The 57,671-nt window shown below is 42.1% G+C and carries 50 protein-coding genes (1 of these 50 running past the window's edge); 21 read left to right on the top strand and 29 right to left on the bottom strand.

The features are described 5' to 3' along the window. Positions 1-386, bottom strand: the start of a protein-coding gene (locus V7K79_RS10445; RefSeq protein WP_335047277.1) for an SMP-30/gluconolactonase/LRE family protein. Its footprint begins 520 nt before the window's first position; 386 of the gene's 906 nt are visible here — the first part of the coding sequence; the start codon lies at positions 384-386; the stop codon falls past the left edge of the window. 543 nt (positions 387-929) lie between these two features. Between V7K79_RS10445 and V7K79_RS10440 the strand changes: the two genes are divergently transcribed. The 3 genes from V7K79_RS10440 (at position 930) to V7K79_RS10430 (ending at position 4,556) form a co-directional block, all read left to right on the top strand. Continuing rightward, positions 930-2,534 (top strand): FAD-dependent oxidoreductase, encoded by a 1,605-nt coding sequence (locus V7K79_RS10440; protein ID WP_335047275.1) that lies wholly within the window; start codon positions 930-932, stop codon positions 2,532-2,534. Positions 2,535-2,541: 7 nt separating this feature from the next. Beyond that, positions 2,542-4,116, top strand: a complete 1,575-nt coding sequence (locus V7K79_RS10435) for a GMC family oxidoreductase (protein ID WP_335047273.1) — start codon at positions 2,542-2,544, stop codon at positions 4,114-4,116. A gap of 65 nt (positions 4,117-4,181) precedes the next feature. Next, a complete protein-coding gene (locus tag V7K79_RS10430; RefSeq protein ID WP_335047271.1) occupies positions 4,182-4,556 on the top strand; it encodes a colicin V family bacteriocin in 375 nt (124 codons plus the stop codon). A gap of 125 nt (positions 4,557-4,681) precedes the next feature. On the opposite strand, the gene V7K79_RS10425 is transcribed toward V7K79_RS10430, so the two are convergent. Genes V7K79_RS10425 through V7K79_RS10415 form a run of 3 tightly spaced genes read right to left on the bottom strand, consistent with a single transcriptional unit; the run spans position 4,682 to position 6,662 of the window. Beyond that, positions 4,682-5,317, bottom strand: a complete 636-nt coding sequence (locus V7K79_RS10425; protein ID WP_335047269.1) for a nucleotidyltransferase family protein — start codon at positions 5,315-5,317, stop codon at positions 4,682-4,684. 5 nt (positions 5,318-5,322) lie between these two features. Then, positions 5,323-6,480: an XdhC family protein gene (locus tag V7K79_RS10420; protein WP_335047267.1), complete on the bottom strand. Its 1,158-nt coding sequence runs from the start codon at positions 6,478-6,480 to the stop codon at positions 5,323-5,325. Next, positions 6,477-6,662, bottom strand: coding sequence for a hypothetical protein (locus tag V7K79_RS10415; protein ID WP_335047265.1), 186 nt, complete (start codon positions 6,660-6,662; stop codon positions 6,477-6,479). The genes V7K79_RS10420 and V7K79_RS10415 overlap by 4 nt, the downstream gene beginning before the upstream one ends. 745 nt (positions 6,663-7,407) lie before the next feature. On the opposite strand from V7K79_RS10415, the gene V7K79_RS10410 reads away from it, so the two are divergent. Both V7K79_RS10410 and V7K79_RS10405 read left to right on the top strand, forming a co-directional pair. After that, positions 7,408-7,707 carry an ArsR/SmtB family transcription factor gene (locus V7K79_RS10410; protein ID WP_335047263.1) on the top strand — a complete coding sequence of 100 codons (300 nt, stop codon included), beginning with the start codon at positions 7,408-7,410 and terminating at the stop codon, positions 7,705-7,707. 184 nt (positions 7,708-7,891) lie between these two features. Continuing rightward, complete coding sequence (locus V7K79_RS10405; protein ID WP_335047261.1) at positions 7,892-8,509, top strand: flavin reductase family protein; 618 nt, start codon at positions 7,892-7,894, stop codon at positions 8,507-8,509. Positions 8,510-8,820: 311 nt separating this feature from the next. On the opposite strand, the gene V7K79_RS10400 is transcribed toward V7K79_RS10405, so the two are convergent. Continuing rightward, the gene (locus V7K79_RS10400) at positions 8,821-10,164 is read right to left on the bottom strand and encodes a proton extrusion protein PcxA (RefSeq protein ID WP_335047259.1); all 1,344 of its coding nucleotides are present in this window, start codon (positions 10,162-10,164) and stop codon (positions 8,821-8,823) included. Positions 10,165-10,251: 87 nt separating this feature from the next. Here V7K79_RS10400 and V7K79_RS10395 point away from each other — a divergent pair, with 87 nt between their 5' ends. Together V7K79_RS10395 and V7K79_RS10390 are read left to right on the top strand one after the other, a co-directional pair. Continuing rightward, positions 10,252-12,432 carry a recombinase family protein gene (locus tag V7K79_RS10395; RefSeq protein ID WP_335047257.1) on the top strand — a complete coding sequence of 727 codons (2,181 nt, stop codon included), beginning with the start codon at positions 10,252-10,254 and terminating at the stop codon, positions 12,430-12,432. Positions 12,433-12,710: 278 nt separating this feature from the next. Then, positions 12,711-13,178, top strand: a complete 468-nt coding sequence (locus V7K79_RS10390; protein ID WP_335047255.1) for a DUF1772 domain-containing protein — start codon at positions 12,711-12,713, stop codon at positions 13,176-13,178. 68 nt (positions 13,179-13,246) lie between these two features. On the opposite strand, the gene V7K79_RS10385 is transcribed toward V7K79_RS10390, so the two are convergent. From V7K79_RS10385 to V7K79_RS10350, 8 genes are all read right to left on the bottom strand, one after another. Then, positions 13,247-15,220, bottom strand: coding sequence for a hybrid sensor histidine kinase/response regulator (locus tag V7K79_RS10385; RefSeq protein ID WP_335047253.1), 1,974 nt, complete (start codon positions 15,218-15,220; stop codon positions 13,247-13,249). Then, on the bottom strand, positions 15,213-17,360 hold the full coding sequence (locus tag V7K79_RS10380) for an ATP-binding protein (protein ID WP_335047251.1): 2,148 nt from the start codon (positions 17,358-17,360) through the stop codon (positions 15,213-15,215). The genes V7K79_RS10385 and V7K79_RS10380 overlap by 8 nt, the downstream gene beginning before the upstream one ends. Further along, on the bottom strand, positions 17,357-18,364 hold the full coding sequence (locus tag V7K79_RS10375; RefSeq protein ID WP_335047249.1) for an ATP-binding SpoIIE family protein phosphatase: 1,008 nt from the start codon (positions 18,362-18,364) through the stop codon (positions 17,357-17,359). The genes V7K79_RS10380 and V7K79_RS10375 overlap by 4 nt, the downstream gene beginning before the upstream one ends. Before the next feature lies 1 nt (position 18,365). Next, entirely contained in the window at positions 18,366-18,764 is a 399-nt protein-coding gene (locus V7K79_RS10370; protein WP_335047247.1) for an anti-sigma regulatory factor, read from the bottom strand. Beyond that, positions 18,751-19,164 carry an STAS domain-containing protein gene (locus tag V7K79_RS10365; protein WP_335047245.1) on the bottom strand — a complete coding sequence of 138 codons (414 nt, stop codon included), beginning with the start codon at positions 19,162-19,164 and terminating at the stop codon, positions 18,751-18,753. The genes V7K79_RS10370 and V7K79_RS10365 overlap by 14 nt, the downstream gene beginning before the upstream one ends. Positions 19,165-19,175: 11 nt before the next feature. Next, the gene (locus tag V7K79_RS10360; protein ID WP_335047243.1) at positions 19,176-20,027 is read right to left on the bottom strand and encodes an STAS domain-containing protein; all 852 of its coding nucleotides are present in this window, start codon (positions 20,025-20,027) and stop codon (positions 19,176-19,178) included. Between the two features lie 202 nt (positions 20,028-20,229). Next, entirely contained in the window at positions 20,230-20,667 is a 438-nt protein-coding gene (locus V7K79_RS10355) for a YidH family protein (RefSeq protein WP_335047241.1), read from the bottom strand. A gap of 668 nt (positions 20,668-21,335) precedes the next feature. Beyond that, the gene (locus V7K79_RS10350) at positions 21,336-22,901 is read right to left on the bottom strand and encodes a GAF domain-containing sensor histidine kinase (RefSeq protein WP_335047239.1); all 1,566 of its coding nucleotides are present in this window, start codon (positions 22,899-22,901) and stop codon (positions 21,336-21,338) included. A 686-nt stretch (positions 22,902-23,587) separates the two neighbouring features. On the opposite strand from V7K79_RS10350, the gene msrA reads away from it, so the two are divergent. Next, positions 23,588-24,253 carry a peptide-methionine (S)-S-oxide reductase MsrA gene (msrA, locus tag V7K79_RS10345; protein ID WP_335047237.1) on the top strand — a complete coding sequence of 222 codons (666 nt, stop codon included), beginning with the start codon at positions 23,588-23,590 and terminating at the stop codon, positions 24,251-24,253. A gap of 130 nt (positions 24,254-24,383) precedes the next feature. Here msrA and V7K79_RS10340 read toward each other — a convergent pair whose 3' ends face one another. Then, a complete protein-coding gene (locus V7K79_RS10340; protein WP_335047234.1) occupies positions 24,384-25,577 on the bottom strand; it encodes a serine/threonine protein kinase in 1,194 nt (397 codons plus the stop codon). A gap of 378 nt (positions 25,578-25,955) precedes the next feature. Here V7K79_RS10340 and V7K79_RS10335 point away from each other — a divergent pair, with 378 nt between their 5' ends. Beyond that, complete coding sequence (locus V7K79_RS10335) at positions 25,956-26,189, top strand: helix-turn-helix transcriptional regulator (protein ID WP_335047232.1); 234 nt, start codon at positions 25,956-25,958, stop codon at positions 26,187-26,189. A 68-nt stretch (positions 26,190-26,257) separates the two neighbouring features. On the opposite strand, the gene rfbB is transcribed toward V7K79_RS10335, so the two are convergent. From rfbB to V7K79_RS10315, 4 genes are all read right to left on the bottom strand, one after another. Then, positions 26,258-27,319: a dTDP-glucose 4,6-dehydratase gene (rfbB, locus tag V7K79_RS10330; protein ID WP_335047230.1), complete on the bottom strand. Its 1,062-nt coding sequence runs from the start codon at positions 27,317-27,319 to the stop codon at positions 26,258-26,260. A gap of 154 nt (positions 27,320-27,473) precedes the next feature. Then, on the bottom strand, positions 27,474-28,469 hold the full coding sequence (locus tag V7K79_RS10325; protein ID WP_335047228.1) for a glycosyltransferase: 996 nt from the start codon (positions 28,467-28,469) through the stop codon (positions 27,474-27,476). A gap of 77 nt (positions 28,470-28,546) precedes the next feature. Further along, positions 28,547-29,248: a DUF6391 domain-containing protein gene (locus V7K79_RS10320; RefSeq protein WP_335047226.1), complete on the bottom strand. Its 702-nt coding sequence runs from the start codon at positions 29,246-29,248 to the stop codon at positions 28,547-28,549. Between the two features lie 588 nt (positions 29,249-29,836). Beyond that, entirely contained in the window at positions 29,837-30,100 is a 264-nt protein-coding gene (locus tag V7K79_RS10315) for a helix-turn-helix domain-containing protein (protein WP_335047317.1), read from the bottom strand. A gap of 363 nt (positions 30,101-30,463) precedes the next feature. Between V7K79_RS10315 and V7K79_RS10310 the strand changes: the two genes are divergently transcribed. Continuing rightward, positions 30,464-31,441: a carbohydrate kinase family protein gene (locus V7K79_RS10310; protein ID WP_335047224.1), complete on the top strand. Its 978-nt coding sequence runs from the start codon at positions 30,464-30,466 to the stop codon at positions 31,439-31,441. Here V7K79_RS10310 and V7K79_RS10305 read toward each other — a convergent pair. Beyond that, the gene (locus V7K79_RS10305; RefSeq protein ID WP_335047222.1) at positions 31,438-31,632 is read right to left on the bottom strand and encodes a hypothetical protein; all 195 of its coding nucleotides are present in this window, start codon (positions 31,630-31,632) and stop codon (positions 31,438-31,440) included. The two genes, V7K79_RS10310 and V7K79_RS10305, sit on opposite strands and share 4 nt — an antisense overlap. 312 nt (positions 31,633-31,944) lie before the next feature. Here V7K79_RS10305 and V7K79_RS10300 point away from each other — a divergent pair, with 312 nt between their 5' ends. Next, on the top strand, positions 31,945-32,376 hold the full coding sequence (locus tag V7K79_RS10300) for a DUF6006 family protein (RefSeq protein ID WP_335047220.1): 432 nt from the start codon (positions 31,945-31,947) through the stop codon (positions 32,374-32,376). Between the two features lie 193 nt (positions 32,377-32,569). Here V7K79_RS10300 and V7K79_RS10295 read toward each other — a convergent pair whose 3' ends face one another. Next, entirely contained in the window at positions 32,570-33,247 is a 678-nt protein-coding gene (locus tag V7K79_RS10295) for a polysaccharide deacetylase family protein (RefSeq protein WP_335047218.1), read from the bottom strand. Between the two features lie 240 nt (positions 33,248-33,487). Here V7K79_RS10295 and V7K79_RS10290 point away from each other — a divergent pair, with 240 nt between their 5' ends. Further along, a complete protein-coding gene (locus V7K79_RS10290; RefSeq protein WP_335047216.1) occupies positions 33,488-34,429 on the top strand; it encodes an RnfABCDGE type electron transport complex subunit D in 942 nt (313 codons plus the stop codon). Position 34,430: 1 nt separating this feature from the next. Then, on the top strand, positions 34,431-35,807 hold the full coding sequence (locus tag V7K79_RS10285) for a DUF2330 domain-containing protein (protein ID WP_335047214.1): 1,377 nt from the start codon (positions 34,431-34,433) through the stop codon (positions 35,805-35,807). A gap of 266 nt (positions 35,808-36,073) precedes the next feature. On the opposite strand, the gene V7K79_RS10280 is transcribed toward V7K79_RS10285, so the two are convergent. Beyond that, entirely contained in the window at positions 36,074-36,490 is a 417-nt protein-coding gene (locus tag V7K79_RS10280; RefSeq protein ID WP_335047211.1) for a diacylglycerol kinase, read from the bottom strand. 336 nt (positions 36,491-36,826) lie between these two features. Between V7K79_RS10280 and V7K79_RS10275 the strand changes: the two genes are divergently transcribed. The 5 genes from V7K79_RS10275 to V7K79_RS10255 all read left to right on the top strand — a co-directional run bounded on the left by V7K79_RS10275 (position 36,827) and on the right by V7K79_RS10255 (position 45,313). Further along, entirely contained in the window at positions 36,827-37,477 is a 651-nt protein-coding gene (locus V7K79_RS10275) for a sigma-70 family RNA polymerase sigma factor (RefSeq protein WP_335047209.1), read from the top strand. A gap of 420 nt (positions 37,478-37,897) precedes the next feature. After that, complete coding sequence (locus tag V7K79_RS10270; protein WP_335047207.1) at positions 37,898-40,618, top strand: CHAT domain-containing protein; 2,721 nt, start codon at positions 37,898-37,900, stop codon at positions 40,616-40,618. A gap of 293 nt (positions 40,619-40,911) precedes the next feature. Next, positions 40,912-41,880, top strand: a complete 969-nt coding sequence (locus V7K79_RS10265) for a DUF1822 family protein (RefSeq protein ID WP_335047205.1) — start codon at positions 40,912-40,914, stop codon at positions 41,878-41,880. A gap of 182 nt (positions 41,881-42,062) precedes the next feature. Next, complete coding sequence (locus V7K79_RS10260; RefSeq protein WP_335047316.1) at positions 42,063-44,441, top strand: CHASE2 domain-containing protein; 2,379 nt, start codon at positions 42,063-42,065, stop codon at positions 44,439-44,441. A gap of 68 nt (positions 44,442-44,509) precedes the next feature. Next, positions 44,510-45,313 carry a DUF928 domain-containing protein gene (locus tag V7K79_RS10255; protein WP_335047203.1) on the top strand — a complete coding sequence of 268 codons (804 nt, stop codon included), beginning with the start codon at positions 44,510-44,512 and terminating at the stop codon, positions 45,311-45,313. Between the two features lie 78 nt (positions 45,314-45,391). On the opposite strand, the gene V7K79_RS10250 is transcribed toward V7K79_RS10255, so the two are convergent. Then, on the bottom strand, positions 45,392-47,494 hold the full coding sequence (locus V7K79_RS10250) for a M3 family metallopeptidase (RefSeq protein WP_335047201.1): 2,103 nt from the start codon (positions 47,492-47,494) through the stop codon (positions 45,392-45,394). Between the two features lie 531 nt (positions 47,495-48,025). Here V7K79_RS10250 and V7K79_RS10245 point away from each other — a divergent pair. Continuing rightward, positions 48,026-48,979, top strand: a complete 954-nt coding sequence (locus V7K79_RS10245) for a hypothetical protein (RefSeq protein ID WP_335047199.1) — start codon at positions 48,026-48,028, stop codon at positions 48,977-48,979. A gap of 426 nt (positions 48,980-49,405) precedes the next feature. Here V7K79_RS10245 and V7K79_RS10240 read toward each other — a convergent pair whose 3' ends face one another. Both V7K79_RS10240 and V7K79_RS10235 read right to left on the bottom strand, forming a co-directional pair. Next, complete coding sequence (locus V7K79_RS10240) at positions 49,406-51,226, bottom strand: ABC transporter ATP-binding protein (RefSeq protein ID WP_335047197.1); 1,821 nt, start codon at positions 51,224-51,226, stop codon at positions 49,406-49,408. Positions 51,227-51,313: 87 nt separating this feature from the next. Further along, entirely contained in the window at positions 51,314-52,111 is a 798-nt protein-coding gene (locus V7K79_RS10235; protein WP_335047195.1) for a DUF6816 family protein, read from the bottom strand. Positions 52,112-52,228: 117 nt separating this feature from the next. Between V7K79_RS10235 and V7K79_RS10230 the strand changes: the two genes are divergently transcribed. Continuing rightward, positions 52,229-52,567 (top strand): carbon dioxide-concentrating mechanism protein CcmK, encoded by a 339-nt coding sequence (locus V7K79_RS10230; RefSeq protein ID WP_335047193.1) that lies wholly within the window; start codon positions 52,229-52,231, stop codon positions 52,565-52,567. Between the two features lie 5 nt (positions 52,568-52,572). Here the strand turns inward: V7K79_RS10230 and V7K79_RS10225 are convergent, their stop codons facing one another. The 5 genes from V7K79_RS10225 to ffh all read right to left on the bottom strand — a co-directional run bounded on the left by V7K79_RS10225 (position 52,573) and on the right by ffh (position 56,638). After that, positions 52,573-52,977 (bottom strand): ChuX/HutX family heme-like substrate-binding protein, encoded by a 405-nt coding sequence (locus V7K79_RS10225; protein ID WP_335047191.1) that lies wholly within the window; start codon positions 52,975-52,977, stop codon positions 52,573-52,575. Between the two features lie 70 nt (positions 52,978-53,047). Beyond that, a complete protein-coding gene (locus V7K79_RS10220; protein ID WP_335047314.1) occupies positions 53,048-54,001 on the bottom strand; it encodes a PhoH family protein in 954 nt (317 codons plus the stop codon). 387 nt (positions 54,002-54,388) lie between these two features. Next, positions 54,389-54,823 (bottom strand): KH domain-containing protein, encoded by a 435-nt coding sequence (locus tag V7K79_RS10215; RefSeq protein ID WP_335047189.1) that lies wholly within the window; start codon positions 54,821-54,823, stop codon positions 54,389-54,391. Further along, positions 54,786-55,046, bottom strand: coding sequence for a 30S ribosomal protein S16 (rpsP, locus tag V7K79_RS10210; protein ID WP_292783039.1), 261 nt, complete (start codon positions 55,044-55,046; stop codon positions 54,786-54,788). The genes V7K79_RS10215 and rpsP overlap by 38 nt, the downstream gene beginning before the upstream one ends. A 128-nt stretch (positions 55,047-55,174) precedes the next feature. Then, a complete protein-coding gene (gene ffh, locus V7K79_RS10205) occupies positions 55,175-56,638 on the bottom strand; it encodes a signal recognition particle protein (protein ID WP_335047187.1) in 1,464 nt (487 codons plus the stop codon). Positions 56,639-56,841: 203 nt separating this feature from the next. Between ffh and V7K79_RS10200 the strand changes: the two genes are divergently transcribed. Beyond that, positions 56,842-57,489 (top strand): 2-hydroxychromene-2-carboxylate isomerase, encoded by a 648-nt coding sequence (locus tag V7K79_RS10200; RefSeq protein WP_335047185.1) that lies wholly within the window; start codon positions 56,842-56,844, stop codon positions 57,487-57,489. The last annotated feature ends 182 nt before the right edge of the window (positions 57,490-57,671 follow it).

Raw genomic sequence — 57,671 nt, 5'->3', positions numbered from 1 at the left:
ATCGTGTTGTCACTTTTGACTACCAAATCATTTGGACTATTCAGGCGTTTGTTTTGGTAGCGATCGACTAAAACCTTCCATTCACCATCGTGTTCGCGTCGGATAATAGCACGCAGTCCAGAAGAACAAGCAACCAGACGACCTTCCAAGTCACGGTAATTACCACTTTGATAATCAGATGGGTCGCGTATAACACTGACATTATTCGTAGAATTCCAGTGTAATAGACGGTTGCCGTGAGCATCGCTCCACACAACACTATCATCTTCGTGGAAGTAAACAGGGCCTTCGCTATGGACTGCACCGTTTGTAAGCTTTTGCAGTGAAGCACCTGGGCGTACTAAGGCACAGATGCGATCGTCAGAAATTTCAATGGTTTCAGGCATCAGAATCTCCTGTTATTTAACTTGGTTACTGGCGATAAATGGCAGGTTCAAGTTAATACCAATTTAAAAAGTAATATTTATAAAATTTTTCCGCATTTTTATAAATATTAAATATGCTTAATTTACATCATATATAAACCAAAATAAAATTCAATTGAAATACTACCCCTCTCTTTAGATATAAATAAGAATTAATTCCTTAGGTAGAATCTAAAATCTAAAATTGGCAACATCTCTGTAACGCTAGTTATGCCAATCCATCTATCACCAAATTTTTTCTCAATTCTCAGTTAAAATAAATTTTTCAGTTTATCTATGTCTAAAGGCTGAACTTATCATCTTAAGAGATATACCATCGATAAGTTGAAAAAATCAGAGTTTGTGACATAAAGTAAAATTTAGAAAGAAAAACTATTTAAAGATTTTTCAATTAATCGGTTTGGTGTAAATTGTTCTTCATCTAATAAATAGCTTATGGCTCTTGGTCAGTTACCGAATTTTCAAGAATTGGTATAGCTCTTATTCTTAATTTAAAAGTTGATTATGAAACGGATAGAAGCAGTTGTTGGTAACATCAACGATTTAAATGATGGCGAAATGCGACAAGTGTCTGTCGGCGAGACAGAGGTTTTACTAAGTCGTATAGATGGAAAGTATTATGCTGTCGGCGCACACTGCACTCATTATAAAGCGCCACTGGCTGAGGGGGTACTAAGTGGACATCATGTTGTTTGCCCCTGGCACAATGCCTATTATGACGTAACAACTGGCGACCAACAAGAGCCACCTGGTTTGGATTCTCTAGCTTGTTATGAAGTACGCATTGAAGGTGAAAATGTCATTGTCAGCGTACCAGAGGAAACTAACGGATTGCGATCGCCGGCAATGGCACAATTCGACCCTAATGTTGATGGGCGGACATTTGTGATCTTAGGTGCAGGGGCGGCGGGTGTCCATGCCGCAGAAACTTTGCGAGTAGCTGGATATCAAGGGCGAATCGTGATGATTACTCAAGATAACAAGCTACCTTACGATCGCACCAAGCTGACTAAAGACTACTTCATTGGGAAGACCTCCGCAGAGGAAATGCCCTTGCGATCGCCTGATTTTTTCAAAGAACACGCGATTGAAGTGCTGTTGAATAAGCGAGTTGAACAGGTACAAACAAAGAATAAAGCGATCGCTTTTAGCGATGGTGATTCATTAACCTATGATGCCTTACTAGTAGCAACAGGAGGAAAACCACGCCAGCTAGATATTCCTGGTGCAGACTTGCAAAACATTTTTACATTACGCAGTTTTAGTGATACCGATCGCATCTTGACAACCAGCAAACAAAAAGCACAAGCAGTAGTTATTGGTTCTAGTTTTATCGGTATGGAAACAGCAGCCGGGTTGAGTCAGCAGGGCTTAGAAGTAACTGTTGTTTCACCAGATTCTGTACCTTTTAAGAAAATTCTGGGCGAGGAAATTGGTAAATTATTTCAGCAAGTCCATGAAGAAAACGGCGTTACCTTTAAGTTTGAGCGAAAAGCGGTGCAATTTGAAGGTAGCGACAAGGTTGAAGCTGTAATTTTAGATAATGGCGATCGCTTAAAAGCAGATATTGTAATTGTCGGAGTTGGTGTACAGCCTGCAACAGACTTTCTTCAGGGTATCGATTTGCATCCCAAAGATAGCAGTGTTGTGGTTGATGAATACTTGCGTGCAGCCGATGGCATCTACGCCGCAGGTGATATTGCCCGTTATCCCGATTGGCGGACAAACGAATCGATTCGCGTTGAACATTGGCGAGTCGCAGCACAGCAGGGGCGAATTGCCGCTCAGAACATGACAGGGAAAGCAGTCAAATTTAGAGGGCTTCCTTTGTTCTGGACAATGCAATTCGACTTTCCGTTGCGCTACATTGGACACGCTGAAAGTTGGGATGAAATAATTGTAGATGGGGATTTGCAAAAACAAGAATTTATCGCTTTTTATCTGAAAAACAATCAAGTCTTGGCAGTTGCAACCAGCCATCAAGATACAGAAACAGCAGCGCTCTCAGAATTAATGCGCTTGAACCAGATGCTAACTGTTGATGAATTACGGCGTGGTATAGCTGATTTGATTCAGAGAGGACAGCCTAAAGTTAGTAGTAAGCGTTAGGGCATATATGACAAACATCACTGAGCGCTATGACATCATCATTATCGGTACGGGAGCAGGTGGAGGTACACTAGCTCACCGCCTCGCACCTACAGGTAAAAAAATTCTCGTGCTGGAACGAGGCGACTTTTTACCAAGAGAAAAAGATAACTGGAATCCCCAGGAAGTCTATGAAAAACATCGTTACCACACCGATGAGCAATGGTATAACAAAGAAGGCAAAGTTTTTAAGCCTCAGACAGGTTACTGGGTTGGCGGCAATACTAAACTCTACGGTGCAGCCTTAATTCGATTTCGAGAACGAGATTTTGAAAGGGTAATTCACAAGGGAGGAATTTCTCCAGAATGGCCGCTCAAGTACTCAGACTTTGAGCCGTATTACACACAGGCAGAAAAGCTGTATGACGTACATGGTGAAGCAGGAGAAGACCCAACGGAACCACCTCGCAGCGAACCATATCCTTATCCACCAGTAAGTCATGAGCCGGATATGCAGTTTCTTGCTGATGGTATCCGCGAACTGGGTTATTACCCATTCCATCTACCACTGGGATTAAAGCTTAATGAAAGCGATCGCACCAAGAGTCTGTGCATTCGTTGCGATACTTTTGACGGATACCCCTGTCTGGTACACGCAAAAGCCGATGCCGATGTCAACGCCATTCGTCCTAGCCGCGAGATGTATGCTAATTTTACCCTTTTAACTAATGCCAAAGTCTTGCGGCTGCATACGAGTGAATCTGGGCGAGAAGTGACAAAGGTAGAAACTGAAATTGCTGGGGAAAAACATTGGTTTACAAGCGATATTGTCGTTGTTGCTTGTGGTTCTATCAACTCAGCAGCCTTGCTGTTACGTTCTGCTAACGATAAACATCCCAACGGATTGGCAAATAGTTCCGATCAAGTGGGACGCAATTACATGAAACAGCTGGAAACCGCTATAGTTTCCATACACCTAGAGGCGAATCACGCCAAATTTCAAAAAACGATCGCTGTCAACGATTTTTACTGGGGAGAGCCGGATTTTCCTTATCCGATGGGCATGGTGCAAAATACTGGCAATGTATTAGCGGATATGATTCCGGCAGAAGCTCCACCACTCATGGCTCCATTTGTCAAGCTGATTCCTCATTTGGAACGAAATTTGCTAGCCGAGCGCTCAGTTGGTTGGTGGTTGCAAACAGAAGATTTACCAGACCCAAATAATCGGATTCGTGTGGTGGGCGATCGCATTCATGTTGATTATACATTGAACAATATTGAAGCAAGCGATCGCTTAATTCATCGTTGGACATCTGTACTCAAGTCAATTCCTCACTCGGCTAAAAACGTCCTGCCATTTAGCATTTATCCTCGCACTCAAATACCAGAACAAGCAGTTGCTCATCAATGTGGTACTTGTCGATTTGGTACAGATCCCAAAACATCAGTACTTGACCTCAATTGCCGTACCCATGATGTCGATAATCTGTACGTGGTAGATAGTAGTTTCTTTCCCTCAAATTCAGGTGCTAACCCGACATTAACGATTATGGCTAATGCGTTGCGCGTTGGCGATTTGCTTGCAACAGCGTTTCGCTAACGCCTAATAGCTGAACCATACCAATAATGATTATTTAATTTGTAAAAATAAAAAGGGCAAACACTATGACAAATAATGAACAACAAATTACACCACAACAGCAACCAGAAATTCAATCTCAACAAAACGAGTCAGAAGGAATACAATCGCATCCATTGGCTACAAGTCTAGGTACTGTGGGAGGTGGCGTTGCCGGAACCGCATTGGGACGCTCCATTGGTGGTAAAGTGGGTGCTGCCATTGGTGGGATTGCTGGGGCAATTACTGGTAGTATTGCAGCCAATAAGTTGGTAGAGTATGCTGAAGAATTAATTGAAGAAATCCAGCCGATAAGTGGATTAGGATTAGGAGCAAATCATAAACCAATTGAACTACCCACTCACTATTCTTGGGAAGAATTACAAGCTTTATCAAAACCTTCAGCAATTTACAAGGTTTGAGAGGGTTTAATATCAGGTTTGGTTAAAAAGAATCACCCCTCCCCAACCCTCCTCAATGTGTTGGGGAAGGGGCAATATTTTAAGTTTCTACCCTTTATAAGGGGGGATTAAGGGGGGTCTATTCCTCAAGATTCGCTAGAAAATCCTCTAGTACTTGATAGCAATTGTTCGTAATCTTTTGGTGTATCAATATCGATATTCCCTAGTGGAAATGGGATAGAAAAAACTTCATTTAGGTTATTATTAATAACTTTTTTTGCGCCTGAAGTTTCTTTTAAAGTAGCAAGCTCTAAAAAAAATGCCTGATTAAATAAAGCAGGTACACCTAATGTATCTCCATATTCACAGGCAATAATCGGTTTTTTTGTCAAATAATATGTATCAACAAGTTGATTAATAATTTGGTGAGAAACAAATGGCTGGTCGCAAAGTGTAATAACTACTGCTTCTATTTGTTGTGGAAGATTATTTAAAAATTCAATACCGCTCTTGATTGAAGCACTCATTCCACAAGCCCAATCTAAGTTTTTAACTACTCTAACGGGAAGTTGTTGAATTTGAGGATGAATCTGCTCTGCATTGGCTCCAAGTACTACTACCACAGGTTGACAAACTGATGCGATCGCCATTTCTGTAATATATTGCAACAAACTACGTCCTTGGTAAAACAATAGTTGTTTCGGTGTACCCATCCGTGTAGATGCGCCAGCAGCAAGAATCATAATCGCTACGGTTGATTCTTCGTTGTCTATAGCAGTCATAAAAACTATGTGGTAAGTAGCAAGTTTGAGTTGCTTTCATGAGATTGGTGAATCGGTTGATTGCGATTTCTTAAAAAATTACCATTGCGGTTTTTTAGCACTGCTTGAATTTCTGCAATAATCGCGATCGCTATTTCTTCAGGTGTATCTGCTCCGATGTCAATGCCAATCGGGCCATGCAATCTAGTTAATTGTTCAGTAGTATAAACTATTCCTTGCGAACTCAAATCTTCAAGCAATCTTTCAGTACGCGCCTTTGGGCCTAAAACCCCTATGTATCGTGCAGGAGATGACAGTAACGTTTTCAATATTTCCAGGTCATCAAGGTAATTATGCGTCATCACTACAGCAACTGTGTTGGCATCTATAAATACCTGTTGATGTATAATTTCTCGCCGAGTCAGAATCACATCACAAGCTATTGTAAATCGCGCTCTAGTTGCCTCATTAGCTCGACAATCAACTACAGTAACGTCCCAACCTAATGCTTGAGCAAACTGGGCTACGGGTACAGCATCATAACCTGCACCAAATATTATTAAAGGCGTAGGTGGTTGGATGACTTCAATAAAAACTTCGGCACTGCCTAAAGGTAACTGATAGTTTTTTACACTAGATTTTTGATTAGTAAAAGTTGCTTGAGTATCTGCAATCAAAGATTGAATTAAATTCGGATCTTTGATATCAGTGATAATTTTACCATTTGGATACAGCAGCAAACGAGATCCAAGTTTTACATCTACCCTGCCTTCAAAGGCAAAAACTGTAGCAATAATACCCAAATGTTTTTTATGAAAGCACTCCTGTGTAAAAGCGATCGCATTCGGAGAACTTTCTGTTTCAAGACGTTCAATCAGAACTTGCACTGTTCCATTGCATCCCAGACCAAAGCCCCAAAGAATATCTTCCGAGGCGGTGTTATCGTAAGTCACAACAATTGGTTCGCCGTCTGACATTCGTTGTTGAGTATGCTCAAATACGTCATTCTCTAAGCAACCAGCGCTGATTGTTCCAATCATCCGACCTGTATCTGCCATCAACATTTTGGCACCCGGTCGGCGATAGGTTGAACCTTGAGTTTTAACTACAGTGGCAAGAAAAGTGATTTCACCATTTTTTTGACTTGACTCGAAGCCTTCTAAAATTGCTTGTAATTCGTTCATTTGATTGCTGATTTTTCTGTTTTTAGCAGTTTATAAACTTGAGTAACAGTCCCAATGAAAACAGTGTGATGACTGTGCGATTGTACATTGCTGCTAGTCTCAAATACTCCTTCTATTTGCCGCCCATTAATGATTACAGTATATATGTTAGATTGAGGTGCGTTGTTTACTGCCGCAGGCATCGTGGTCTTATGCTATCCAAGATAAGCAAAAACACTAATGAAATCATGCTCCGCAGGATAGTTGTCAAATTTAGTCATTTATCTATTATAAGAGTTAGCACGGAATATTGATTTCCGTGACTAAAGTTTTGGCAAAGTACTTTAATTATTCCAAAAGTATTAATTTGAGACTCTTTATTTTCATAAGAAGTCTATTTTGTTCAATTAAAATATCTATCTACAGGCTGAATTTAGTTTGAACATCAAAGTCTGGATTTTTATGAGCAAACCATGCCAAAAATGGATAAATAGTAACCCAAGTTGCATGATTATCAAGTTGTAGGCGCTTACCAGACAGGGAGCTTTCATCGACGGCTGGGTATTTTATTACTGGTAAGTGCTTAGGAAAAACGATATTTTTCTAGCAATTGAGCAATTGCTTTTCTCTCTTGTGTACCTCTAGGCACAATACGATCAATAAAAGGTGAAACCCTTATCAGTAATTTTAGTTTATACCAATGAAAACTCAGTAAATATCAAGCAATAGGATAAATATTAAGCTTGGGTTAAGAAATTTAATTTTAATTGTAGAGCATGACACTTTATACTTTAAAAGATGAATCAAATTTCATATAAATTGCTATTTATTTGTGATAGCAGCAGTTGTTAATCTTCGCTGAACACGAGAGCGTTTGTCTTTAATGTTACCGGAGGCATCGCAGCAAAGTAACTTAAGAAACAAGAAAAACCTATTCTTTTAGAAGTAATGAAAAATAGCAGCAAGAAGCAGGTTGACTGCGTAGAAAAGCTGAAGGTACTGGCAGATGAAACTCGTCTAGCAGTATTAGAACTTCTGATCGACAGTCCCAAACACGTGGGAGAGATGAACGCAATTTTGGGCTTGGAACAAAGTCTGCTCTCCCATCATTTACAAGTTCTGCGTTGCTCCCAGTTGGTTGTGCGATGTCTACGACGGGCTACGCCTACGCGTGATGGGAAAGCAGTTCTCTACCGCTTGGCTCCAGAGGTGGAAGTAACTAATGGCAAAGCTTTGAAAGAAAGCTGATTGTGACGCATAACCTAGCGCATCGCGGATCGAGTTGCTCTGTTCTGGGTGCAGTCAGGTGTTGGACAATTGATTGAGTCAGGTTCAGTGCAGCAAATTTTTGAGTATCCCCAACATCCCTTGACAGCAGCTTATGTTACGGGTGCAAGAAGTTGATTTAAAAAATATAGAAATAGAGAATTTTATGTTATCATTCGTGCCGCAGGAAATGAAAGACCCTGCTCCTTATAATCTTTTGACAAGCATTGTTGCTCCTCGCCCAATTGCCTGGGTGTCCACAATCAGTGCCTCTGGAATTGCCAATCTTGCCCCATACTCGTTTTTCAATGCAGTAGCAGGTTTTCCACCAACTATCATGTTCTCAGTTGCATACCGTAGACATGAGCCAAAAGAAAAAGATACGTTACGCAATATTCATGAAGTTGATGAATTTGTGTGTCATGTGGTGGATGAAACACTGTCTCAGGCAATGGTTCAAACCGGAACAGAATTTCCTTATGGAGTTAACGAGTTTGAAAAAGCAAACTTAAAAGCTATTCCTGCTACAGATGTCCGACCATTGCGGATTGAAAACTCACCAGTGGCAATGGAGTGTAAAGTCACACAAATAGTTTCAGTGGAAGGAACCAATAATGTGATGGTATTGGGTCGAGTGTTACGATTTCATGTGCGTGAAGACCTATACCGCCAAGATTTGGGGTTAGTTGATACTGTAAGGATGCGGCCGATTACGCGCTTAGGTGGGCCAGTTGAGTATACAAAGATTGGGCAACTATTTGAGATGACAACTCCAAAGGTATGATCGGATGTTAATTGACCACAAAGAAAAAGGTACAGAGCAAGTAATACCAAATTTGGTAAGTGTCTTTTTCATTAATATTCAAAATTTTTAAGATTATCTCACCTTACTCAAATTCTAAAATCAAAAACCAAAAATAATTTAATTGTTTCACAACACCAAAAATTTTACCCAATGCCCAATGCCCTTCAGGAGTGCTGAGTAAAGAAATGGAGAATCTCACTTCTTTACTCTAAGCCAAGGAACTCGAAACGGGCTAAACGCCCCGCTTTCGCTAACGGAACTGTTTTGCCCAATGCCCAATTCCAAATTCCCTATTCATTCATGTTACGGTAAGTCGCAACAGCAGAAGGCGATATCCGGTTCAAATATCGGAAGATCCAATACTTAAATATGGTATCTAAAATCACCGGAAATGTAGCGATAAATAAGAAGATAAAATTTCTATCTGCTGGTAATCCCCAATGGCGTGATACTCCTTCTAGCAGTACTTCCCAGCCATGAGGAGAGTGGAATCCTACAAAGATATCAGTAAACAAAATAATGATAAATGCCTTGGCACTATCACTAAGTCCATAGACAATATTATCAAAGAAATCTTTTAGCACAGCAATAGAAGACTTGCTAACTAGCAAAAGCCAGATAAAAGCAACTACCGATAAAATATCTGCAAAAATGTTTTTGATTGCACCAGAGCTTTCGTGACGAAATTCTTCAGCCAGTTCTTTTGCCTTATTTTTCATTTCAGTTTCCATCTGCTCAGGCGACAGTGGAGGAGCTTTGATAATGAAATTTTCAAACTTGAGCTTTTCTTCAAATCTTTGTAATTCTAAAAGGGCTTCCTCTTCCATTTCTGAATTGATAAATATCTCCATTTCCTGAGTGTTTCTAAATCTCTCAATAATTGGGCCGACTACGAAAGTTTTTGCTATTTGATGCGTTAGAAGTGGTACAATAATTAATAATAAAATAAACCTAAGAGATATTATTGTTCTTTTTTGAGTTTGACGAAAATTCTGAATTACTTCTTGTTCAGAATTAGGGTCTAATTCAACTTGCAGACGACTGATAGTACTTAAAATAGAGCGAGGTAAAACACCTGTTGTATCAGTTTTACTCTTGGCTTTTGGTTTATTATTTAAGTCTTGATTTGATATTTTGGGTGGTAGTGTTGGAGTTTTGACGAGCAGCGATTTGTCGTCAGATATTACAGAGTTAACTGGTATTGGAGGTTTGACTACTAAAGCTTTAGAAGTTGTTTGATCGAAACTTGTTGTGTATTTTGATGTAACTTGATCGATATAGTTTAGCTTTTCCAAAACTAAAGAAGGACTTAGATACTCTATACCTGCTTTTTGGGCAGCTTTTTGATTCTCTTCATTTAGAAACCAACGGCTTCCTCTAAACTCCGTCAACCGCATCCTGGTAATTTTTAATAGCTTGTTGAGGTCTGACTCAAAATAATCCATCACACTGCTACTGTACATGGCTGAGTCAATGTCTATTTTATTACCATTGAAATGCTTATCTTCGATTTCCTGAATCTTTAATGCTGCATCGTAAGCTTGATGTAAAGAACGTTCAGGAGTCTGTAAGTACCATCGATAAGCAGCAAGTAAGAAAGAATAGATTTTTTGACTAAAAACAGAGTTTTTCATTGCAGACAATCATTCAGCATTATTTGATGACTATTAACCTTAAGTTAACGCACGAGGTATACTAACAAATCTACAAGGAGAAAGTTTGTGGTTTCTCATTCGGTTTGGATTGTTGGCACTAGCCGCAGTGGTAAGACGGCTCGCTTGGTAGAGCAATTTTGTAATTGGGTTAAATCAGAAAATTCATATATTGAATCATTTTATACGAAAAAATCAGGACGAAAAAAAACTGGTCGTATACCGGAATTTTTAGATATTAAACAGACAGAGCCGGGAGTTTTAGTTTTAGCTGCCAATGATGATAATCGTCGAGAATTAGGAGATATAATTGTTACATCTACTTTGGGTAAATATCCGGTTCGTGCCAAGACACCACTAGGTTTTTTTCAAGATGAAGTTGTTTTATTTTGGCCGTTGTTAATTAACTCGTTGAACCTGAAGGCCCAGTTTCCGGTAAGATTGCGACCAGAAACGGAGCAAGAGTTAGCAACCAAACTTTGGCGTCCCCAATTAGACGAAGAAATTTTACGTCTTGCGGGAGTGAATGAATCTCGCTTGGTGCGTCGCATCTTGGACTTATTACAATTAGCAGCTTATAGTGGTATACCTTGCGAAGATATTGCCCGGATTTTAGCCAAGGGTTTTGGGGAAAATACCACAACTTTAGAGCCGGAATTTTTGGCATCTTTGCTACTAGATTGGCGTAATTGGTGTTTAGAGAGGGGGTTACTAACTTATGGGATTATTACCGAACTTTACAGTCAGCATTTGTTAAGCGATCGCCATTACCAACAGCACTTAACTAAACGTTATCAGGCAATACTAGCGGATGATGTCGATGACTATCCAAGCGTCGCGCGTCTTTTGTTTGAGTTGTTATTAGATCGCGGTGCAGTTGGCGCGTTTAGCTACAATCCTGATGGTGCGGTGCGATTGGGATTGGGAGCAGATCCCAACTACCTAGAAGGGTTAGCAGAGCGTTGTCGGGTAGAAATCTTGAATGGGCCGCCTCCAGAGTCTCTGAGCGAACAACTAACTGAACAGATGGTGGAATTAGTCACTTCCCCGATGGTACTGTTGAGTTTACCAAAAACAGTGCATTCAATTCAAACCACCTCCCGCGCCCAATTATTGCGGCAAACAGCAGAGGTAATTGCTAATGCTATCCAATCACAGCAAGTGCAACCAGAACAAGTGGCGATTATTGCACCAGGTTTAGATGCGATCGCTCGTTATACTCTAGTAGAAATCCTCGTCAAGCAAAATATCCTAGTAGAATCGCTAAATGACCAACGTCCCCTAATTAGTTCGCCCGTCATTCGCGCCTTACTCACCATACTGGCACTAGTTTATCCCGGCTTGGGCCGACTCGTAGATCGGGATGCTGTTGCAGAAATGCTAGTTGTATTGAGCAGGAAACAACAACCACCTGAAAACTCTATAGACGCGATAAATCGCGTTTCTACTGATATTGACCCGGTACGTGCTGGTTTGATTGCAGATTACTGCTTTGTACCCCATCCCGATCGCCCCAACTTGCTACCAGTGTCAGCCTTCGAGCGCTGGGATCGAATCGGCTATGCAGCGACTACAGCCTATAGTGAAATATTACAGTGGTTAGAACAGCAGCGATCGCAACAAGAATTGCGGTTAATTCCTAGTCCCATTTCTCTTTTGGACAGAGCAATTCAACGTTTTTTGTGGAATGGAAGTAATCTTCCCTACGAACAACTAGCAGCATTACGGGAATTACTAGAAACCGCTCAACATTACTGGGAAATTGACACCAGATTACGACAAATTACCCCAGTTGAGACAACACCTCAGACAACTATTATTGAATTCATTCAATTACTGCGACGTGGGACGATTACCGCTAACGCCTACCCTGTGCGTCCCATTGGTGGAGCGAGAAAGGCTGTCACCTTAGCAACTATATTTCAATATCGATCTAGTAGGCGATCGCACCAGTGGCATTTTTGGCTGGATGCTGGTTCACCCCTATGGGCGAAAGGTGGTGCAGCGACTTTGTTCGGTGCGCCGTTTTTCCTCCGAAACAGATTAGGCGAACCTTGGACAGCAGAAGATGAGAAATTAGCAGAAGAACAACGACTGCAAAGGATTTTGACAGATTTAGTCTCTCGTGTATCGGGGAGAATTTATTTGTGTCACAGCGATTTAGCTGTGAATGGACAAGAGCAATTAGGGCCGTTGTTACCCTTAGTAAATGCTTGTGTGACAGTTATTTCTGAGGCTAATGTTAATTAGACTTCTTGGCATTGTAGGGAAAAGGGAAAGGGATGTAATTTCCCCAAACCCAGTAACCTTTACCCTTTCCCCAACCGGAGAGCAGAAGTTATATTACTATCGATCAAGGAGGTTGACTCATTAGTGCAAATTAGCTTAAGTTATCTACGTAATATATGATATAGCCGTAGTCACATAGGTTAGGACATTTTAAAAAAGTGAAAGCTAGGAATAGTAATAGTTTTACCTCCTGCCTCCAGCATAGCTGCCTTCTGCCTCCTGCTATATTTAGATAATATATGACTATATTAATTGTCTCCGGCGTCCTTGCACTTGTAGTCGCTGGATTAATGGTAGGGAACGAAATCACAGTCGGTTTTTTCGTCCACCCGCAGCTATGGAAGCTCGATGACGCTACACATGTTAAAGCAGTCCAACCGCTAGCACGTATATTTGGTGCGTTCATGCCCTTCTGGTACGCTGCTACCCTTATCACTTCATCTTTTTTTACTTATCAGTTGCATACTCTCTCCAACCCCATATTTTTCTGGTTTGCCATTGCAGCCACCGTGATCTGGCTTGTTAGTATTATCTGTACTATCGCTGCTCTGGCACCAATTAACGACGAGGTTGCTAAATGGAATTTGGGGAACTTACCCAAAAACTGGAAAGAAAGGCGTAGACTTTGGGATAATCGTCATGCAATTCGGGTGATTGCATTGCTTATCGCATTCATTTTCCTGACAATTGCGTGCGTTGGAAGGTAAACTCAAGCCATTCATATATGCACGAAGCTGTCTACCCATCCTTTTAAAGGATAACGGCAGTCAGGTTACTAGACCGTTACTATAGTCAAAATAGCCTGTATTAATACTTCTAGCTCAATTGGTTTAGAAATATGCTGTTGAAATCCGGCGGCTAGTGCTTGTTGTCGGTCGATTTCTCCGGCATAAGCAGTTACGGCGATCGCTGGAATTTCTCCACCTCGATCGGGTGACTGGTTTCTAATTTGACGAATTAGTGTGTAGCCATCCATATCGGGCATACCAATATCACTAATTAACAAATCAAATTTTGCTTGCTCCAAACTGTTTAGAGCATCATGTGCTGAGTCCGCTTCAGTCACTTGTGCGCCGTACTGTTCTAGCACGAAGGCAATGAACTCGCGCGAATCTTTGTTATCGTCTACAAGCAGCGCTTGTAATCCATTGAGATTGAAGTCTGAGCGATCGCCATCGGCAGTATTATCTTGATTCAATTTTGAAGCCGCGAGCAATGGAAGTTTAACTGTAAACACTGCTCCTTGCCCTTCTCCAGGACTGGCTGCTTGAATAGTTCCGCCGTGCAATTCCACCAAATGACGCACGATCGCTAACCCTAATCCCAACCCGCCAAATTTTCGCGTCGTTGTCCCATCGGCTTGACGGAAGTAGTCAAAGACGTAGGGCAGAAAGTCACTAGAAATACCCCTACCAGTGTCGCTGACAGTGATTTGAGTGTATTCCGTAGGATGAGTATCTACTTGATCATTTATACTTTCTAACCGCACCTCTACTCGACCACCCTGTGAGGTAAATTTAATTGCGTTAGAGAGTAGATTCCAAATAACTTGTTGCAAACGACCAGAATCACCCAACACTTGTCCAACGTTCGGTTCAAATATTGTTTGAATCTGAATGGATTTAGCTTCAGCAGCCAGCCGCACGGTTTCAAGGGCAGCTTTGATGGCAAAAGTTAAACCAACTGGAAGTGTGTTTAAACTCAATTTACCTTGGAGAATACGCGAAACATCGAGCAAATCTTCGATTAGTTGTGCTTGCAGTTTGGCGTTGCGCTCAATGGTTTCGAGGGCGTACTGAGTTTTAGCTGCGTCTTGGTGACTTTTTTGCAGAATTCTTGCCCAACCTAGAATCGGATTCAGGGGCGATCGCAATTCATGGGATAGTACTGCGAGAAACTCATCTTTAATGCGGTTGGCTTGCTGCGCTTGTTCAGTCTGTTGCTGCAAAGAAATCATCAGTTGATTGAGGCGATCGTTCTGCTCTTGCAGCAAGGCTTCTGCTCGTTTGCGTTCGGTAATATCAGATAGGGTGAAAACGGCACCTGTGAGAGTCCCATGCTCATCAAGTACCGGGTCGATCGTTTTGGCAAACCACCGTTCTTGCGACTGTAATTCGAGTCTTTGCCGTTGATGAGTTTCTTTTGCACGGCGAAAACAAGCGCCATCGCCGATTCCCAATTCTGCGCCCATCAATTCATGGTGAGCACAACCCAAGATTTCGTGGGAGGGCTTGCCAAAAAGCTTGATCATCGCTCGATTACAGCGCAGAATTATCCCTTCTGAGTCTACCAAAGATACGCCATCTTTCATCGAGTCAAAGGTGGTTTGCCACTCCCGCGCTGAGGACAAAGCAGCTTCCTCCGCCCGACGAATTCGTAGGAGCGATCGCACAGTGGCAAGCAGTTCAATCGGTTCAACGGGTTGTGCTAAATAGGCATCAGCACCACTGTCCAAGCCTTCTGCTTTATCTTGACTTTGGACAAAACTTGCAGAAAGGTGTAGCACAGGGATAAAAGCCGTTTCGGGGTTTGCCTTAATTTGCCGACAAACTTCAAAGCCACTGATATCTGGTAGTTGCACATCTAAAATTACTAAGTCAGGCTGAAAGTTAGCAACGGCTTTTAATCCTGCCGCTCCGGTTGGCGCTTCTTGAACACCAAAACCTGCATTTTGCAAAATACGGCTAACAACGTAACGATTGGCTTCGTTATCGTCAATATGTAGGATCGTAACCCGTGGCTCAGACATGACTATTTTCTTCCTTGAGAACAAGTCCGGCTTTCACGAGCGCATCTTGAAGTTGAGCGATCGCCGTCCTTTGAGAGCCTGTTTCTTTGGAAACAATCGCAATGCTTTGTTTCGCTAACCAGTTCTGCGCTTCTGCATCCAGTTGAGCAGATGAGTGGACAATCACAGGAATTGACTGAGTGAGGGAATTGTTCTTAAGCTGCTTGAGTACATCAAATCCGCCAATCTCTGGCATCTCCAAGTCCAACACGATCGCGTTTGGCTGCTCTTGTTGTGCCAAATTTAATCCTTCTTGTCCGTTTGCGGCTTCTAAAACACTCAACGGTGTATTTATCAATAATTGTTTCACAATATACCGATAAGCGGGGTCATCGTCAATTAACAACACTTTTTGAGGCTTGTTCTCAGTAATTAGCGTATTCAGTTTGTTCAACAACGGCAATCTGTCTACTGGCTTAATTAGAAAACCGTCTGCTCCTAGTGCCAGTGCTTGCTTCTCGTTATCAATGATCGTAATCACGAGTACAGGGATAGTGCGAGTTGTTTCATCTCCTTTGATTTCTCGCAAGAACGTCCAGCCGTTTTGCCCCTCCAGCAGAATATCTAGGATAATCGCCGTCGGTCGAAATTGTTGTAAGGCAAGCCTTGCCTGAGCGAGGGTGCGGGTGGCAATCAATTGATAGATTGATTCTTGAAGGTGCTTTTCGTAAATAAATAGAGTTTCTGGATGATCTTCAACCACCAAAATGGGCAGGCGAGTTGACTCAACTAATACGATTGGTTGCAATCCAGTGGTCAATTCGGTGGCATCTGGGTAGACAATCGGAATCAATGCTGTAAAGGTAGAGCCTTCACCAGGCTGACTTTTCATCGAAATGGTGCCGCCGATTAGCTCTGCTAGCTTGCGCGATAACGGCAATCCTAACCCGGTTCCCTTCACCTGCTTTTGCAGAGGTGACTCAATTTGCATAAAATCCTCAAAAATCCGCTCTTGATCGGCGGGAGCAATGCCGATGCCCGTATCAGATACAGAGAAGGTCACGCTATGACCCGTTTGTACAGCGCTGACGCGCACCTCTCCCTGCTCGGTAAATTTAAGCGCATTCGAGACAAAGTTTCTCAAAATTTGAGCAACTTTTCCCTCATCGTTATAGAGCGGCGGAATCCCTTCAGGTTCCTCGACAATCAGCGCTACAGAGGAGCCTTGAACCAATAATGGGCGTAGCATCCCCCGTAGCGTGCCAAACAAGTCACTCACTTCAAAAGAACTGGGATGCACTTCAATTTTTCCAGCTTCCACTTTTGCCAAATCCAGCAAGTCATTGACCAATTCTGATAATCCGCTTGCCGCCTTTTGGATGAATGTCACCTGCTTTTCTTGCTCAAGGGTCAAATCGCCATCCATCCGCGCCAGCAGCATCCGAGAGAGGGAGAGAATCGAGTTGAGGGGTGTGCGAAACTCGTGGCTCATGTTCGAGAGAAAGCGGGTTTTTAGCTCGTTTACCTGTTGCAGAGAGCTTGCCTTCTCATCCAGTTCTGCATAGAGGGCAACCACACCGCGATTGGTATCTTCCAGTTCTTGATTGAGTTGGTTCAGTTCTTCCTCACGCTTGCGTAGCTCTGCCATTGCCCGGAGTAATTCCTGGTTCTGCTGCTGGATTTCTTGATAGGGATTTTCGGGCGATTGCCCAATTACAGTTTCTCGAATCTGCTGCAATTGCAAATCGGTGAAAGTAGGCGTGCGCTTTGACAACCTTTTGCCGATTATTACCGTTGTTCCTTGCTTCGGCGGCGATTCAATCTCGAAGAAATCCATTAACTTGCGGGTGCCGACGATGCCTAGCCCCATTCCTGTTTTAGAGGTGTAGCGTCCGCTCAAAATGTCTGCTAAATCAGGAATGCCCCCACCTTGATCTTGAATCCGAACCAAAAACGCCTGAGGCTCTCCTTCCACACAGAATTCGACCGTTCCGCCTTTGCCATATTGAAATGCATTGCGGGCAATTTCGGAAACTGCCGTCGCTAATCGCGCCCGGTCTTGAGCATCAAAGCCCAACTGCTCGGCGATCTCACGAGTTCGTTGTCGAGCTTGCACAACATCCTGTTCGTACTGGATGGCGATCGTAAAAATGCTTGTCATTTGCCCATTCCTTTGGCGACTAACACTGTCACATCGTCTCGCTCTCGATTAAAGTCTCGATATAGCACGCCTGCAATCAAACTGGGATGTTTTTGCATCAACCCTGGATAGCGATCGAGCTGCCACTTAACGCCTAATCCGTCAGAATGCATAATTAAAAGTCCGTTGGCATACCAAGAATAGCTAAACTCTTGAATTTTGAGGATTTCATGTCCGACCGTGCCAGTGTGAGACAGCAGATTGTGATGCTCAGTAAAAGAGAAAATACTGGCAGCAATATTGCCAATTCCAGCAAAGCAAAGAGACTGTTGTTCAAAATCGATTTCGGCAATGGCGAGTGCTGCTCCGCGTGTACTTCGCAAAGCAGCGTGGGCAGCTTCGACGATCGCACCAGGAGAACGCTGATAATTTTCTTGAAACATTCTCACGGCTGCTTCCGAAGCACTAGCAGCCGCAGGCCCATGCCCTAAACCATCGGCTACTAACAACAGACTGCGACAATCATCGACTTCACAAGCCCAGGCATCTCCAGAAACTTCTTCTCCTCGTTTGGGCAAACAGATTGCTCCAATTTCTAAAATCTTTTCAGACAGATGAGGTGCTGGGCCTAGCCAGAGGTGAGCCAAAAGCGCTGTTCCTTGGTTGGGAATGGAGTAAATTTCAAAAAAACCAGAAAGGCGACGAATTGCCCCCATTCCATTGCCTAAAGTTCCGGCTGTGGAAAAGCCATCTTGCAAACACTGATCCACATCCACCATTCCCCGTCCTTTATCTAGCGATAAGATTTCAATGCCGATTCTGGAATGTTGCTCAAGCGATCGCAGCAGCACTACTCCACCGTGGGCGTGCTGCACCAGATTGTTAGCAACCTCTGTCACCACAATACCAACCTTGCTCCGTTCAGTTTCTTTAAAGCCGAGCTTAGTTGCCAAAGCGATCGCAGCTCGACGAGCTTCTCCGGTCTGGCTGGATTCAGTAATTGTAATGGCAACAGATTTTCCCATTTTATTTCCATCGTACAATTGTTACCTGTGTCCCTTCTCCTACCACAGACTGAATTTCAAACTCGTTGGCAAGTCGTTTGGCACCACTCAGCCCCATACCCAAACCGCCCCCGGTGGTGAACCCATCCCGAAGCGCCAACTCAATATCAGGAATTCCCGGCCCTCGATCTTCAAAGGTTAGCCTGAGTCCTCGTCGTCTTCCTTGTTCAAGAGTTTCTAGTTTTACTGTGCCGCCTCCACCATAATCTAGGGTATTGCGAGCTAACTCACTAGCGGCAGTCACAATTTTAGTTTGGTCTACTAAGCCAAAGCCAATCTCCACGGCAAGCTGGCGCACGGCCTGCCGAACTAAAACTACATCTGTAGAAGATTGAATATTAATCGTTTCAGTCTTCTGCATCGTCATCTGCACGCCGTTTGGTGGCAGTGATTTGATTTGTGGTTTGATTGAGTGACGATCGCAACAATGCCATACCCTTTTCAACGTTTAGGGCAGTGCGAATTCCTGTTAGCGACATCCCCAATTCCACTAAGGTAATTGCTACAGCAGGCTGCATCCCGACAACAACTGTCTCAGCATCCAGCACCCGTGATATTCTGGCGATGTTGCCTAAAATCCTCCCAATGAAGGAATCAACAATCTCTAATCCAGAAATATCAATCAGCACACCCTGAGCTTGAGTTTGAGTAATGCTGTTGGTCAGGTCTTCCTGTAGCGTCAGGGCAAGGCGATCGTGCATATCTACCTGGATCGTCACCAGCAGGAAATTGCCCATTTTCAGTATAGGAATGCGTTCCATTTCCTATCCACCTATTTGGATTGAGAGTGGGTAATGGTTGCTCCCAACTGTTTTAGTGCCGTGAGAAAGGCATCGGCTAACGTTGCTTTGGTGACTACATTAGTCAAATCAATGCCAAGATAAACGATGGTTTGGGCAATTTGAGGACGAATGCCACTGATCAGACAATCGGCTCCCATGAGACGGGCGGCGGTAACAGTCTTGAGCAGATGTTGAGCAGTTAAGGTATCAACAGTGGGAACGCCGGTAATGTCAATGATGGCAACTTCCGAACCGGTTTCGACAATTTTCTGCAATAACGACTCCATCATTATTTGAGTGCGGGCACTATCCAGGGTGCCGATTATCGGCAATGCCAAAATTCCCTCCCAAAGTTTAACCACTGGGGTAGACAGTTCCATTAACTCTTCCTGCTGTTGCAAAATCACTTCTTCCCGCGTCTTTTGATACACTTCAATTGTCAGCAATCCTAGCCGATCCAGTAAGTTTGTGGCTATCCAGATATTGTCACCCAATTCAGTGGGGTCTTTAAATTGCTCACGCATTCGCTGGAAGAGGGTTTGCTTGAACGAAAAGACGAATGTAGCCGTTTCTGATGGCGTGAAGCCATTTTGCGATCGCGATCGAGAAATGCTAGTTAGCATCTCCCGCATTTCCTGCCACTGGGCTGCTTGAATATTAGTAAAGTTGCCCCGCCCAACGGCAACCTTAAACAAACTCAAGAATTCTTGGCACTCCTCTTTTAGCTGGGCTTCTTTAATCAAGCCTCTGCGAATATTGATCACAGCTAGTTCCTGAGTCCACTCTGACAGCAGTTCTGTCTCGAAGGTTTCTAATATCTCTGATATCTTACTTTCACTCATCGTTTCTGTAAGGGGCAACCGCTTTCATTAGTTCAAAATCAGTGTATGACGATTCAGCCCAAGGTGAAAGGAATGATTACAAAAAGCCTAAAAGCTTGCTAGATATGAAGTGCGATAAATTGGGCAGACATAGAGCCATTGCCAAGGTTGATTGAGAATCGGCAAAAAGTTACAAAAAAATGCGAGCGTCTAAAAAGTGTATTTAATGTAAATTTCGAGACTGTGGTTGAATGGGAACTGGAGAACGAGAAGGTACTTTATCGCGCCTTAAGAGTAAAGGAATACTGAAAAATCCTAAAATAATTACTACTCCAGTCATTATCCAAACCATTAACCTATTTGGTCTATAGTCGCCTCGTTCAATTTGCCAGAAAATTTGGTTGTATCGCCACGCAGCTAAGGCAATAGTCGAAATTCCAAAAATTACCAAAGCAATACCCAAATTTTCTGAGTTAGATAATGGACTTACCGGAGGTTCTTGTTGAATAATCGCAATATTCAACTGACGCAGAAATATACCAAATCGCGCGATCGCAAAACCAAAGCCAATTAATGCAATAGAAGTGCGTAACCAAGCCAAAAATGTACGTTCGTTCGCCTGATGCTCTCTTTGACGGTCAATTTTTGGTATTTTATCCATGAGTATCTTCTGACGCCAATTTACCTTTAAAAGTATTTATAATATCCCTGTTCTGTCACTCATCGAAAACTTTTGCCATTTCTGAATTCTAGAGTTTTTGTATAGCAGGCGTAGGCGAGCATTTACCGCAGGCATCGCGCAATTATTTTCTAATAACAAATACAAGACCGATTTTTTTACAATAGTGTAGCTTGTATTGATTGCCTGATCAGACTTAAGCGCGATCGCCCTCCCGGAAAGTGACAAAAGAGGGCTAAAAAGCGTGTTTAACTTTTTAATGAAACTGAATTTTGGAGCAGGTTATTGTATTTGATGTGCGTAGACAACGAAGTGGCGGTTTTTTAGTATACATCGCACTGCACTTTCGACAGCAGTGCATGATTGATTGTCCCTCAGTAGAGGAGTTGAAGGGATGGCGATAGTAGACTTCAAGTCAAGTGGTGAATGACCAAATAATCACTAACGGCATAATTCGTAATTAAATGGGTACAAGGAAAGAGCCAAAAATACAGATATGGGAGTACCTGTAAGTGATGGCTTCAATCTTTGATTGTCGCAAGTATAAAGCTTTATATTTAGCAACCTGCCTACTCCTTGACTACTCTTGTGAAAATATTTCTGACTTGCTTACAAAGCTCTATTCAAAAGGTAGAGATATAAGATCAAGCTTAAAAAATTTGACTTTGCTGAATTAGGGGAATGCGAATAACAAACTCAGTACCAACTCCTGGTTGAGAAATGCATTCTAGAGAACCATTATGTCTTTGTGTGATAATTTGGTAACTAATAGCCAGTCCCATCCCCGTACCTTGTCCAACGGGCTTAGTTGTAAAAAAGGGATTAAATATTTCTTTTTGAATATCTTCCGGTATTCCCAGTCCATTATCAGCAATGCGAATTGTGACTTGATTTGGCGTTAGTAATTGAGTACGAATATAAATTCGGGGATTATCCAAAATATTGTGTTTTGTTGGCCAGCGACCTTTTAGTATTGAATCTTCTAAAGCATCGATCGCATTCACTAAAATATTCAGAAATACTTGGTTTAACTGCCCAGAATAACATTCAACCAAAGGAAGGTTGTCGTATTCTTTAATTATATCAATTTGCGGGCGTTGATCGGTAGGTTTAAGGCGGCTTTGGATAATCATCATTGTACTATCAATTCCCTCATGGATATCAACCGCTTTCATCTCAGCTTCGTCTAAGCGTGAGAAAGTCCGCAAAGATAGTATAATCTCTCGAATCCGCTCTGCTCCCATCATCATCGACTTGAATAATTTAGGGAAGTCTGACCTTAAGAAATCTAGTTCAATTTGATTTGAAAACTCCTCAATTGCCTTGACTGATTGAGGATAATGTTTTTGGTAGAGGTCTAAAAGTGAAAATAAATTTTGGGTATATTCATCAGCCGGTTTGAGGTTGCCGTAAATAAAGCTAACTGGGTTGTTAATTTCATGGGCAATTCCAGCTACTAATTGCCCTAAACTAACCATTTTCTCATTTTGAATTAACTGAGCTTGAGCCTGCTGTAGGTCTTTGAGAGTTGCAGCGAGTTCTTGCTTTTGAGTAAAAGTTTGTTTGAGTAATTCTGCCTGCTGCAATGCTATACCTAATTGAGAAGCAATTTGCGTCAGTATATATACTTCATCTGTTTGCCATTTTCGAGGCAAATCGTTCTGGTAAACTGCTAGCAGCCCCCAAAGTTGTTGATTTTGATAAATAGCGGTAATTACATAAGCTCTTGCCTGATATTGCTCTAGAATGGAGAGGTAGCACTTACTAAAGCCAGCACTGTAAATATCGTCACAAACGCGATAGGTTTCATTTTGAGAAAAGCGTCCTCCTCGTGTAGATTGTAAGTAAGTATCTACAATTGGAGGAATAGATAAGTTTTTCAAGCTACATTCACTGACATTTTCTACTAATTCTGGTTGATGCACCTGTTGCTGAATCAGAGATAACCACCCTTGTGCTAAGGATTCAGATACAATTGTTCCACTCCAATCGGGATTGAAACGATATAAAATTACGCGGTCAGAGTTAAACAATTGTCTAATTTCTTGAGTGGTTGTTTGGAAAATATATTCTAAATCAAGAGACTGACGAATTTTCTCAACGGTAATAGCGATAATTTTTTGGGATGACGCTGCTTTGAGGAGTACTTTTCTTCGTAAGAGTTTCACAGATCGGGAACTAGCTTTTTCCGAGGAGTTTCGAGGTTGTAACAACATTTTTTATAACCTTTTAAAATAATTAATAACTAATTTAGTCTAAGATTTAAAAATAACTCTTAAATCCTGTTTAAAATTTTGATGAAGAATTCAAAAATTTAGTTGATATAATTAAGTCTCTCCGCAACGACTATCTTTAATTTTTTGAGCAATCAATTTTAATTTTACCAAGTTGTAGCTATAATTTAGCTTTTTCAAAACAGCTTCATTAAAAATGTTAGAAAGCAAATTATTCTAAAGATAGGATGTAAAATTCAATTTTTATAAAATCTAATATTTACCATAGATAGCTTTCGCAGATTGTATATAATTAAATCGTGTTAACGCTCAAAACTTGAAAATCATATTTTTTATCTCTAAACTATCATCCATTATCTCAAACCCTGATTGCTAGGTTGAGCGAAGACATATAAGCATTCTTTAAAACCCTTGTACTGACTGAGTTTTAAATTTACGGACAAGTCTATTGCACTAATCTCAAGTTCCTGCGTGCAAATTCTCAAGAGAATAGTGTCGTGAGGAACAAAATTATTTGAATCAGGACTTACGCAACTGGCACAATCGACCTCGGTGCGCCTTCGCTGCACATTCGATATCAACTAAAGTATTAATACTTACAGCACCAGAGATTGCAAGAATCTTTACAATAGTAAATAAGGTAAAGATATATATCAGAGTCAAAATCAATGGCACTATTCGGATTTGGCAAAAAAGCAGTTATGCCCACACCTGAGGAAGCTTTATCAGGAAGGGCACAATCTATGTCAGTAACCGCTACGCATTATGTCAACAAGAATCCCTTAAAACCTCCTTTTCCCGATGGATTAGAAAAGGCAATTTTTGGCTTGGGCTGTTTTTGGGGTGCAGAACGCAAATTCTGGCAACTTAAAGGAGTTTACACCACCGCAGTCGGTTACGCTGCTGGGTTCACACCTAATCCTACATACGAAGAGGTATGTAGTGGGCGAACCGGACACAATGAAGTGGTGTTGGTTGTGTTTGATCCCAAAGTGATTAGTTATGCCGAACTGCTCAAAGTCTTTTGGGAAAGCCACAATCCCACCCAAGGAATGCGTCAAGGTAATGATACCGGCACTCAATACCGTTCGGGAATTTATGTATATTCCGAAAATCAAAAGCAGCAAGCAGAAGCATCGCGGGAAGCTTATCAGCAAGCCCTCAACGATGCAGGTTATGGCAAAATTACCACAGAAATCTTGGATGCGCCGGAATTCTACTACGCTGAAGCTTACCATCAGCAATACCTGGCTAAGAATCCCAATGGGTATTGTGGTTTAGGAGGGACAAATGTATCTTGTCCGGTGGGTGTAGTTGAATCGCAAGTTAGTTAGTAGTTAAACGAAGTAGGGGGGACGTGGGAAACATGGGAGATAAGGGAAATAAGGGAGACAAAAGGGAATTATTGAATAAATCTCTCCCTTGTCTCTTCTCCATGCCCAATGCCCCATGCCCCATGCCCAATTAAAATGCCGATTTGAGTATAGCGATCGCTCGAACCCACATCATAATACTAATCGGCCCTCCAATTAAAATACCAGCGATCGCCCAGCCTCTTTGATGCGCTTTGAATTGTTCAATACTGCGCCAGCGTCTACTTTTCCAAGCCCATTCATTGCCTTTTGCACCGAATGCGATCGCGAGAAACAACGAAAACTTTGGTATAAAACAGAATACCCCACACCAGACTTGATTCGTCCACATCCACAACCAAGGCATGAGAAATGCCCCCCAATTCCAACCGAGAATTTCCTCTGGGACTGTTTCATTGTGATTATTTATCCCACATCCAGAATTGTTGATGATTTCTTTTAGCGGCAAAAGCTGATTTTTGTTTGCAGATTTGACAGTTAGTCCCGATTTTAGGGACTTCAGCGCAACGCTAGCACTAGTAAATCTTTGTTCGGGAGCGGGTTCTATCAACTTTTGTAGCCAACTAACAAAACTAGGACTGAGGTTAACTCGGTCTGTAAATTGTAGTCGCAAATCCTGCTGGGGTAAATCAGAGGGAGAAGTTCCAGTGAGCAAATGAATCAAAGTTGCTCCTAATGCATAGAGGTCTGAAGCTGCAACTGCTCGACCACCAAATTGTTCCATTGGGGCATAACCATAAGTACCAACAACAGTAAAAGTAACGCCCTCTCTTGCCGCTTTATCTTGAACTGCACCAAAATCAACTAAATAAACCTGATTATCTTCCCCCCAAATTAAATTACTCGGTTTAATATCTCTATGCAACACCCCAGGATTCAATTCATGTAGATAGGTGAGAATATTTAAAACCTCAACAGCAATTTTTCTCGCTCGCTTTTCACTAAACCTTTCGCCAATAGCAAGTTTTTCCTTGAGTGACTCACCAGGAATATATTCTTGTATTAAGCCAAACCAGAGTGTGCGATCGTCGATACAAAAATAATCTATATATCGAGGAATGCGGGGATGATTTAGCTGTTTAAGAATTTGTGCTTCCCTCTCAAAAAGTTTCAAGTCATCCCACTGGACAGTACCGCCAAAGGCCAAAAGTTTGACCACAACGGTCGAATTTTCGCCATCAGAGGCTTGTAAATCCAATGCTTGCCAAGTTTGACGAATTCCATTATTGCCGAGTTGGCGCTGAATTTGATAACGATCTTGTAATATTTGTTCTGGTTGCAGCATCTTAACACCTGCTGACAATTTACGTTGATCTAATTCCCTTATATTCAAGCATAGTCATTATTTAGATAAACTGTGGCAGCCTAATAATTTTTTGAAAAAAAAGTACCTAAGCCCTGAGAAAATTTAGAACACTCAATGAATTGAAGAAGAGTATTACCGCAAATACCTGGAGAAATCGACAATTATTTGACGGAGATATTTCAAGAATATTTAGAAGACAACGATTCCGGCGCGTTGTGAGCATCCTTACGCGTTTTCGCCTGTATACAGAAAATTAATGAGATAGCCGATATCGAAGACTATAGCAGGAGGCAGGAGGCAGGAGGTAAAAATATTACTCTTCCTGACATTCACGCTTGTTATTATGTCCTAATCTATATGACTACGGCTATACTACTAACTTTCTTCAGCAGGGGAGACAGCAATATGAGCCAGAAGTTAGCACCAGCAAGAGTACTAACACCAGGAAAAATTTTAAGTCGAGAATTAGAAGCCCGTGGCTGGACACAGAAAGATTCAGCAGAAATTATAGGGCGTCCAGTTCAAACCATCAATGAAATCATTCGGGGAAGCAAGCAAATTACACCTGAAACAGCTATCGAACTTTCTTAAGCCTTGGGTACTTCTTCAGAGTTTTGGACAAATCTTCAAGCAAAGTATCGGCTTCATCTTAGGTCATTCTACAGATAATTTTTGCGATAGTAAACTTGATATTCCGCAGATAGCAGAGGTTCCCACCAATGACGATGATTGAGATACCATTCAACAGTTAAACGTAAACCCTCAGCAATTGTTACTGAAGGCGTCCAACCAAGCTGAGTTTTAATTTTGTTTGCATTAATTGCATATCTTCGATCATGTCCTTGTCTATCCTTAACAAAAGTAATCAACTGCTTTGCTGGTTGTACTGGTAAATCAGATGCTAATTCATCCATCATCTGACATAAAAGTTGGACGAGGTTAATATTTTCTACCTCATTATTGCCACCAATATTGTACGTTTCTCCTGGTTTTCCGTGATTGATTACTACATCTAAAGCACGGCAATGGTCGCCCACATAAAGCCAATCGCGGACATTTTTCCCATCACCATAAACAGGTAATGCTTTCCCTATCAAAGTGTTGATACACATCAGGGGAATTAGCTTTTCAGGAAACTGGTAAGGGCCGTAATTATTAGAGCAATTTGTGATAATAGTTGGAAGTTGATAAGTATGATAATAAGCCCGAACTAAATGATCGCTACCAGCTTTTGAAGCTGAATAGGGACTATTGGGAGCGTAGGCTGTAGTTTCACAAAAAGCTGCGTCATCTGCGCTCAGGCTACCGTAGACTTCATCAGTAGAAACGTGCAGGAAACGATAATTAGATGGCTGTGCTTTCGCCTGCCAATGTTGCCGAAAAGCTTCCAACAGCGTGAAAGTTCCGACCACATTAGTTTGCACAAAAGCAGCTGGCCCAAGAATCGAACGATCGACATGAGATTCAGCAGCAAAATGGGCGATGGTATCAATATTTTCTGTTGATAATAACTCGTCTATAGTGGTGCGATCGCAAATATCCCCCTGCACAAACCGAAAATTATCTCTACCCTCAAAGGGCGCCAAATTCAGACGATTTCCCGCGTAGGTAAGAGCATCTAACACTACCACGCGATCGTCTGGATAAACCTGACACCAATGATGGACAAAATTCGCCCCAATAAACCCCGCACCCCCAGTAACTAATAACCGCCGATTCATTCAATTTCCTCTCTTCTCTCTGTGATCTGTGCGCGGCAGTTGCTACCCTTCTCCTGACAGAGACGCGCAAGGGACGGGAACGCTAAGAGCGAACAAGTCTCTTAACCGCAAGGGCGCACTGCCTTGCCTCTGCGGTTCGTTTTTATTATTTGTATTACTTAAAATATTTCTTCTTCAGCTTCCCATATATCTTCTGAGCGAGTAATTTCGCCATCCGGATTTTTGTCAAATCCTTAATATTAGATGTTTGATAAATTTTGTGGTCAAAAAACTCATTTAACTCATCTAAAATTACTTGGAAACGCTTAATAATATTTTCAGTCCGATGCCCAACCAAAAAGTCTTCAGATAAGCTAAAACTTTCTGAAGATTCAATCACTTTCAAAATACGTTGCACATCATATTCTTGAGAATATCCAGCAATTTTATAGCAATTAAATCCAGGGTCTAAGTAATCAGCTAGTCCACCGTTGACACTAGAAAATACTTGACAACCACAGGCAATAGCTTCCATTGGTTGTAAACCAAACCCTTCACTAACACGCTGTTGTGCCCAATACTCAGCCGAATCATATAGGTAAACCTTAGCTCGGTTGAATAATCCAGGTAAATCCTCTATATAAGAGTCAACAACCAATACTTTACAACGTTTTTGCAACGCTGGAATCAATTCTTTTATTAAATACTCAGAAGACTTACGAGCTTGAACTAAAACATCAATATCCCGTTCTAAACCTAAATTTTGAAACTCATCAGAAATTTGATTAGGCAAATAATAAATCAGAGAATTAGGTGATTTTTCTCCCCAATATCCCATTGTATAGCGGCTAACAGTCATAATTGGAATACTTGCAGGTAGTCTAAATGAATAACCTGCACTATGTGCATGGTAAACGACATTGTATTGCTTAAGTTTAGCCACGAGTTGAGCTATATCAAATCCCCAACTGATCACAAAAATTACATCGTTTAAATTTTTCTCTTTTAGCAAATCATCAATAAAAAGCTTATCTTTTTCGCGTTGACGATAAGTTACAACATCAGCACTACAGAAATTCTGAGCGAGATTAAGTGCTTTTAACTCAGCCCAAAGACCACCACAGGCAAATTTGCTATCTGTACCGGGGAGTAAGAAGTAAAGTTTTCTCATAATTTTATTAGAGGGGTGGGGAGTGGGGGAGTAATTTTGAATTTTGAATTTTGAATTGTTTCCCCCTCTTGCTCTCTTCATTCTTGCCAGCCAACTTTAACAAAATGTGCCTCACGCCCCCAAACGTCGCGTGTACGGGTAATATTTTCAATTGCTAGGTTAAAAGGAATGGCAGTTGTTAAGTAACGCTGTGCCATAGAACCTAAATCAGGTGCGAGTTCTGTGGCTGTCGTTGCCGCTACCCCCAAACCTATAAGTTGCTCGATTGGTCGAAATGGTAGCAATAGATGCACACCGACAGCTAGCCCAGCCGTTAAGAGCATTGCTACTAATAAATTTGTGCCACAACGGGGATGTACAGCCAAATCCCATTCTCCACTGGTAATGCGATATCGAGCAAGTGTGACTGCACGCCGCAAATCACTAATATTTACCTCACCATAGAGATAGAATCCCTGCTCAGTAGATAAACCGCCTAATAGTTCATTATCTAGTTGAACGTTTGTGGATTCTGTTGGAGCAGGATAGGCGTTTTTTGACTCGCTAAGAACCCAAACAGTAGCATGTTCTAAGGCATGAACTTGCCGCAGCATCAAAATTTCTTTCAACCCTGGAATAAACGATAGCTGTCTGAGTAAGTCGGCATCCTGTGTCGGTTGCCAAAAGTCTGAAGATTGGTCTTCCAAACTTGGAACCCTTTCAGATACAGGTATCATAAAATCAAAGTTAAAAAATTCAAAGGGAGACAACCTACCCTGAAAAGAAGCGGAAGTATTCATTGGAACACTACTCCCAAAGCCGATGGGGCAACATAGATTTCTTTCAAATGTAGCGCTTGCACCACTGAATTGTTGCTAATTTTTGTAGATGATTGTTTAGTTAGGGCATGGGGCAAAACAATTCCGTTAGCGAAAGCGGGGCGTTTATCCCGTTTCGAGTTCCTTGGCTTAGAGTAAACAAGTGAGATTCTCCACTTCTTTACTCAGCACTCCTGAAGGGCATTGGCATTGGGAAGAGACTTGGGGACTCTTGAGAATTGGGGACAAGGGGAAGGGAAAGACTTGTTGCAAGTTCTAACTTTAGTCACCTTGTCACCTTGTCCCCTTGTCTCCCTAGTCCCCAGACCCCAGTCCCCAATCCTACATCTGTTGTGCTGAATTTGGAAAAGAATTCTGATCTTTATAGTTTCCGAGTCCAAGGGTCCAGCTGGCTCCAATAATATAAACTCCGGCTGAGTGAAGGACTCGGAACTTCTGGTAGAGTGTTCACACTGACACAAAGGTGTAAAGAGGGGAACAATCAGTAAAACTCAAAACTAACTTGTAATTTACTACACCAAAGCAATTACGCTTCTACTAGTAAATTATTTATTCAATGTGGTCAGGTAAAGTACAACAATTCACATCATTCAAGCAGACTTTGCCCCACTGTAAAGCCCAGCGGACAAGGGCTACTCGATTTTCTGTCTCGGTCTTAGTGAGAATGTTACTGATATGGTTATCTACTGTACGCTTGCTAATCTCCAGTTTTCCTGCAATCTCTTGGTTAGTTAAGCCAGCGGCTACTAAGTCGATAATTTGCAGTTCTCTGTCTGACAGACTAACGGGGGTCTCAGACTTGCCACCAGCCATGACTATTTCTATCCTCCCTTGGTATATGTACTTAATCACTCTTTCTAATTCTAGAAGATTCTTTTCTTGGTAGGGGTTTCAAGTGTTAACAGTAATATGATTGTCAATATTTTCTTTGGATTTCAAGTTGGCAAAAATATAAACTACACGACATTTTAAGTAATAAATATAGCTCATTTTGATAAATATGTCCTCTACGGACTTATCCAAAATAAGCGAGGATTAGAAGCATATACAGGCTATAGAAGTAGTAAAAATTGCTATTTAATTCTATGAAGGACTGGCGACAGATTAGCAAAAACTATTGTAGATTTTATACTGTAAATTTCTAATTCTAAATCTAAATCTAGAATTGAAAATGAGATGAGCAATCCCCGTGTTTTGTGCCTTGGTGAAATTTTGTTTGATTGTTTAGCCGATCAATTAGGGCTAAAGCTAGAAGAAGTGAAATCTTGGACTCCCTACCCAGGAGGGGCACCAGCTAATGTAGCCTGTGCTTTAGTCAAACTGGGAATGTCAACGGGATTTATCGGAGCCGTTGGCGAAGATGAGCCAGGGAATGCACTGGTCAAGCTATTACAAGATGTAGGTGTAGAAACGACGGGAGTACAACGCCATCCCACAGCACCAACACGGCAAGTTTATGTTACACGGGATCTGGCTGGCGATCGCACCTTTGCCGGATTTGGTCAGTACGATACCGCAGAATTTGCTGATACTCGCCTGCAAGCTAAAAAATTGTCAGATTCGCTGTTTCAACAGGCAGATTTTCTAGTTTTGGGTACTTTAGAATTAGCCTATCCTGAAAGTGAAGAGGCAATTCATCGCGCTTTAGAGTTAGCAGAACATTACGACTTAAAGATTATACTAGATGTCAACTGGCGTCCTGTATTTTGGAAAGAGCCAAACATTGCCCATCAAAAAATTCCAGAATTATTTAAGCGAGTTGATTTCCTCAAACTTTCCAAAGAAGAAGCTGAATGGCTATTTGAAACCGCAGATCCCGGAGCTATCACTTATCGTCTAGCTTCAATTGAAGGCGTACTGGTGACAGATGGGGAAAACGGCTGCACTTATTGTCTGGGTGAGAACGAAGGCAAATTACCCTCGTTTTCTATCCCTGTAGTTGATACAACTGGTGCAGGAGATAGCTTTTTGGCAGGTTTCATCCACCAACTAAGTCAGTATGGTATCCACAGTTTGCGAGATGCAGAAACCGCAAAACGCATTGTCACTTATGCCAGTGCTGTTGGGGCACTGACTACTATTAAACCAGGTGCGATCGCTTCTCAACCTACTGCTGCTGAAGTCGAAGCTTTTCTCGCCGCACATCAACTTTAGGAACTAGCATAAGCCACTGGGATATCAGCCACCAAAGGCTGATACTCCCAACTAGAAAATGGACGAAAATCCTTATGCCATTCTGCGGTCATATTACACAATAAACGTAGTTGGAGAGGTGTCGGGACTGGGTTAACGCGCTCAATTTTTACTTTTAAAAGTTCTAAATTATCCTCAGTGCATAAGAGCAATGCACTGAGATCAGATGGATTTTAAAATTTGTTAGCTAAATACAGCAGAATTCAGAATTCGAGAGTAAAACACGCTTTATACCTGTGTAACAGACGAATCGTTATCTATCTCACTTTCCTTAAAATCTGCTGTATAACAGTTCACCTGTTTGTAATTGATTAATTCGTTCAGTTGCACAAACACAGAAGTGTCGCAGTCTATGCGCAAAAAATATGAAATCTTTATACTTCTATTATCTGCATAAACAGTAATACTGATATCTATAAAATTAATAGAAACTATACATTAGCTTAAGGTATGGCTAAAGCATTATGAAAAACATTACAAAATGGCTTTTGGGCTTGGCGATTGTTCCTGCAAGTTTAGTATTGGCATCTAGTCATGCTAAAGCCAGTCAAATTGCTGGTGAGTGGTTCTTTGGTCTCTGGGATTGTAATATTGATGGTAGACCAGCCAAAATGCAGTGGAAAGTAGTCGATGACCCACAAACTAGTTGTAATGGTGATGTTTGCTCTACTACTTCTGGTGTCCGTCTCGTTGGGCGGTTTAGTGATAACGGTAGTGCCTGGGTTCCTTTAGGAAAACGTTTTTCTAGCACACAAAGACAGGATTTAGGTATTCGTTATTTAGGTGCAGAACAAGATAACTGGTATCTCAAATACAACATTCTTACTAAAATCGCAGATGGTTGGACGACATGGCGGGGTAAACACTACCCACTACAATGTCGTAATCGCAGATAAACATTTGCTAAATTATGCAAAATATGTAAATAAGCTCAGGCTAATTTTGAGTAATAAACACGCCAGTACTAGATTTTTATTTACAGTTATTTTCAGGTAAATAGACCACGTGGTAGGGGCGCAAGTACTTACGCCTCTACAACAGATGTGGTTCAAATACTTGAATTCTGGTGTAACTTAACAGGTTAATACTTTAGTTAGCCTGAGCTTGCTGCCACAGAGTCTCAACAGTTACAAACTTATAACCTTGTTGTAGGAGTTGCGGAATCAGAATTTGAATTGTGGCAGCAACATCTTGTCCACCACAAGCACCATCATGCAAAACAATTATTGAACCATTTTTCACCTGCTGCATAATTCGCTCTACCACTGTGGTGACACCTGGGCGCACCCAATCTTCTGGTACAACGCTCCACATAACTGGGCGGTAATTCCACTGAGAGAACAATTTTAAAGTAGCAGGTGTAAATAAACCATTGGGAGGGCGGACATCTCGCACTTGTTCAGGTTGTAGGTTGCAGGCATTGTAAATGGCAGCTTGGGTTTTTTCTAAACTTTCCTTCAGGTCATTTGGGGAAAGCATGGGAAAAGAGCGATGATCGTAGCCATGCAATCCGATCCAGTGTCCGCGATCGCTAACGGCTTTCGCAATAGCTGGCCAACGGTTGACGCAAACACCTAACCAAAAAAAACTCGCTGTAATCTTGTAACGATCTAACACTGCCAAGACTTCGGGCGTGTATTGCAGATGGGGCCCATCATCAAATGTGAGTGCGATCGCTTTAATATGAGAATTTCCACCCCAAAGGCAGTTGGGAAAACTCGGCTGGAGAATGCGGTAGAAAATTGGGAACAGGGGAGCTAGTTGCATTTTGCGTTTATCTGCTGCTGACAACTTTTTGTAGGTTTTGCTTAGGAAACTGCGATACCACCCCAATACAATGCCTTAATATTCTACCCAAATTGGATTCCTTCGCAGACTAGACCTTTTATCAAGAAAGCGCAAAGAGTGGGGATGCTTTGTAACAAAATCTGTAACAGCAATGCTATTTGAGCTATTACTCGTCTAAATTGATGAGAAATCTACGGGAAATCCCTGAATAAAAGGGTAATGTTGCTCAAAGATATACGAGATTATCAAATTCTATTTCTTGGCTTGTTCCTAGTCTTGGGAATCGGTACACGAGATTGGACGCTGCGACCAGAATTAGTTGGGGTAGCGATCGCCACTTGTCTTGCAACTCAATGGATATTGTCATTAGTCATTGGTCACTGGTCATTAGCAGACAACATAGACGCGCCAGCGGCTTCCCGCAGGGTAGGACAAAGCCCAAATCTTCGTAGTGCTTTAATTACCTCACTGGGACTCAGTTTACTATTGCGAGCTGACCACTGGACAACAATGGCAATAGCCGCAGCAATTGCGATCGCTAGCAAATTTATCTTCCAATTTGGCGATAAGCATTTCTTCAATCCCGCCAATTTTGGCATCATATCTGCCTTGATTCTCACTCCCGATGCTTGGGTTTCGCCGGGACAATGGGGTGAAGAGTGGTGGTATGGGCTATTATTTCTCGGTACTGGCGGGATGATTTTGCAGCGCATCGGTCGCTGGGACACCACAGCAGCTTTTTTGAGTGCTTACTCTTTGCTAGAAGCGATTCGCAACCTCTGGCTGGGTTGGACTTGGGATGTTTATTGGCATCGATTGATGAGCGGGTCTTTGCTGCTGTTCGCCCTATTTATGATTACAGATCCGCGATCGATTCCCAATTCCCGAATTGGACGTGTAGTTTGGGCAGTTTGTATCGCTGGCTTAACTTTTATCCTGCGAAATTATTTCTTTGTTTCTACAGCAGTTTTCTGGGCGCTGTTTGCTCTTGCACCGTTGAGCATCTTGCTAGATATTCTCTGGTTAGCCCCAAGGTTTGCTTGGCAAGAAGGAGATGAAGGAGCAGGGGAAGCAGGGGAGGCAGAGGGAGTAGGGGTAACTTCTTACTCAGCATTCCTAACTCCTAACTCACCACTCAGCACTAAAAAAGTAGAGGTATAAAATGAAGTTTTTTCGACTTTTAACACCATTATTGTTAGCAATTGTAGCTGTTTTGTGCTTTGCACCCGCAGCTTGGGCATTTTGTGGATTTTATGTAGCCAAAGCTGATACAAAACTGTATAACAAAGCTTCTCAAGTCGTAATAGCGCGGGATGGCGATCGCACTATCCTAACAATGGCAAACGACTTTCAAGGCGAAGTCAAAGATTTTGCAATGGTAGTACCAGTGCCAACGGTGCTGCAAAAAGAGCAAGTTCGCGTCACTGAACCGAAGATTATCGAGCGCCTAGATGCTTTTAGTGCGCCGCGATTGGTAGAATATTTTGACTCAGATCCTTGTGCCCCAGTTTACGATAGAGAGTTATCAGCAGCACCAGCGTCAGCAGCACCGAGAAGTGAGGCGGCGAGTGCAAGGGGCGATGCTAGTTTAGGTGTGACGGTCGAAGCACGTTTTAACGTTGGCGAATACGACATCCTGATCCTCAGCGCCAAAGAATCTGGCGGATTGGAAACTTGGCTTAAACGCAATGGCTACAAAATTCCTAAAGGTGCGAAACAGTTACTTCAGCCTTATATTCGCTCCTCTATGAAATTCTTTGTTGCTAAAGTCAACTTGGATAAATTTGAGCAATCTGGCTACCAGTTTCTCCGTCCGCTACAAATTTCTTATCAATCGCCTAAATTCATGCTGCCAATTCGTTTGGGCATGATCAATGCTACAACAGAGCAAGATTTGATTGTCTACATTCTCTCGCCCCAAGGACAGGCAGAAATCACTAACTACCGGACGGTGAAAATCCCATCTGATGCGAACATTCCCTTATTTGTCAAAGATGAATTTGGTGAATTCTACAAATCCATGTTTCAAACTATCTACACCAAAGAAGACAGGAAAGTTGGTTTTTTAGAATACGCTTGGGATATGAGTAGTTGCGATCCTTGTTCTGCTGAACCTCTAACTCCAGAAGAACTCAAGCAAGCAGGTGTATTTTGGCTTGATGATAATTCTACAAGTAATCTGCCAGTACCCCCTAGCTTTCGTCGTCCCTCTCCTAGGAGTAACGTCTTCATCTCTCGATTGCATGTTCGCTATACCCGCGACAAATTCCCTGAAGACTTGATATTTCAACAAACTGCTAACACTGAATCTTTTCAAGGACGCTATGTTTTGCAACATCCGTTCCAAGGGGAACTCAAATGTCAGGCTGGTAGAGAATATAAGCAGTCTTTACCCAAACGTTTTGAACAAGAGGCGCAAACTCTAGCTAAACTAACCAACTGGAAAATCCAAGATATTCGCAACAAAATGAAGTTGAGTATAGGTAATCTGCAATATTCTTGGTGGGAAAATTTCTTATCCTGGCTGAGATTGTATTAAGCAGGGTGGGGAGTGAGGAGTAAGAATAATTCAAAAAATCAAATTTGATAATTTCCTTTACTTATTTTTTAGTAAGAATTCAGGAGTCAGAATTGGTGAATAGTTAAAGAGTCAGCACATTTGATGAATAAATATACCAATCATTCTAAATTACTGATAAATTCTGACTCCTGACTCCTGAGTGCTGAATTCTTACATTTTTATTAGCTAATAAGTCTTAGGATATTGTTAAAAATACTCCTCACACTATCTCGAATAATTAATAGTCAAATTTTTAGCAATTGCCAGAAGTGACTTGCTTCAAGTATGAGTGTGACAGCCCACACAAAGATACTGATGCCAGCTGCGGCGGCTGCAATATCCTTAATCATCCCAATCCGGTTATCCTCTCGTTCTTCCACAAAATCACATAAGATTTCGATCGCACTGTTAAATAATTCGGCAACTAGCATCATCCCCGTTGCTAGTAAAATCAGAGTGACATCAACCCATTGCCGAAAGATAAATGAGAAGCCTAGAACTGGAACTGATAAAACAAGTTTGTAGGCAACGCTAAAGTCAGAGATAACAGCGACATAAAGACCTGTGAGAATAATCTTCAGCTTTCGGATGGGATGATAACCCGGTATGCGGTCTTTTTTATATTTTTTGCGATCGCTCATAGTTTTGTAACGAGAAAACATATATTTCACTTTCAAGCTATTGTGTCAGAAGTCAGACGTTTACTATAGGACTATGATTTGATTGCGTGAAAAAACTTCTTACAACTCGAAAAGCCTGATTCCCTACTTTCTACTCCCTACTCCCCAGCTATTGATATCTTAAGAATCTCTGTCGCTGAAGACTAGGGAGTGTCTAAATCTAAATTTTATTTACTTCAGAACCTCAAATCTCCCAATAGTCTATGCCCGTTCCCCACTTCCTTTTAAAAAAAATCCAGTATCTTGACGAAAGGTAATTTTTTAGGGTGTTGTTATACGCAATACTAAGATATTCTTGCTTTCTTGATCAAGATTGTCATGGTTCAATTCGATGAACAGCTACGCCGCTTAGTTGCAGAAGCCTGTAGACACCAACCTGGAAGCCCTCAGCGTCAGAAGCTGCTCACGCAAATTATTCGTTTGACAGCAAGTAGACTCTGGAGGGAACCTACTCCCTACTATCAAGACGCACTACAACAAACTTGGTTGTATTTCTGTCGCAATGTTTGTGAAGGTTTGACAGGCCAAACCTACGATCCCAGTTATGGCAGTGTGATCACCTGGCTGAATGCTTACCTAAGACGGAGACTACAAGACTTTTACCTTAACCAGAACCGAGAACAAGCCACAACAGTCTCTCTGAAAATTTATCAATCTACATCCGGTGGAATAAGTGAAACTATCGATCCTGTAGATAACCTACCGGCTAGCCCCCAAGCACCTCCGATTTTGGAAGACTTGGAGATATGGGCGAAGACAGATTCGGATGGAGAACTGTGCGGTACTTACATTAAAGGGCGTCCAGATGTGAATTGTCAGGTGTTAATTCTCAAACGCTTACCTCCAGAAGTTAGCTGGAAACATTTATCTGAGGAATTTGGGTTGTCAATTCCGACATTAAGCAGTTTTTATCAACGCCAATGTTTACCGCGCTTGCGTAAGTTTGCAGAATTGGAGGGATTATTATGATCGGTGCTATTAGCGAATAGCTAGGGTTAAGCCAGTGCTGAGTTAGAAGTAGTACTGATGAATCTTCTCACTTTCAGCCGAGGTATTCATTCCTCGAAATTAATTTTATGCCTAAGCCTAGTACCGCAAGGCAAAAGTCACGCATAATTGTATCCCAAGCTCTTGTGTTATTTGAAATAGTAAATTTATTTACGCAGTGCTGTAGTAGTTAATTTTACTTTTTACTCAGCACTATTTCGGTGGGTTTTTGTTTAAAGTTTGCGATCGCCTTTGAACTATACTTTGCTAATCAAGTTTCACTGCGATCGCAACAAAATTGTGCAAGCTCAAAGATTTGGTAAGGGATGGGAATGGTAACATTACCTTGTTAGCCTATAGTTTATCCTATGTGTTTCTGCTTATCACCTCTTGTCATTGCTTATGGCTAAAACAACTAGGATTTTTGGCGCGAATTCTGTAAAGTTTAAAAGCAAAAGTCGGGAAACAGCAAAAACGTGCTGGCTCACTTCCCTAGCTCGCTTTTTACGTCTGCCTTTGTACTTCCTGGTCGCTTTGCTATCCATTGTCGGTTCACCAGTGCTAGCAAAAGTTCCTAGCTCAATCAATTCTTCATCCCAACTGTCAATAAATCTGACATCGCTGGCTGTGCCTACTGATGCCGCTTTACTTTTAGAGCAGGGCAAAGTTTTATACAGTAATGGCAACTTTGCCAAAGCTATAGAAGTGTTACAACAGGCTGTCCAAATATATAAGCAGCAAGGGGAGAACCTCAAACTAGCAGTGGCACTGAGTAATCTTTCCCTAGCTTACCAGCAACTCGGTGCATGGAGTCAGGCGCAGCAGGCAATTACAGAAAGCTTAAATTTACTCCAAGGATTGGATGAAAAGCAAAATCTGCAAATACTTGCCCAATCACTAAATATTCAAGGTCGTCTGCAATTGGCAAAGGGGCAGTCCGAGGCGGCTTTGGCAACTTGGCAGCGGACAGAAGAAATTTACAAACAAGCAGATAATCAAAGTGGCGTGGTGCAATCGCTAATCAATCAAGCACAAGCATGGCGCACCCAAGGATTTTACCCACGGGCAATCAAAACACTCGCTCGAATAAGTCAGACGTTAAAATCTCAACCCGATTCTATAGAAAAAACGGTGAGTTTGCGATCGCTCGGTGATACCCTTTTGGTATTGGGCGATTTGGAAAACTCACGCCAAGCCCTAGAAGAAAGTCTGAAAATTGCTCAAAATCTCCAATCAAAGGCTGATATTGCGGCTAGTCTATTCAGTTTGGGAAATAATGCTCGTAAACAAAACCACAAGGAACAGGCGATCGCCTATTATCAACGAACAGTCGCAGAATCTCCCTCACTTCTCACAAAAGTTCAAGCACAACTCAATCACCTGGGACTACTGATTAAAGATAAAGAATGGGCAAAGGTTCAAACTTTTTTGCCATCAATTGAGTCTAAACTAAACCAACTCCCCCTCAGCCGTGCGAGTATTTACGCTCAGGTTAACTATTCACAAAGTTTGTCAAAAGTCAAGAGTGGTGTATTACAAGCATCCAGTCAGAGTTTTTACTCAGGATTCAGTACAAAAGACTCAGCAAAGTTACTCGCTAGTGCCATTCAGCAATCCCGCAGTTTAAAAGACAAGCGGGCAGAAGCTTATGCTCTGAAGAGTTTAGGCGGCTTGTACGAAGAAACCAGACAGTGGGCAGAAGCGCAAAAGCTGACGCGGGAAGGATTAGCTTTGGCACAGAGTAGCAATGCACCAGAAATTACCTATAGCTTGGAGTGGCAGTTAGGTAGATTGCTTTGGGCACAAGAAGATATTGATGGTGCGATCGCCGCTTATGATGCTGCTGTAGACACTCTTGAGTCTCTCCGCAGAGATTTAGTAGTCAATAAAGATATAGTCAACCAGGATGTACAATTTGACTTCCGCGACAGTGTAGAACCCGTCTACCGCCAGTCAGTAGAGTTACTACTGCAATCTCAAAAAGGAAAACCAAATGAAGAAATATTGGAGAAAGCACGAGAGCGGATTGAAGCACTCCAACTAGCAGAATTAGACGACTTCTTTCAGGATGCTTGTTTGCAAGGTCAGAAAGTAGCTTTAGATCGAGTAGTAGACAAAGATAATACCAAGGCTGCCATCCTTTATCCAATTATTCTTAGTGACGAACTCCAGGTAATTGTCAAAATTCCTAAACAACCTCTGCAAAGCTACAGTACCAAGATTTCCCAAACAGAAGTAGAGAAACTCTTAATAAAACTGCGAAGAAATCTTGTCGATCCAACTGCTACTAAGATCGTCCAAACCCAATCGCAAGAAGTTTACACCTGGCTGCTTAAACCCATTGAGTCACAACTGCTAAAAAGTGGCGTCGATACGTTAGTGTTCGTCCTAGATGGGCCATTACGCAATTTACCAATGGCAGCTCTCTATGATGGTAAACAATACTTGGTAGAGAAATATGCGATCGCCCTGAACGTCGGTCTACAACTCCTTGACCCAAAACCGCTGGTAAAACAGCAGCTGAGAGCACTAACCGCAGGACTGACTAAGCCGCCGCCAGGATTTCCCAAGTTTGCACCATTGCTGGCGATCAAATCTGAATTTGACGGTATTGCTAAAGCAGGAGTTTCGACAACCAGCCTACTGGATGGAGATTTTAAGAAAAAGAATTTGGAAAGTGAAATTGGTGCTGCTTCATTCAACATAGTGCATTTGGCAACCCACGGTCAGTTTAGTTCCCGCCTTGAAGAGACTTTTATTTTAGATTTTGATGGTCAGATCAATGTCAGAGATTTTGATACTCTTTTCCGCAGTCAAGGTAAAACCGTAGTAGAATTATTGGTTTTAAGTGCTTGCCAGACAGCAACAGGAGACAACCGTGCAGCACTCGGTCTAGCAGGAGCCGCTGTCCGTGCTGGGGCACGTAGTACCATAGCTTCCCTGTGGCAAATTGATGATCAATCAACAGCGATGTTTGTTAGTGCCTTTTATCGAGAACTCAAGAGTGGCAATACCACCAAAGCCGAAGCAGTCCACCGTGCGCAGCTACAATTACTTAAACATCCCAACTATAGAGCGCCAAGCTTTTGGTCTGCCTATGTATTGATTGGCAATTGGTTGTGATTTCAGGAACCTATCTTTGTAAGCGATCGCTCAAATTGTCTGCTCAAAATTTTGCAACTTATCTGCTAGTTAATAAACTGCTTTTAACAGATTGAAGCTGATTATACTAAAAGTATAAATACCCAAAACCTCTATCTTATATATTATCTCAATATATAATTGCTTAATTTTATGTAATATTTTTACCTAATCGCCAGTCCCAATTTTCTTTTTCCAGTATTCAATTTTGTGGCATAAATTTATTGAATGCGGGTGATATATACATAGCAGCATTGAACCCTAGAAATTGACTTATGAATGACTTTTCCTATCAGCTAGATGATTTCGCTTTAACATTGCCGATTTCCCAAACAGCTCGCATAACTGCCCAGCAATTTGCTAACCAGCAACCAAATCCTGAAAAAGCAGAGCAAGTCCGGCTGAATACTTTAGCTGTATGGGTGGTGAATGACTACTTGCAGATGATGGATATTTCTACCGATCTTCAAGCTAGTGACAGTTGGAACCCGATCATGCGCCTGTGTGGGGATGTTGCTGATTTAGAAATGCCCTCAATTGGGCGTCTGGAGTGTCGCCCTGTCCATTTGCATCAGCAGATATGTTCTATTCCTCCAGAAACTTGGGAAGAACGGGTGGGTTATTTAATCGTTCAATTTGATGAATCCCTCGAAGAAGCAAGGCTACTTGGTTTTCTCCCTAGTGTAGTAACTCAAACAGTTCCTTTAGCGCAACTGCAACCATTGGAAGCATTTATTGACCATATTTGGCAACTGCGTCAATCTCCAGTTAATTCATTAGTGAATTTGAGTCAGTGGTTTGCTGGTATATTTGAGACTGGCTGGGAGACTATTGAATCGCTGTGGAACGTGCCGGAACTCAGGCCAACTTATGCCTTTCGCAGTGTTGAAACTTTGGAATTAGATGCCCTCAAACAACCAGAATCAATTACTAAACGAGCAAAAGTGATTGATTTAGGTATCCAAATCCACAACCAACCTGTGATGTTGATTGTGGAAATTAGTCCCGAAAAAGATCGACAAACTAGTATTCATCTCCAATTGCACGCCACTGGAAATCAAATCTACTTGCCATCAGGAGTTCATCTCACTGTTATAGATAGTTCAGGAGCAATATTTCTCGACGCTCAATCTAGAAAATTAGACAACTACATTCAGTTACAATTTCGTGGTGAACCTACAGAGCAATTTAGTGTTAGGGTAGCCTTAGACAATACCAGTATCACCCAATATTTCCAAATTTGAAATATGTAGCTATCTTCCCTCTTTGTCGTTAATTTATTAAGTGATAACTGATTAACTAAAAATTAAAAATTAAAAATCCAAGCCAGCTTTTAGGGATTTTGAAAAAATCTGTAGACGCATCTGGGACTTGCGATCGGACATTAGAACAGGGCACGATCTTGTACAGAGAGATAGCGACGGTTATGGGTAAATTAGTGGCGATCAAATTTGGAGAGGGTAGTTTTGAGCAAGGGTTTGCTGTCACCCTCCAAATTGGTGAAGAAGACCAGCACGCTGCAACAGAAATCACTGGCAGGCTACCTTCATTTCCGGAAATGCCGCTCTATTATAGTCATTGGCGGTCTAGTTATCGGCAGATAGGCAATCGTTATCGCCTCCATGCTGACCAAATGCAGGTGACGAATGTATCGATGGTTCAAGACTGCGAAAACACTTCTCATATTTTGCGGGCACGCTTTAATACCTGGCTGCGAGCAGAAGAGTTTCGCCCTTTAAGGGAAAAATGGTTAGAAAAATTATCGTCTAATGACGAAGTACGGGTGATTCTACAAACAGAAAATAGCCAATTGCAGCTATTACCCTGGCATTTGTGGGACTTGTTAGAACGTTATCCCAAAGCTGAAATTGCTCTTTCTTCACCATCTTATGACCGCACTCACAAGCCACACACTCTCAATGAATTAGTCAATATTTTGGCAATTGTGGGCAATAGTAAGGGGATTGACACCCAAGCCGACCGAGCTTTATTGCAACAGTGTAGTAACGCAGAGGTGAGCTTTTTGGTAGAACCACAGCGTAAGGAATTGACTGAGCATCTTTGGAGAAAAAACTGGGATATTCTCTTCTTTGCCGGACACAGTTCCAGTCAAGGAAATGGCGAAAGTGGACGAATTTACCTGAATAGAACCGATAGTCTTACCATTGGCGAGTTAAAGTACGCTCTCAAAAAAGCTATTGATAATGGTTTGCAATTAGCTATATTCAACTCCTGTGATGGATTGGGATTGGCGCGAGAATTAGCTGATTTGCAAATTCCTCAAATGATCGTCATGCGCGAACCTGTGCCAGACCAGGTTGCCAAGGAGTTTTTAAAGTATTTTCTCCAAGGCTTTGCTGGTGGCGAGTCTTTATATCAAGCGGTACGCCAAGCGCGGGAACGCTTGCAAGGACTTGAGGATAGATTTCCTTGTGCAACTTGGCTACCAGTGATTTGCCAAAATCCGGCGCAGATACCACCGACTTGGGATAAATTAAGGTCTGCAAAATCTGAAGATGAAGATAAAGCAAGTTTACCTTTGTCTAACAAACGCAGATTTAAGAGAACTGTGTTATCCAGCTTGGCAGTTACAGCTTTGGTTTTTGGGGTGAGATTGGTGGGATTGTTGGAAAATCAAGAAATTCCAGCCTTTGACCTGATGATGCGATCGCGCCCCGTAGAAGAACTCGATCCGCGACTGTTGATCATCACAATTGACGATGACGATCTCGCTACTCAAAGACAAAATGGCGAGTCCTTGATTGGAGCTTCTATTTCTGAAAAATCTCTCAATAAACTCTTAGCAAAACTGAATCAATACCATCCCCGCGCGATCGGCTTAGATATCTACCGTGATTTTAAGGCCAAAGAGCCAGATTTAATTACTCGTCTCCAGCAAACTCAGAACTTGGTTGGCGTATGCAAAGGGAGCGATCGCACAGTAAATATTAAAGGTATTAAGCCACCGCCAGAAATCCCCCCAGATTTTTTAGGATTCAGTGACTTTATCCACGATCGCGATGGAGTTATTCGTCGGCATCTTCTGTTCATGAATCAGGAGACGACATCATTGTGTTCTGCTGAATATTCCTTCAGTTTACAACTAGCATCCCTTTATCTGCGCCCTTTAGGAATTCAAACACAGTTCACCCGCGAAGGATATTTGCAGTTGGGTAAGACTATTTTTCCGAATCTGAAGTCTCGTACTGGTGGCTATCAAAATATTGATGCTAATAGCGGTCAAATCTTACTCAACTATCGTTCTTCAAAAGAAATAGCCGAACAGGTAAAACTAACGCAATTTTTATCTAGTCCAATTAACCCTAACGCCATCAAGAACCGGATTGTTCTGATTGGTGTGACTGCAAAGGGGGATTCTCCAGACACTTGGCCGACACCTTATGGCATTCCTTTAGATGAGCAAATGCCAGGAGTACTGGTACAAGCTCAGATGGTCAGCCAGATCCTTGGTGCAGTTCAAGATGGGCGGCCTTTGCTGCGGGCTTGGTCGTGGTGGGCAGAGGTAGTCTGGATTTGGGGCTGGTCTTTGATTGGGGGAGTTCTGGCTTGGCGCAGACTTTCGTTACCCTGGTTGGTATTGGCAATCGGTGTTACTTCTAGCGTTTTGTATGTAGTTTGCTTTGGTCTATTAATTTCGGGTGCTTGGGTACCTTTTGTACCGTCGGCTTTATCGCTCGTAGCGATGGCGAGTTTGATGTCAATTTATAATCATTCAAAAACAAAAGTCCGGGTAGGGAATGGGGAAGAAGCAAGGGTGCAGGGAGTAGGGGAGAAGTTGCTGTGAGTTTTTCCTCTCTGCTTTTCTGCCTCTTTCAATCTAAAATCCTAAAATCATAATAAGGTCAGGTTTCTATGAATTTAAATTCACAACCGATAAAACTGTTTTTAGTAGTAGCTTTTAGTTGTACAAATTTATTAGTTAGCCTGACTCCAATACTGGCAAAACCAACTCCTAATCGCTCTAACGCTAAAACAACCCTTGCTCAAGCCACAACTTTTACTCAACCTCCAATTCCACCTGGCTCCTCTCCTGGAGGTCGCGTTCGTGGTGGAGCAAAGCGCGGGGGGCCTAGTGGATGTCCTTCACCTAAAATTGACTTGACTGCTTTAGTACCCTTTACTGAGGAAGCTAACTCTGTAATTAATGTCTGGGCACAAACAACAGTAGAACATCCAAGTTGGTTTTTCTATGTGCCATATACTAAAGATTCGCCATATACAGTTGAATTTGTGTTGCAAGATTTAAACGCTAACCAGGTATACAAAAAAGCGATCGCTCTACCGGATAAGCCTGGAATCGTCCCCGTTTCTTTGCCTAGCACTGCTCCCACTTTAGCGGTAGGCCAACAATATCGCTGGTTTTTCACCATTAACTGTGACAAGCAACAGAATGCTCCCCCAACTTATGTTGAAGGGGTAATAAAACGAGTTAACCTCAGTCAACCAACAGTCAAACAACTAGAAACCGCAGAACCTCTAAAGCGCTATGCTCTTTATGCCCAAAATGGAATATGGTACGAGGCACTGACGACGTTGGCTCAACTGCGCCAAAAAAATCCTCAAGATCCAGCCCTGAAAGCAGAGTGGCGAAATTTGTTAGGCAGCATCCGCTTGGATGATGTTGCCGAAGAACCCATTCTTCCAGAAACACCTTAAACTAGGAAAATAATGTTTACTTAAGCGAATATTTGATAGTAGAGACATTGCAATGCAACATCTCTACAGAGGTGTTGTTTAGTTTGCAGCACCCACTAAACCATTGTGCCTGAGCAAAGCGATCGTACTTGGTTCACGACCCCGAAAAGTTTTAAACACCTCCATTGGATGCTTGCTACCACCGAGTGCTAGCACCGTATTGCGATAACGCCGACCTGTAGCTTTTATTGCTTCTTCATTTTCTAGCCCAGCTTCTTCAAAAGCGGCAAAAGCATCAGCACTTAGTACTTCAGCCCATTTATAACTGTAGTAACCTGCTGCATAACCACCCTCAAAAATGTGCCCAAAAGAACATAATATTGAATCTTCTGGAAGTGGTGGTAAAACACTAGTAGTCTTGGCTATACGACGACGTACATCTGCTGGAGTTTCATTGCTACCAGAACGATAGCGGTAGTGTAGTTCTAAATCAACACTGCTCAGGTGAATTTGGCGTAACATACCAGTACCACTCATATAATTACGCGCCGCTAGCAGCTTTTGATAATAATGCTCTGGTAGGGCTTCTCCAGTTTCGTAATGTTTAGCCATGCCAAACAAAGTGGGTCGCTCATAACACCAGTTTTCCATAAATTGACTGGGTAGTTCCACTGCATCCCATTCCACATTATTGATACCTGCGGCTCCAGTATAGTCAACCTTAGTGAGCATGTGGTGCAATCCATGACCAAACTCGTGGAACAAAGTCTCTACTTCATAGAAAGTCATCAAACTCGGCTTGCCATCTACTGGGGGAGTTTGGTTACATATCAAATAAGCTACAGGCAACCGGATGGCAGTTGTACCATTTTCAGTTTTGGCACGATTGATGCATACATCCATCCAAGCACCACCGCGTTTTTCTGCTGGACGGCTATAGGGGTCTAAGTAGAAGTAAGCGATGGCAGAACCAGTTTCATCAGCTATTTGGAAATAACGGACATCTTCGTGCCATACTGGGGCTTGACCATCGGCTGGAGTTACAGTAACACCAAATAGCCGCTTAACAAGTCCAAACAAGCCATCTAGCACTTGGGGAAGGGGAAAGTAAGGACGTAATTCTTCAGCGGTAAAGGCAAATTTTGCTTCTCGTTGGCGTTCTGCCCAAAAACTGATGTCCCAATGCTTTAAATCTTGATATTCTTCTCCATAAGATGCAGCAAAAGCTTGGAGTTCTTTTAAGTCTTTGACAGCAGCATCATAACTGGCCTGGCGTAGTTCTTCTAATAGTGCTTCGGCTGCCTCAACATTAGGAGCCATTTTACTTGCAAGGCTCAACTGAGCAAAACTCTTAAAGCCAAGTATATCTGCGAGTTCTTGCCGTAACTCCAAAATACGCACAATTAACGGGTTATTATCTAAATCGCCACTAGAAGCGCGAGTGATATGAGCTTTGTAGAGCTTTTCACGCAAATCTCGACGGGTGCTGTGTTGCATGAAAGGGCCGTAGCTGGGGAAGTCTAAAGTAATGCGCCAAGGGCCATTCTCTGGTGTGGCGTTCTCTTCTTTTGCCGCACGTGCAGCTTGAGCGGCTAAACTCACCAAACTTGGTGGTAAACCGTCAATTTCTGCTTTTGTTGTCAGGGTTAAGCTAAAGGCTTTTGTGGCATCAAGTACATGGTTAGAGAATTTGGTCGAAAGTTCTGCCAACTCCATCTGAATGGCATTGAAACGCTCTCTTGCCTCTCCTTTTAAGCCAACACCAGAAAGTTCTGCATCTCGAATAGCAGCTTCTACAATGCGCTGTTGGGCTAATTCTAAAGTTAGCCAACTATCACTGCTACGGAGTGCCTTAAAAGCATTGTAGATGGGTTGGCTTTGACCGAGTTTGTTGATAAATTGTACAACTAGTGGCTGTACAATTTCATGAGCTTCGCGCAGTTCCGGGCTATTTTTAACACCCATTAAATGATTTACCACCCCCCAACTCCAGGTAAGCCGTTCTGTCAGCTTTTCTAAGGGTTCTACTAAACCACTCCAAGTCGGCTGTACGCTAGTCTCTAAGGTGGCAAGTTGCTGGTCAAGTTCTGCTAGCAACTGATTAAAGGCTGGTGCTACTCGTTCTGGTTTAATCTCTGCAAAGGAAGGTAAACCAGTGCCTTGGAGTAAGGGATTATCGGAAATAATGGTACTTGCACTCATAGTTTTGTGTGACTGCGAACAAAAAAAATCATTGTTGATTTTTATTTATATATCTTCTAATGTAACGATCGCTGTGCTATTTAGTATTGCGATTCTGGCAAAAAGGTAAAAAAACGATAATTCCTCACAAAAGTATCAGGATAGGACTATTTTGTTTAATTTATGAAGTTGCGATCGCATATCGTAAGTGTTTCTGCTCATCGCAAAGTGTATTCATTTACCTAAATCTAAATAAAGGCGATGCCAAGGGCGGGCTACGCCAACGCCAAAAGACACGCTTGCGTACTATGTCAAACAGCTAACTCATCCGCCGTCAGCATGGGCGTTACCTGGAAAGCGCAGTTTCAGCCTAAGAATTCCGCGTTTTCAAGGCGTGGAAGCGTACAAATTATCTGAGGGTAAGCGAGTGTCTTTACCAAACCAAAAAGGAGGCTTCATATTTCCATATTTATGATATTATTTGGCAACTCATCTTTTTACTCATAAAATCGAAGACAAGATCAAGGTTAGTAGAAAAGAGTCCCTAAATTAATGAATACGTTAATCAGTCAGGGTGGAAGAGCTATCACTAAATTTCAGGTGGTAGACCGGATAAACGATATCGCTTGGCAAGCTCATCAAGGCAGCGTTGCGGCGATTATTCAACTATTGAATGAAAAGCTAGCCCACTCTTGTGTCAGAACTAGAGCCATTTTTTCTGATGGTGTCTTACAAATTCTGTGCGAAGCAGCTAAAGTAGAGCAACTAGAGCAATCTCCCCTAGTAGAGCAAATCCAGCAAATTCTTGAGTCTATTGCCCCGCGTTACATTCGCCGTGTTAAGATCAACAGTCGGATTGTTCGAGAACAACAATTGTTGTGGTTAAAAGAATTAGATAGCGATCGCGAAAATCAATTGCTTTGGTCACAGGAAATTACATTAATTCAGCCCAATATTGTCAAGCAATTAATTAAAGATATCACAGAAGCTCAAGCTGAACTAGGAAAACCAAATTATCCTAAAACTCAAGTCTCTCGTCCTTTAGTACTGATTAACAAAGAAAAATCCAAAAATAAACCTAAAACAAAGATATTAGCAGCTGGTTTCTGCTCGCTGTTGTTACTTAGTTGGGTTGTTTATGCCCAGCTAGGTAATAAACTAATAAATGTGATACAACTAGAAACTTCCAAATTTTTAACTACAGAAAATACTAACAACAGGAAAGCCCAAACAACATCCCGCGCTCCTAACAATAGCTTTTCTGAGCCATCCGACGATCCATTTCAAATATCTGTGCGAATTGCCAACCAAGCTTCTGCATCTGGTAAAACAGCTACAACCTCAACTCAGTGGTTAGAAATTGCTGCTAAGTGGCAACGGGCTTCAGATTTAATGAGTACTGTACCACAAACCTACAGCCGTTATCAAGAAGCTAAGATTCGTACTCAACTTTATAAAAAATACAGTGAAGCGGCACAAAAAGAAGCAGATAAGAGCAAGTCTTAATTTTTTGTGATTGGAATTCGATTAATAATTAGTATTCCAGCATAGGTAATGGATTATTTACTTTACTTCTCGCGCTTCACTCAAGCGCGTAAAACGAATTTCAATGGCTAAGGTTTGTTTTGGGGAATAAGAGCAAATTCCCCACTTGATAATATCAGTTGTGCCACTGAATAGGCGCGAAAGAGTTTTTAATAACACATATTTAATTTCTGGATGAGTAAGTTGGTGGGAGAAAACACAACTATCTTAAGAAAGATAAATGAAGCTAAAGTCTTTTCTCTCCTGCCTCATTTAAACTACAAATATTTACGCCGTTCTAGTCATGTCTAAAAAAAAATCGACCTTATTGTGAATAAAGTCGATTGAATCAAACGGATTAATTTGTGGAGTCAATCTAAAATTTAAAATCTAAAAGGTGTATATCCCCTAACTCAGAAGTTCTCCTGTTTCTTGCAGGGAGTGCAAGCGGCGGTAAATACCCTCGTGACGCAAGAGTTCATCGTGGCTACCCACTTCTACAATCTTTCCTTGCTCTAGAACAACAATTTTATCAGCTTCCCGGACTGTGCTTAAACGGTGGGCAATAACGATTGTGGTACAAGTGCCCTGAATCGATCGCATCGCTAGCTGAATTGAACGCTCAGATTCATAATCTAAACTAGAGGTGGCTTCGTCAAAAATCAGCACGTCTGGTTCTACTAACAACGCCCTAGCAATTCCCAAGCGTTGTCTTTGTCCTCCAGATAGCCTGACACCTCGTTCCCCCACAACGGTATAATAACCTTTAGGTAAGTGCTGCACTACTTCATCAACTCTGGCAATTCTACAAGCTTGTTGAACCTGCTCCAAACTAGCATCAGTTCTGCCGTAAGTGAGATTATCTAATATAGTACCGTTGAAAACATCTACTTCTTGGTGAACGATCGCTAATCTCCGTCTATACTTACCGACATTCAAAGTGCGAATATCTTGACCATCAATTAGAATTTGACCTTCTTGAGGTTCAAAATATCGCAACAGCAACTTCACGAAAGTAGACTTACCAGAACCGGAACGCCCCACTAATGCCACTGTTTGGTATGGCTCAATCAACAAGCTGATATCTTGCAAAACTTGATGGTTGGCATCATATCCAAAACTGACGTGTGACAACTCAAGTTTTCCGGTAAACTTTAATGGTGATTGTGTCTGACTACTCTCTTCTAAAAGATTAGCTGAATCAGATGCAGTTGGCTCTTGCAGAAATTCGTGAAACCGCAGCATCGGAGAATAACGACGCGCAAAAACTTCTGCCAAGTTACTAATAGGTTCTAATTCGGCATAAGCCATGCTAGAAAGAGTTAAGGTCATGACAAAATGACCGAGAGAAATTTTTCCATTTACTGTTGCTGCTAAAGTCAAACCCAGAATTGTAAACACACAAAACTGAATCACGGTTCTTTGCCAAGTACCCAGTTTTACATAACCTTTATGGATGCGATAATCAAGCACCATTAGTTCACGAGCTAAACGTTGCTTTTGCCGTTTCAGTTCCCTAGCTTCTGTAGCAAATGCTTTCACCGTTTTGATATTGGTGATTAATTCAGAAGTACGGCTTTCGGTGTTCTCTCCATATTTATCCAGACGACTTTCGTACCCAATTATCTGTTGTAAATTCTTCAAGCTAAAGCTGAGAATAATTACAAAGGAAATTAGATATAAAATTGCAATCCGCCACTCAATGAACAAGATAAATACAAAAATTCCCAATACACGAGCCAGTTTAGGAATTAACTGTCCGGCAATTTCAGGGTAACTAAAAGTGTGGTTAGAAATACCTCTAGCTACTCTTCCGGCAATACGTCCAGGATTATTTTCATCATAAAATTCTAGTGGGAGAGTAAGAACTTTGGCGATCGCTGTTTCGTTGTTATCTCGACGCGATCTAAAAGCTATATCCCAATGAAACCAAATGGTTAACCAGGCTTGTGTTGGCGCTCTCACTACAGTGACAACGAAAATTAAACCCAGCAATACACCCAAAGATAGAGTTTTATTAACTGGGTAATTAGTTATGTCTGAAAAACTTGCGATCGCACTTTCAAGTGGTTTATCCAAAGGTTGATTAGACAAAACGTTTAAAATCTGCCCGATCGCGTAAGGTACAACTAAATCAATAATTTCGTAAATGCTAGATGCTGCGATACTGAAAACACCCAGCTTCCAGTAAGAGCGAAAGTAATTGACAGTATCTTGAAATTTTGCCATGATGCACACCGTCCAAGAGCGCGATCGTAAACTTGGAATTTTTATACTACAAATGTATTACAAATCAGTCAAGAGCTAGATGATAAATCACTCTTTGGGAGTAGTTAGTAGTTCTTGAGGGAAGAATTCGAGGCGATAGCGGTAGAGAGCAACTGGTCGAGAACCAGCTTTGAAGTAATCTGGATCTTGGGGTGAAAGATAGACAGCAGTAACTTGATCTGCTTCAATCGCCGGATTAGATGTTGAAAGTTTATGATAAGCCGTAGTAGATTCTACAGAGTTTAAATAAGGGCGTGAACCGCCTTTAAATAGTTGTTGAAACACTTCTGTGGTGACAAACTTGCTATCAAGGGTAGTTTCTGTGGCCCGTGCAGTCACAATGGAAACTAGTTGGCGACTGCTACGTAAGAACGTAATTTGACGATTAGGTGAATCTGGATCTACTTTAACTAATAACACTGCTTCATCACCTAAATAAGCTCTCGCCAGATTCAAGCTATTGAATGCTCTATCTGCTACTAAAATTGGAGATTTGTAATCTCTCTGAGGAAATACTTTTAACCCAGCAATAGATGGTTGCTCTTTCACAAATCTTACTAAAAAACTCACAGGCTGATTTAGTTGTCGGCGATTACCCTCAAACCCCGGTGTTACAATTGGTGCTAAAGGTGCGGCTAAATCTACCAAGGTACTTGTAACTTTCCAAGTACCAGCCATCCATTTAGGGTAAACCAAATCACCCGAAGCTGGTTGTACTGAAGTTAATTTTTCCCACTGAGGAAAATTTGCTAACCGTTGAGACAACTCTCCTGCAATAGCTTCACCACCGCACGATAGGAAAAAAAACAGCAAGCAAAAACTCCAAATTCTCTTCATTACAAGCATTAGCAGTTTTGGTTTTAACGTTTATTATTTATCGAGAAAAAATCAAGTAATTTTGTGTAAAAACTAAAACTTTGTAGTAAGATAATTAACCCGACAATCCCAAATTATAGTGACAGCATGACATTGGCACTAGGTATGATTGAAGTTTATGGCGTTCCTACAGCAGTGGAAGTAGGAGATGCTATGTGTAAAGCTGCCCGTGTAACCCTTGTTGGTTATGAAAATACTGATTTGGGACGAATTACCGTGTTAATTCGGGGAGTTGTGGGCGAAGTAAATGTAGCGGTGACAGCAGGACTAAAAGCAGTGCTGCGAGTTAACGGTGGCGAGGTACTTTCTAATCACATTATTCCCCGCCCTCACGAAAATTTAGAATATGTTTTACCGATTCATTACAGCATTAATATCGAACAGTTCAGTGCAGATATTCGATTTCCTCCACCTTTATCAGTTTAGCTCTATTAAAGTTCTGCTGGTAAAGGTTGCCAAATATCCCCATACTGCTCTTTTAAAGCTTGCCAAGCTTCCACTTGTCCTGGTTCATATTCTCCCGGTTTACCCCATTGCAAAAATAGACTTAAAGCAGGTTCTTGTTTATCATCTAAAAACCGAATTGCATAAGTTGTAAAATTACCCCTTTTCGCTTCACCAGTTTCAAATTTTACCTGAGTAATTTTGTCCATATTCAAATGAAACTCAAAACCTTCAGTATGCATATTCGCATACTTCCCTTTAGGCAATTCTGCATAAAATAACTTTTCTATCTTACCTCGTGCTTCCAATACAGCAGCGCTGCTAGTAACGATTAAACGCAAAGTTCCCAACGTCTCACAAGCTGCTAAAAATTCTTTCAATGTTGTGGTCATTTGTCATTTGTCCTTTGTCATTTGTCATTTGTCGTTGGTTAAACGATGAGTCCTAACTAATACCCATTCCCTATTTTTCATATTGTTCATAAGCAGCGACAATGCGCTGAACTAGAGGATGGCGCACAACATCTCTTTGGGAAAATTCACAAAAGGCAATGCCTTCAACGTGTTTTAAAATTTGTAAAGCTACTCCTAAACCTGATTGTTGGTGAAGTGGCAAATCAGTTTGTGTCATGTCGCCTGTAATCACCATCCGCGAACGGAAGCCCAAACGAGTCAAAACCATTTTCATCTGAGCAGGTGTAGTATTTTGAGCTTCATCCACAATTACAAAGGCGTTATTGAGGGTGCGTCCCCGCATATAGGCAAGTGGTGCGACTTCAATCACACCGCGTTCCATTAAACTGGGTACTTTTTCTGGGTCGATGAATTCATAAATAGCATCGTAAAGTGGGCGAAGATAGGGATTAACTTTCTGCTGTAAGTCTCCAGGTAAAAAACCGAGTTTTTCGCCGGCTTCGACGGCAGGGCGAGTTAAAATTAGCTTTTCAAACTGGTTGGCAAGGAGTGCTTGGACGGCAACAACAACAGCGAGATAAGTCTTGCCAGTACCAGCAGGCCCAATTCCAAAAGTAAGATCGCGTCTGCGGAGTGCGTCGATATATTGGCGCTGGCGAAAGGTTTTGGCACGGACTTCTTCACCTCGGCGACTTTTGGCGAGAACATCTCGCTGTAAATCTTGCAGTTCTCCTTGGCGATCGCTATCTATGGCTTGACGAGCTGTTAAAATATCGGCACTGGAAATAGTATTGCCTTTAATCCAGAGGTCTTCAAGCGATCGCACTAATCGAGAAGCCAGATCAATTTGCTTTTCGGTACCAGAAATCACTAATTCCTGTCCGCGTAGCACTAAAGCGGCTCCTGTTTGCTGAGATAAGATTTTGAGATTTTCTTCTCCATCTCCGGTAAGAGCGATCGCACTGGGAATATTCGGCAGCTGAATTGTTAAAGCACCTGCCATAGTATTTCGTAATTGGTGAGGATCTGTGTTTGACAAAGGTTAATCTTTTCTCGCTAACGGCGAAATTACGCTTTTACTACTTACATTGTGGAAAAATTTTTGTAATAAATTAATCACTTATAGGGGCGTACAGCTTGCCCTCATCCTCTAATTCCTTATTACCAAGATGTGTGTACACGGTAGCATATTGGCAGAGGGGCTGGGGGTGAAGGCAAAACTCATGCACTCAAAAGATTTCATCTGAAGTTGACACCAATGCAAAGCTGTACGTTCCTACTAGTAAAGAGTCCAAAAAAAGATTCAAAAATCTTTTTACAAGTTTCCATCTTTACAAAAATTCTGAGCGGAGGTAATAACAACCGCTCAGATTTGCTCTCTAGTTTCAACCTAGCGGAGGCGGGGTTTAACAATGGGTTTAGGCCCATCATTTCCACGCGGTTCTCTCTTAATCGGCGGTGGCGATCGCTCTTCTGTCTCTTCATCAAAAGACATACCCTCGCGGCCCGGAGTGGTGCTGCCGTAGATATCCAGGTATGTTAACTGCCCTGCTGCGGCTGCGGCTGCGGCAATTACGGTGCGAATCGCCTGAATATTGCGTCCCCCTCGACCAAATACTTTTCCTTTATCTGTGCTTTCAAAAGCGATGCGAACCCAAACCCGGTTGAGGGCATGAGAAATTTCACAATCGACGCTTAATGTCTCTGGAGATTCCAAAAACGGCTGCACCAAAAACCGAACTAGCTCAACATAGTTGGGGCTAGCTGTTGGGAGTTTTGTTCCGATATTATGATGCGGCTGTTGCACTGACCTGCTCAAAAACATTAGCTTTTACTAGAATGCGACGAACAGTATCAGTGGGTTGAGCGCCTTGTTGTAGTCGCTTGACGATGGCGGGAACGTCTAGTCGCACTTCATCAGTTCTGGGGTTGTAGAATCCCAACTCTTCTAGGGGACGGCCATCACGGCGAGCGAGGTTGTTAATGGCGACAATGCGGTAACTTGCTTCCCGCTTTTTACCGAATCGTTTCAAGCGCAGTTTGATCATGATTGAAGAATCATTCTCCTAATTGGTAAGTATGCCGAAATGCTAATTTTAGCACTCGTCTAGCATTTGCTGCTATTAGTCCTTTGTCATTTGTCATTTGTCATTAGCAAATTACCCATGCCCTGTGCCTAAAGATTGCCAAAGCCTTTTTTCTTTTTATCTTTGGGTTTTTTCTTTTTCGTGGCTGGGGCTCCATCGTAACCTCGCCATCCGGGGGCTGGGGGACGATTACCAGCACCGGCAAAGGCGTTGCCCATGCCGCCACCGCCGAACATTCCTGGCATTCCAGGAAAGCTACCTTGACCCATTTGCTGCATGAGCGATCGCATTTTTTGGAAATCACCCACCAGTTTAGTCACATCTGACTCTCTATAGCCGGAACCAGAAGCAATCCGCCGCCGCCGACTGGGAGAACTGGCTAATAAGTCGGGATCATGGCGTTCTTGGCGAGTCATGGAGTTTATCATCGCCTCACAGCGCTTCAGCTGGGTTTCTCCCTGTTTCAACTGATCGTCTGAAAGCTTATTCATCCCTGGAATCATCTTGATGAAGCCTCCCAGAGAACCCATGTTCTTCAGCATCCGCAATTGCTTGAGAAAGTCAGTAAAGTCAAACTTCGCTGACAGAATTTTCTCCTGCATTTTCTCAGCATCGGCTAAATCAAACTCTTCCTGGGCTTTTTCTACCAGGGTTAGCACATCGCCCATACCGAGAATCCGTGATGCCATGCGATCGGGATAAAACGGTTGCAGTGCCTCGACTTTCTCACCCACGCCCACAAATTTAATCGGCGCTCCCGAAATCTGCCGCACTGAAAGCGCTGCACCACCACGGCTATCACCATCTAATTTGGTGAGAATCGCCCCAGTAATGCCAATCTGATCGTGGAAGGTGCGGGTAAGATTTGCGGCCTCTTGACCAGTCATCGCGTCCACCACCAACAGAGTTTCATGGGGTTGGACGGTTGCTTTGATCCGGGCTAATTCCGCCATCATATCTTCGTCAATTTGCAGGCGTCCAGCAGTATCAATAATTACTGTGTTGACACCTTCTGCTTTAGCCCGTTCTACACCTTGCCTTGCGATTTCTACAGGATCGGCGTCGCTTCCTAATTCAAATACTGGTACGTCAATTTGCTTACCCAACGTCACCAACTGATCGATTGCTGCTGGGCGATATACGTCTGTCGCCACCAACAAACAGCTACGCTCTAATTTACGGAGATGTAAGGCTAACTTAGCGGTAGCTGTGGTTTTACCAGTACCTTGCAACCCAGCCATCAGCACAATGGTAGGCTGTTCCTGGGCTTCTGCTATGGGAACATTCTCTTCTCCCATCACCTGCACCAGTTCATCATGAACAATTTTGATGAACTGTTGATCAGGTCGCACGCCGGTAATCACCTCGGCTCCTTGTGCTTTGGCTTCGACTTCGCTAATAAAATCTTTTACTACCTGGAGATTGACATCTGCTTCCAACAAGGCGCGGCGCACTTCGCGCAATGCATCTTGAATGTTGGATTGAGAAATTTTGTCCTGTCCCCGCAGTTTTTTCCAGGCTGATTCTAAACGGTCAGATAGAGCATCAAACATAATGTAATTACAGGTAGTTCGCCAATGAAGAATTCTAAACCGCCGATGAATGCGATTTGGAATTTCCGCTAAAGTTTAAACGTGCTATCTACCAGCTTAGTATTTTTCACCGCGACTGTAGCAACCAGATACGGATTGGGGATTAGGGACTGCCGCGATCGCTAATTCGTAATATTATCAGTTAGGTAGCTACGGTAGCCAAGATGTCGCAGCGAATCAAAGTATACTCATACTCGATATACCACTCGTCAAATTCATATATTGGTATTACTCTTGCCGAAAAAGCATTGCAGGGTTTACCTGTTGATATTGAACGACGACCAATTTACATACCAAAGGAGCGAGGTATAAAAGTAGCTGACCTCCAAGGACGAAGTGAAAGCGCCCTGTTATCGTCGTATCACAAAGAAGATTGTTTACGATGGGCAAAAAGGTACGGTATTGAAATTCGGCTCAAGGAGTTTGAAGAATTTGGTAGATGGATCAAGCGCTGGGAGAAAATGAAATTTGGTCGTGAAGAACTTCCCGCCAGAGCGTATTACGCTGCTTGTGGAACCGGGAAGGAGCATCTGCTTGATGCTGCCTTCTTTCGAGCGACGTATATTGACCTACTTGATGTCAACGATGAGTCTGTGATTAAGAAAGTTGCAAATGATGTTGGGCTGAATGGCGATCGCATTCTTGAGTTAATTTACGGGGAAGCAGCCAAACAAGCAGCAGTGGTAGCTTTGGCAGAATACGAACAGTTTGGCTGTCCCGGAGTCCCGACTTGGGTAGTGGAAGGCGAAAGATTTTGGGGAAAGGATCGTGTAGATTGGGTAACAGAAAAGGTAAAACAATTAATTATTTAATATTCCTGTAACCAAAATAGTACTTAGTGCTGAGTAAGTTGGGTACATAGCAGCCTAACTTCAGTTATGAAAAATCAAAAAACTGTAAGTATCCCTCTTCTGTCACTTTCCGGTTATTCTAAATAAAAGGATTAGAAGAAAAAACTCTGCAAGGGAGGTAGGGCAATGGATGTAGAATTACA

Origin of the sequence: Nostoc sp. (assembly GCF_036917575.1) — a bacterium.
Lineage (GTDB): Bacteria > Cyanobacteriota > Cyanobacteriia > Cyanobacteriales > Nostocaceae > Nostoc.
The sequence above is the reverse complement of the archived record's forward strand: the minus strand, read 5'-3'. Positions and strand labels throughout refer to the sequence as shown.

Bases quoted from the DNA above. Each gene is read 5' to 3' on its own strand.
- V7K79_RS10440 (WP_335047275.1), top strand. From the start codon at position 930: ATGAAACGGATAGAAGCAGTTGTTGGTAACATCAACGATTTAAATGAT.
- V7K79_RS10435 (WP_335047273.1), top strand. From the start codon at position 2,542: ATGACAAACATCACTGAGCGCTATGACATCATCATTATCGGTACGGGA.
- V7K79_RS10430 (WP_335047271.1), top strand. From the start codon at position 4,182: ATGACAAATAATGAACAACAAATTACACCACAACAGCAACCAGAAATT.
- V7K79_RS10425 (WP_335047269.1), bottom strand. From the start codon at position 5,317: ATGACTGCTATAGACAACGAAGAATCAACCGTAGCGATTATGATTCTT.
- V7K79_RS10420 (WP_335047267.1), bottom strand. From the start codon at position 6,480: ATGAACGAATTACAAGCAATTTTAGAAGGCTTCGAGTCAAGTCAAAAA.
- V7K79_RS10415 (WP_335047265.1), bottom strand. From the start codon at position 6,662: ATGCCTGCGGCAGTAAACAACGCACCTCAATCTAACATATATACTGTA.
- V7K79_RS10410 (WP_335047263.1), top strand. From the start codon at position 7,408: ATGAAAAATAGCAGCAAGAAGCAGGTTGACTGCGTAGAAAAGCTGAAG.
- V7K79_RS10405 (WP_335047261.1), top strand. From the start codon at position 7,892: ATGTTATCATTCGTGCCGCAGGAAATGAAAGACCCTGCTCCTTATAAT.
- V7K79_RS10400 (WP_335047259.1), bottom strand. From the start codon at position 10,164: ATGAAAAACTCTGTTTTTAGTCAAAAAATCTATTCTTTCTTACTTGCT.
- V7K79_RS10390 (WP_335047255.1), top strand. From the start codon at position 12,711: ATGACTATATTAATTGTCTCCGGCGTCCTTGCACTTGTAGTCGCTGGA.
- V7K79_RS10385 (WP_335047253.1), bottom strand. From the start codon at position 15,220: ATGTCTGAGCCACGGGTTACGATCCTACATATTGACGATAACGAAGCC.
- V7K79_RS10380 (WP_335047251.1), bottom strand. From the start codon at position 17,360: ATGACAAGCATTTTTACGATCGCCATCCAGTACGAACAGGATGTTGTG.
- V7K79_RS10375 (WP_335047249.1), bottom strand. From the start codon at position 18,364: ATGGGAAAATCTGTTGCCATTACAATTACTGAATCCAGCCAGACCGGA.
- V7K79_RS10370 (WP_335047247.1), bottom strand. From the start codon at position 18,764: ATGCAGAAGACTGAAACGATTAATATTCAATCTTCTACAGATGTAGTT.
- V7K79_RS10365 (WP_335047245.1), bottom strand. From the start codon at position 19,164: ATGGAACGCATTCCTATACTGAAAATGGGCAATTTCCTGCTGGTGACG.
- V7K79_RS10360 (WP_335047243.1), bottom strand. From the start codon at position 20,027: ATGAGTGAAAGTAAGATATCAGAGATATTAGAAACCTTCGAGACAGAA.
- V7K79_RS10355 (WP_335047241.1), bottom strand. From the start codon at position 20,667: ATGGATAAAATACCAAAAATTGACCGTCAAAGAGAGCATCAGGCGAAC.
- V7K79_RS10350 (WP_335047239.1), bottom strand. From the start codon at position 22,901: ATGTTGTTACAACCTCGAAACTCCTCGGAAAAAGCTAGTTCCCGATCT.
- msrA (WP_335047237.1), top strand. From the start codon at position 23,588: ATGGCACTATTCGGATTTGGCAAAAAAGCAGTTATGCCCACACCTGAG.
- V7K79_RS10340 (WP_335047234.1), bottom strand. From the start codon at position 25,577: ATGCTGCAACCAGAACAAATATTACAAGATCGTTATCAAATTCAGCGC.
- V7K79_RS10335 (WP_335047232.1), top strand. From the start codon at position 25,956: ATGACTACGGCTATACTACTAACTTTCTTCAGCAGGGGAGACAGCAAT.
- rfbB (WP_335047230.1), bottom strand. From the start codon at position 27,319: ATGAATCGGCGGTTATTAGTTACTGGGGGTGCGGGGTTTATTGGGGCG.
- V7K79_RS10325 (WP_335047228.1), bottom strand. From the start codon at position 28,469: ATGAGAAAACTTTACTTCTTACTCCCCGGTACAGATAGCAAATTTGCC.
- V7K79_RS10320 (WP_335047226.1), bottom strand. From the start codon at position 29,248: ATGAATACTTCCGCTTCTTTTCAGGGTAGGTTGTCTCCCTTTGAATTT.
- V7K79_RS10315 (WP_335047317.1), bottom strand. From the start codon at position 30,100: ATGGCTGGTGGCAAGTCTGAGACCCCCGTTAGTCTGTCAGACAGAGAA.
- V7K79_RS10310 (WP_335047224.1), top strand. From the start codon at position 30,464: ATGAGCAATCCCCGTGTTTTGTGCCTTGGTGAAATTTTGTTTGATTGT.
- V7K79_RS10300 (WP_335047220.1), top strand. From the start codon at position 31,945: ATGAAAAACATTACAAAATGGCTTTTGGGCTTGGCGATTGTTCCTGCA.
- V7K79_RS10295 (WP_335047218.1), bottom strand. From the start codon at position 33,247: ATGCAACTAGCTCCCCTGTTCCCAATTTTCTACCGCATTCTCCAGCCG.
- V7K79_RS10290 (WP_335047216.1), top strand. From the start codon at position 33,488: ATGTTGCTCAAAGATATACGAGATTATCAAATTCTATTTCTTGGCTTG.
- V7K79_RS10285 (WP_335047214.1), top strand. From the start codon at position 34,431: ATGAAGTTTTTTCGACTTTTAACACCATTATTGTTAGCAATTGTAGCT.
- V7K79_RS10280 (WP_335047211.1), bottom strand. From the start codon at position 36,490: ATGTTTTCTCGTTACAAAACTATGAGCGATCGCAAAAAATATAAAAAA.
- V7K79_RS10275 (WP_335047209.1), top strand. From the start codon at position 36,827: ATGGTTCAATTCGATGAACAGCTACGCCGCTTAGTTGCAGAAGCCTGT.
- V7K79_RS10270 (WP_335047207.1), top strand. From the start codon at position 37,898: ATGGCTAAAACAACTAGGATTTTTGGCGCGAATTCTGTAAAGTTTAAA.
- V7K79_RS10265 (WP_335047205.1), top strand. From the start codon at position 40,912: ATGAATGACTTTTCCTATCAGCTAGATGATTTCGCTTTAACATTGCCG.
- V7K79_RS10260 (WP_335047316.1), top strand. From the start codon at position 42,063: ATGGGTAAATTAGTGGCGATCAAATTTGGAGAGGGTAGTTTTGAGCAA.
- V7K79_RS10255 (WP_335047203.1), top strand. From the start codon at position 44,510: ATGAATTTAAATTCACAACCGATAAAACTGTTTTTAGTAGTAGCTTTT.
- V7K79_RS10250 (WP_335047201.1), bottom strand. From the start codon at position 47,494: ATGAGTGCAAGTACCATTATTTCCGATAATCCCTTACTCCAAGGCACT.
- V7K79_RS10245 (WP_335047199.1), top strand. From the start codon at position 48,026: ATGAATACGTTAATCAGTCAGGGTGGAAGAGCTATCACTAAATTTCAG.
- V7K79_RS10240 (WP_335047197.1), bottom strand. From the start codon at position 51,226: ATGGCAAAATTTCAAGATACTGTCAATTACTTTCGCTCTTACTGGAAG.
- V7K79_RS10235 (WP_335047195.1), bottom strand. From the start codon at position 52,111: ATGCTTGTAATGAAGAGAATTTGGAGTTTTTGCTTGCTGTTTTTTTTC.
- V7K79_RS10230 (WP_335047193.1), top strand. From the start codon at position 52,229: ATGACATTGGCACTAGGTATGATTGAAGTTTATGGCGTTCCTACAGCA.
- V7K79_RS10225 (WP_335047191.1), bottom strand. From the start codon at position 52,977: ATGACCACAACATTGAAAGAATTTTTAGCAGCTTGTGAGACGTTGGGA.
- V7K79_RS10220 (WP_335047314.1), bottom strand. From the start codon at position 54,001: ATGGCAGGTGCTTTAACAATTCAGCTGCCGAATATTCCCAGTGCGATC.
- V7K79_RS10215 (WP_335047189.1), bottom strand. From the start codon at position 54,823: ATGTTTTTGAGCAGGTCAGTGCAACAGCCGCATCATAATATCGGAACA.
- rpsP (WP_292783039.1), bottom strand. From the start codon at position 55,046: ATGATCAAACTGCGCTTGAAACGATTCGGTAAAAAGCGGGAAGCAAGT.
- ffh (WP_335047187.1), bottom strand. From the start codon at position 56,638: ATGTTTGATGCTCTATCTGACCGTTTAGAATCAGCCTGGAAAAAACTG.
- V7K79_RS10200 (WP_335047185.1), top strand. From the start codon at position 56,842: ATGTCGCAGCGAATCAAAGTATACTCATACTCGATATACCACTCGTCA.